This window comes from Gilliamella sp. wkB7 (assembly GCF_001693435.1).
In the GTDB taxonomy this organism is placed as follows: domain Bacteria; phylum Pseudomonadota; class Gammaproteobacteria; order Enterobacterales; family Orbaceae; genus Gilliamella; species Gilliamella apicola_N.
In genome coordinates this window covers 173015-230685 of record NZ_CM004509.1, presented here as the reverse complement: position 1 = coordinate 230685, position 57671 = coordinate 173015, and the positions used below count along the sequence as shown (strand labels likewise).

Sequence of the window (57671 nt, the reverse complement as noted above, 5' to 3'; positions counted from 1 at the left end):
AGTGCGTTAAGAGTAACAGCATTAAGTTCTTCTCTTGGTGTATTAAGTATTATAGCTATTACTTTAATCGCGTCTCTCTTAGAATTAGCAAGTCCTCCAAGTCTAGATGTATTAATCACCAGTGGATTTGATATTTTTGTACTTGTTATTACAACATTAGTGATCATTACTTGGAATGCAGGTATCAATGGTGTTGGTGCTATCAATGGCATTCTTTTTGTAAATTTAGTACCTGTCATTTCTTTTATTATTGGCATCTATCAAGGCCATTCTATTTCGTATATCGAATTTATAGGAGCAATAATCACTATTATTGCACTAGTTCTTAATAATATTTATATGAGAACAATTAAAAGTAGTAAATAAAAAATCTAAATTAAAAAAATAATAGATTCAATAACTTTAAAAATAAGGAGAAAGTAGATGAAAAATATATTATTTGTTGTTACTTCCATTCATCATATTGCTGAAATAGATCGTAAGACAGGATTTTATTTAGATGAGTTAGCAATTCCTCTTAAAGCTGTTGTGGATAATGGTTGGAATGCGAGTATAGCGTCAATAAAAGGAGGGGAACCTCCGATAGAATACAAAACTTTACGCCCCAAAAATATTCGAACAGATGCACAACAATGGCTTTTGGATGATGAATTCTATTTTAACAAATTAAGAAATAGTTTCTCAATTAAAGATGTTCCTAATGAGAATTATGACGCAATATTTATGCCAGGTGGGCATGGTGTAATGTGGGATTTTAAACAAAATAAAATACTTGCTGATCTTGTTACAAATTTTTATGACTCAAACAAAATTGTTGCTGCTATTTGCCACGGACCTGCTGGATTATTGGCTTCGGTATCAAAAAAGAATAATAATCCTATATGCAGTGGAAAAAAAGTAACATGTTTCACTAATGAGGAAGAAGAAAAAGTTGGAATGACTGAGATAGTACCATATTTAGTGGAGGATGAGTTAGTTAAACAAGGTGGTCTATTCTTTAAAAAAGAATCTAGAACACCCAATTGTGTTGTTGATGGTAATATTTTAACAGGTCAAAACCCTGAGTCATCTTACCTCTTAGCATCAGCTTTGATTGATGTTTTATCTTTATGAGGAAATAAAAATGTTTATGGAATTTAAACAAGATGATATTTCTAAATTAGAGTAAGGCTTATTACTCAATTCAGTTGGCTCAGAAAATTTTGAAAAAGATACCTACCTTAATGGTTTAATAAAAAAACCTTGGGGTTTTGAATATCGCATCTATGACGATAATTTTTATGATGTATGGCGATTACATATAAATCCTAATTCAAAAACTTCAATGCATTGCCATCCAAGAAAAGATACTGTATTACTTTGTTTAGGTGGTAATGGTGCTACGGTATTTTTAGATAATAAAAAAATAGAGTTGTTTGAGGGTAAAAAAGTTTTTATAAAAAAGGAGTTTATCATTCTACTATAGCTGGAAAAAATGGGTTGAATCTTATTGAAGTTGAAAATCCAAGAAATAAATTTGATTAAATACGTTACGAAGATACTTATGGAAGAGAGATGCAAAAATACGAAACATCTACATCTGATGAAATAAGCTTAATGAATTTAATGCTATACAATGGTTACATGCTTAGAAGTACAGATGCGATGAATCAGTTTTCATTTATTGTTGGTAAGTTTCAGAATATTGAAATGCAACTTAACAAGCAATGTAAATTAATGTTTACGGTAGCTTTGGGTTTAAAACATCATTTAGCGGGACATATACACCTTATAGATGGTGAGTATCAAATTAAGAACTCAGATTACCAAGACCAACAATCACTTTTTATTTTAAAAAAAATAATATAGGGAATTTCATATGCCATTAATTGATATTTATTATACAAATAATAATTTTGATGCTAAAAAAAATCATCGCTGATAATGTCTATAGTTCACTTCGTGATATATTGAATGCTAAAGAAGCGCGAAATTTATATATTTTCATCATTTTAAATCTGATGATTGTATTACTCCTGAGCAACTCTGGGAGATTAGTTATAGCAATAATTTTATTTTCGTAAAAATTACGATGAATAAGGGGCGAACACAGCAAAGTAAGTTACAACTATATAATAGAATAGCGGAAAAAATATCTCACCAATTAGAGATATCTATAGATGATATCGCTATTTGCTTAATAGAGAATGATCCTGTAAATTGGTCATTTGGTGGAGGAAAAATGCAATTTATTGCATAAACTACTATACTCATATTTCCTTGTAATCCATTATGTTGATTACAATGAAGTTTTTATTGTGTGTAATTAAGTTAAATTATAAAATATTCCAAAAGCAGTTATTTTTCATAAATAAAGGCAATCCGATGAAAAAACAGTTTAAAACTATGCATATCGCTAGCCTTGAATTATTTTTAGTAGCGGCAGAAAATGAGAACTTTTCAGTTACTGCTGAATATTTAAATATTACACCTGCTGCTGTCAGTCGCTCTATTAAGAGACTTGAAGAGAGAATCGGATTCGAATTATTTTCACGTAGTACACGTCAAGTTAAATTGACACAGGAAGGGCGTATTTACTATAAAAAATGCTCCGAAATATTAGATATGCTAATTAATGCTGGGCATTCTATTAAAACTGAAAAAAATGCAATAGGAGGTAAATTAAAAATAAGCGTTCCAGAAACCTTTTTTAACTATAAAATATCACCTTATCTAGCTAATTTTTCTGAAGAGCATCCTAATTTAAAACTTGATTTTCATGTAACTAATAGAAATATTGATTTCGTAGCTGAAGAGTATGATCTATCAGTTAGACTAGTACAAGAAAATACCAAGCTAGAGGCTTTTCTAATTAAAAAAAAATTGTTTGTTGCCACTACCGGATTATATGCTAGCCCAAATTATCTTGCAAAAAATGGCATGATTGTTTGCCCTAATGAACTAATAAATCATAAATGTATCAATTTTAGCTCTAGTCAAAATAATAAACGATTTCACTGGACATTTTTGAGTAAAAATATATGTAAAGACAATATTGAAAATAGCCAAATACAAATCTTTGATAGTATCCAAGCGACCAAATTTTTAGCTTTAAATGATGGTGGTATAGTTCAACTTTTTAGTTTTTCTGTACAAGAAGAACTAAAGAGAAAAGAGCTAGTTGAAATTTTATCTGAGTATAATAAAGAAAATGCTTGGGAGTTTTGCTTTCTTTATCCTTCGGCATACAAAAACTCAATGAAACTTAAGGCATTCATCAATTATTTTGCTGAAAAAATTAGTTGATAGTGCTGTTTTTTATATCACAGCAGTCTTCTAGTATTAACAAAAAAGATGAATTAATTTATTAAATTTTTTTCTTACCTATCGTGTTTATTTTGACTTTATTCATGTTTTACTAGATTTTATCGAAGTACCTCAGCATCTTAAAAACAAAGAAAATAATATTATGGGGTTCTTTTTTTAAATAGGTTAATTACTCCATGGGTTAAAAATAATATGAACGACTATTAGGATCGTTATTACTGATCAATAATGGTCAATTGTTTTAATTCAACGATTATAAAATACATAAAAAATCTGCTATAACTAGGGTAAAGTTACTAACGATCGAACAGATGAAATGATTTTTTCACTAACGAAATCCCGTTGTGCGGGAACACAACGAGGCTTCTAACCACAACACTATGGAGGTAATGCTATGTCCTCCTATCAGCATACAGGATCTTTATTTTTTTGTAAATTAATGCTCAAGCATCCAACTTATCAGCCCACGTCTGCATCATCTCCGGTTGTTGCATCACATACAAAGCATGATTATAAGAGGCGCGTATTTGATCCTTATGCGAATGAAAGATTGCACCTCAATCCGCTCCCTAGGATAGCCAAGCTCATTCAAAGCCGATGAAATAGTCGCCCGAATCCCATGGGTTGTCAGCCTATCATTAAAACCCAACCGCCGTAAACACTGTTACTGATACACAGCTGTAGTTCACTGCGATGTGCACAGAGCCTTTCGCTAACGACAACGCCTCACATGCCTCAATTTCACGAAAAAACCACCTACTTCTCCCGTTGCAAAATCTGATCCAATTTCAAATGCCCAATCTCGGTATCATATCCTTACACAAATACTGCTCAATCTGCAACGCAGTACTTTTCCGTTTATCCTTTTTATCTAATCCTAGCTTACGAAACTTACACAACTCTCAATGCATATTAAACTCAGCAAACTCGAAGACGAAACAACACAAGAGGCCGCCATATCATCCGAATTACCCTCTAACGAATGCGAATGCACCTCAATAACAAAGGCATGAATTTCTTGTTGAAAACGTCCCAAGTTAGACGCATGAGACATACTAGACATACTGGCAATAGTATGAGTAAAAGGAATACCAGCAGTTACAGAAACATGTGAAATAGAACGATTAGACTCACACTGTACTTTTGCCTATGCAAGGCCAACTTCTGAATACACCTCCAACGAAATACGTTGTCATTTACCTTGTAACGTAAAACGAAAATGACACGTTTTACCGCCCGAAGGCGACACAAACAACGCCAAGCCCTCATTATCATTCAGAGTATAAGCTTTCGATTTAGGTTTATCATCTTTCATTAAGGCATCAGTAAAGCCATAGACAATCTCCTCAAACAACAAAACAGAAAAAAGGAGATTCTAATTATAAGGAGATAGAACTAAAAAACAGTAAAAAATGCAATGTATCGTTGGATGTACCATTTACGAGTGGATTATAATACAACTCAGTACTCTTTAATGGAGTACAAAACAAGGCTTACTGACTGATTTTAAAATAAAAAAAGTCGATAAATATTTGATTATAAAAGACTATGAAACGTGAATTGGAGCGGGAAACGAGGTTCGAACTCGCGACCTCAACCTTGGCAAGGTTGCGCTCTACCAACTGAGCTATTCCCGCAAAAGAAGTGTTTTAAATGGTGCCCGGGGCGAGACTTGAACTCGCACGGCCAAAAAGGCCGAGGGATTTTAAATCCCTTGTGTCTACCGATTTCACCACCCGGGCTCAAAACTAATTATCAAAAAGTAATTCGCTTTGGATGCTGTGCATTTTACCTATCTCAGTTTTTCAGTCAATAGAAATTTTAAATAAATCGATTGATTGCTTAATGTTTAACTTGATAATGGCTTAAAGATATTCTTTTGCTGACTTAAAGTAGATTTGTGTAATTTTATTGAGTCAAAGTTAAACAATAAAATTACACTTTTAAAATTTAGAAGAAGAGGAGTTATTCTTCCTCTAAAAGATCAGTATGTGCTATCCATAAATATTGGATCATGGAAAATATGGTTAAAATTGTAGCAAGTAATAAAGTGACTAAGCCTGCATAAATAACAATGTCACAAGGACGCCAAAGTAACCAAGTTAATGCAGTCATTTGGGCAATGGTTTTGATTTTGCCAATGGACGACACGGCAACATTACTACGTTTGCCAATTTCAGCCATCCATTCACGTAAAGCGGATATTATAATTTCACGTGAGACAATTATTATTGCTGGAACAGAGATCCACCATGCTTGGTAATATTGAGTAATTAATACTAGTGCAATTGTTACCATAATTTTATCAGCAACGGGATCCAAAAAAGCACCAAACTTGGTAGTTTGTCCTAAACGACGAGCAAGATAGCCATCAAAAATATCCGTTATTGCTGCGATTAAAAAAATTAACGCTGAAAAAAAACCAGACCATTCGTGGGGTAGAAGATAAAATGCTAACACCAAAAAAGGAATTAGAATAACTCGAAATAGGGTTAAAAATGTTGGTAGGTTGATTTTCATGTGAAATAAGCTCTTTTTTTTATCTTATTAATCAAAGTATTAGTGATAATAAAAAAATAGTGTTCTTTTAACACTTATGTTGCCTGAAATGTGTTATTTTTTCAATGCGTTATTGTTGTAAATTTAGATAAATTTTTTCAGCTAACGGTTTAGAAATACCTTGTACTTGGGCTATTTCATCAATACTGGCATTTTTTAACTCTCTTAATCCACCAAAATGATTTAAAAGTGCTTTTCGTCTTTTTGCGCCCACGCCATCAATATGTTCTAATGCACTATCCGTAAGTTGTTTTGTCCCTTTTTTACGTTGCCCTACAATAGCATGATCATGAGACGCATTACGTATTTGTTGAATAAGCAATAGAGCAGGGGAGCGATCATCAAGATAATGACCTGTCCCATGTGCTTCAAAAAATAGTGTTTCTAGACCTTCTTTTCTTTCTGCACCTTTTGCCACACCGATTAAAATTGGATGATTTTTATTCCAATTTACATCTAATTGTTCAAATACTTGTAATGCTTGGTTAAGTTGCCCTTTACCACCATCAATGAAGATAATATCAGGAACTTTTTCATCAGGTAGATCTTTTTTATTGTAACGACGTCTTAATACTTGATCCATCGCAGCATAATCATCACCTGGAGTTATGCCCGTTATATTATAGCGACGAAATTCAGATTTGACTGGACCATTTTCATCAAATACCACACAAGACGCTATTGTATTTTTACCCATAAAATGACTGATATCAAAGCATTCCATACGATTGATTTTATCAATCCCTAAAAATGCCTTAAGCGCATCATAGCGTTGTTTTATGGTTGAATTTTCTAATAATTTATTTTTGACTGCTGTTTGTGCATTAACAGTAGCAATGTTAAGTAATTTTAGATTATCGCCTTTAGGTTCATCAACTAATTTAACTTGATGCTCTGCAATGATAGATAAAGTTTCTTCCATTGCTTGTTTATCTGATAATGAAAAATTTAATAAAATCTTTTGAGGAATATTTCTATTTTGATTACCTTGCAGATAAAATTGACCTAAAAAGGTTTCAATAACTTCTTCGAGCTCAGTGTTTGATGGCACTTTAGGAAAGTAGGAGCGGTGACCAAAAGTTTGCCCATTGCGGATAAACAAAACATAAATACACGCTAAGCCCGACTCATAATGGAATCCAATGACATCAAGATTATCATTATTATTATATATAGCTTGTTTCTCATTAATATGTTTTATGGCTTGTAACTGGTCACGTAATGCTGCGGCTTTTTCAAAGTTAAGCTCGCTACTTGCTTTATGCATATCTTCAGTTATTTTTTGGATAATCTGCTCTGATCGTCCAGATAAAAATAATCTAACATAATTAACTTGCTCATTATAATCTTCATCGCTAACTAATCCTGGTACGCATGGACCTAAACAACGTTTAATTTGGTATTGCAAACATGGACGAGTACGATTGCGATAAGTACTATCCAAACATTGCCTAATCGGAAAGGTTTTTTGTAGTAGTGCTAAAATCTGTTTAACTGCATATCCACTCGGATAAGGACCAAAAAACTCATCTTTTTTTCGATTAATTGCGCCACGATAAAGTGATAATTGTGGATGGCGTTCTTTACTAAGCTTTATAAATGGATAGCTCTTATCATCTTTTAATAATACATTATAACGAGGCTGATATTTTTTGATGTAAGTCTGTTCTAGTAGTAAAGCTTCAGTTTCGGTGTTAGTAATTGTAAATTCAACATGATGAATATGGCTGACTAGCCTGTCTGTTTTAAGTGTTTTTTTACTACTGTTAAAATAGCTTTTTAATCGGTTATTGAGATCTTTGGCTTTTCCCACATAAATAATGGTCTGTTTATCATTGAACATTTGATAAATACCAGGTTTATGTGGGACTGTTTTTAAAAATGATGCTGAATCGAATTGGCTCATATTAGTTTTCAAAAATGAGGGCTTTTTTCTCTATTACCCTCATAATGGTGCTTAAAAGCCCATTTATCAAGAGGTAGACTAGCCCTGCAACCACAAAAATTGAAAAATCATAATAATCTCCATTTAATTGATTACTATATCCCATAATATCCATAACAGGAATCATTGAAGCTAAAGCCGTACCTTTTACTACAAAAACCACTTCATTAGAATAAGTCGAAAGTGCTCGTTTTAATGCATATGGCATGACGATTTTTAATGTTTGTCTTTTATTCATACCTAAAGCCTCACACGCTTGCCATTGACCTTGTGGTACGGATTTTAAAGCACCATAAAATATTTGCGTAGTATAGGCTGCACTATTAAGTGTTAATGCAAGATAAGCACAGAACCAAGGTGAAGAGATAACCTCATAAAATGTCGGTACTTTATTTAAAACATCGCCAAATTGTGATGGTCCATAGTAGATTAAAAATAGCTGAACTAAAAGCGGTGAACCGGTAAATATAATAATATAAGTGCGTATAATTTTAGTTATTACACAAGAATTTAGCGATAATAAGCAAGATAAAATAACAGCCAATAGACCTGCTGAAATAATGCCTAAAATACCTAAACTTAAGGTATCAGGAAGTCCTTGTAAAATGACTTTAAGATAGTAAATAAAATTATCAAACATAACGTGACCTTACAAACTATTGGCTGATTTTGGTTGTTCAAAATAGGTTGAACGCTTTTCGATTCGTGTAATAATCCTTTGACTTAAAATAGAAATAATTAAATAAATAAGCATCGCAATGAAATACCATAGAAAAGGTTGATTAGTTCGAGCAATTATGGTTTTTGTTTGCATCATCAAATCATCAATAGCGATTGCCGAAACTAACGCGGTATCTTTTAATAGTATTAGCCATTGATTACTCAATCCAGGTAAGGCATGACGCCACATTTGTGGCATAATAATTCGAAAGAACGTTCGCGATTTGCTTAATCCCAGTACTTGTGCAGCTTGCTTTTGACCGTTTGAAATTGCTTTAAATGCACCACGTAATGTTTGAGATGCATAAACCGCATAAAGTAATGAAAGGGCAGTTACACCACATAAAAACGGATCGGGTTTTGTGTTTGCTATGTCGATTTGCAATGTAAATGAGGTAAATCCAAGCGAAATTGCTATTCCATCATCTAATGACATCAATAACAAAGGTAGTCCAGTATAAATTGCTACCACAATTAATAATTCGGGTAGGGCGCGGATAGTCAAATTAAATAAGGACATTAACCATGCAACGGGTTTGAAAGGCGCAGATTCTAACAGTGTAAAAATAAAAGCAAATATCATGCCTATAATTAATGATACAAAAGCTAAGGATAATGTGATTGACGTTGCTTGCGCTAATGGCAAGATATATCCGTCCATCGAAGATAGAATCCAGTTTGTTCCGTTGGATAGAAAGTCTGACATAAAAAAACCGTATTTAAATTAAAAAAATAAACTCGCCGCAATGTATGCGGCGAGATCATAAATCAAGTTAAGAATTAAATTTTAACGACTAATTATTAAACCATTTTTTATAAATAGCGTCTAATTCTCCATTTGCTTTTAGCTTATCGATTGCTTGGTTAAATTTTTCACGAAGCTCATCATTACCTTTACGTAAAGCAATACCTAAACCTTCACCAAAAAATTCATGATCAGTGATTTTATCACCTAATGGTACAATTTCGGCTTCTTTACCTAACCAATCACCAGCTACGAATGAACTTGAAACAATAGCATCAATACGTTTAGCTTTTAAGTCAAGAAATGCAAATTGATAACTATCGTAACTAACCGGTTTCACATCCGGAAATTTTTCATTCAAATATTTTAAATAAGTCGTACCTTTTTGAATACCGACACGTTTGCCATTAAGTTGATCTAAACTTGTTAGGGAGTCTTTTAATGTGATGAATTGAATTGAACTATCATCATAATAAATTTTAGTAAAATCAACTTGTTTTTTTCTTTCAGCTGTTACATCTATACCTGCAATTGCAGCATCAATTCGACGAGTTTTTAAACTGGGAATTAAACCATCAAATGATTGATTAACGATTTTGCAAGAAACTTTCATTTCATCACAAATTTTGTTAATCATATCAATATCAAAACCGACAATTTCATTTTTATCATTAGTAAATTCAAAAGGAGCATAAGTTGCTTCTGTACCGATGATGAGGTTTTCTGCTGCTTGTGTTACAAATGCCGTTCCTGCTAATAAAACAGCTAATAATGTTTTCTTCATATTCTCACCCAATAATATTATTTAATGTGATAAATAAGCTTTAAATTCTTTGGTTTTAGGATGAGCAAAGCATTCTAGTTGTCCTTGCTCAATAATTTTACCGTGTTCCATATAAATCACTTGCGAAGCAACTTTACGAGCAAAATCCACTTCATGTGTGACAATAATTTGTGTAATTCCTGTTTGTGATAATTCATTAATGATTTCTGCTATTTGCGATGTTATAGCTGGATCTAAAGCCGCAGTTGGCTCATCAAATAATAAAATTTGAGGTTCCATCATTAATGCTCTTGCTATAGCAACACGTTGTTGTTGTCCTCCTGAAAGATGAAGAGGGTAACGGTGTGCCATATCATCTATCCGCAAACGTTTTAAAATCGACATTGCTTTGTCACTGGCTTCTTTTTTAGACATTTTTAATACTTGACAAGGTGCTTCAATTAGATTTTCAAGTACAGTTAAATGTGGCCATAAATTATAATTTTGAAAAACCATACCAACATTTTTTCGAAGTAGTCGAATTGTTGATTCACTGATTTTTTTTGAAAAATCAAAATGTGAGTCAGCTATAGTCATTTCGCCCGATGTTGGAATTTCAAGTAAATTAAATACTTTTAATAAAGAGCTCTTTCCTGCACCACTTTGACCAAGTAAAACAATCGTTTCACCAAGTGGATAGCATAATGAAACATCATTTAATGCCTGATGAGAACCATAAAAGCAATTAATATGGTTTAGTTCAATATTCATTCTTCGTTTTCTTAAATTTAAATTGACTAAATATTACTTTTTTTTGCATAAAAATGCAATCTAATTTATTAGACAATAGTTTTGTGCCTATTTTTTTACTGAAACATACCCATAACCTGAAACTTTTTTACAAAAAATCACTCATTATTAGATATGATTGGAATTACAGGACCAAGATATTTTGGTTCTTTAGTAAGGATATAAAGGTCAATAAAAGCACTAACACGAGCGAACATTTCACGGATACGCACTAATTTCATACTTTTAGGCGATGGCACCGCAAAGCATTGTGCTTGGATTCCTTGTGCAATAGCTATAAAAATTGCACGTTCGCAATGAAACTCTTGAGTGATAATTGTGAAATCATTTGCATCAAAAACTTTATTAGCGCGAATAATTGAATCTAACGTTCTGAAACCTGCGTAATCAAGAACTATCGCTTTTCTAGGAATGCCAGCCTTGATTAAATCTTTTTGCATAGTGATTGGTTCATTATAGCTTAATAGTGCATTATCTCCGCTAAGTAAAAGATAATCGACTTTACCTTGCCAATAAAGGTCGATTGCTCCATCAATACGGTTTCGATAAAAACCATTTAATCCGCCACCTCGAACATATTTGGATGTGCCAAGTACTACACCAACTGCACGATATGGTAGATTGTTCTCATCGTGATAGATATAAGGTGCTGTTTTATAGCTGATCCAATAGTCAAGTATAAGAATCGCCGATATTGTAATCAAGCACAAACCAATAAAACAAGCTATAAGCTTTTTTAAATTCATGCTAAAACCAATCAAAAATAAATACCATTATTGGAAATAAAAAAGGTGCTGTCAATGATGTCATAATACCACATAAAACAAGCGACAAGGAACTATAGGCTCCTTCGTTATAATCAACCTCAATGCAACGAGCTGTTCCAACTGCATGTGAAACAGCTCCAATAGAAAGTCCTCTAGCCGAAGCCGATTTTATTTTAACAAGATTTAATATTTGATGTCCAAAAATTCCGCCTAATGTACCGACTAATATTACACATAATGCCGCTATGGAAGGCACACCACCTTGATCGGCAGCAATAGTTACCGCAATAGCAGTAGTAACTGATTTCGGTAAAACAGATGCTGCAATGGCATTATTGCCACCCAACCAAAAAGCAATGCAAACGCCAGTTATCATTGATGCAATCGAGGCAGTAAAGGTGATAAATATGATTGATTTCCAACGAGCTTTAATTTGAGGAATAAGTTCGTATAAAGGATAGGCAAGGGCTACAACCGAATAAGGCAATAAATCATTAATAATTTGTACATTTGCTACATATTGTGCATAACTGGTTTTAGTTATTATTAAAATTGGAATTAAAACAATAACCGATATGACTAATGGATTAAATAAAGGACTTTTTAATTTAAATGAAATTCTACGAATAATGAGAAATACACAAAGTGTGAGTGGTAGCATCCATATCATGGCTGCTTCTCCTGATTTTTTGATAAAATTGTTCTTTTTTGGGGCATTGTTTTTTGGAAATTTTCGGTTAGAAATGCGGTAAAAATTAATACAATGAGCGATCCACCTACACTACTAAAGATAATAGGGATCCAATTTTCTAATAAAAGTGAATAGTTATCCATTATGCCCATAGCAGCAGGAATAAAAAGAACCGTCATATAACGCATAAATAGATTACAGCTATTTTTGATCCAACAAGTTGGGATAAGCTGGAAAGCAAGTAAGAAAAATAGAAGTAACAAACCAATAATACTGCCAGGAATCATTATCGGTATTATTTTTGAGATTATATTTCCCACCCATAAACAGAGAGTTAAAATAATCAATCCTCGACCATAGCTGAACAGCGTATAGTATAAAGAATAGAGTCGATGTTTTATCGTTGCATGTTTGGCTAAAAAATGTTTCATAATATTATATTGTTAAATATATTAAACTTTATGATGATTATTTATATCTGCGGCTTCAATGATATAAATAGAATTGATCTTATCATACGCCCGTCAAATTCAATTATCCAACTAAATAATGACAATAGTTATAAAGTTGTTTAATTATTGTTAATTTTTCAGGTTGTTGAATATACGTTTCAGCTAATAGTTCTAGATTCAATAAATAATCTTGTATTTTGGATATATTAAGTTTGTCTCGACAATGATTGAACCAAACAGCCTGCTCTCGTTCTGTTAATGCTTGAGGATAGTTTCGAGCTTTATATCTAAAAAATAGAGTAGCTAAACGAGGGTCATCAAATGTTAAAGATAGGCTATCTAACAGTTGAGTGGGTGTTGTTCGAATCGTTTCACAGCGCAATTTATCTTGATTATTCAAAAAACCTTGGTAAATTTGAGCATCAACATCTGAATTAATTGGATAATTATTATCAATATTAAACAATTCTTGCATCTTATTTTGCAGCAAATTTTGATTTTCTTGTAGTTTTTGTAGTTTAATTAAACATTGTTCTACATCAAGCCCAAATCGTTTTGCATTTTCAGGTAACAAGGTTTTTAATGGAGCAACTATAGGGCATTTATTGGTATGAATTAATTTTAAAGGAATTCGCGATTCTCCTAACTCTAGATCTTCTGTTTTTGTATACAGTTTCTCTTTGATTTGTTCAACGGACAAATCAATAAGGAGGTCAATATCACCCGCTAAATCACATATAACTGCTGCATTGTTTTGTATTGGATGCCAGATTATTGGAGCAACTACTGATAGATTACCTCGATGACTACCTAGCATGCCCGATACATGAATGATAGGTGTCATATTGACTACATCTATAAGTTCAGCAACTTTGTTTTTATTACGTAATAAGAAAAAATAATTAAATAATTTGGGTTGTTTTTCTTTTATTAGTTTAGCCATAGCAATAGTTGCATAAACATCGGACATAGCATCGTGAGCATGTTCATGCTTAATATTATTTGCTTGAGTTAGATGCTCCAAACGAAAGCTAGGAAGACCGTTATCATTGATGGGCCAATTGATACCATCTGGTCTTAATGCATAACAAGCTCTAACAACATCAAGAAGATCCCACCTAGAATTACCGTTCTGCCAACTATATGAATAGGGATCATAAAAGTTACGATATAAAATATTACGGGTGACTTCATCATCAAATCGGATATTGTTATATCCTAAAATACATGTGTTAGGTTCACTAAAAGCTTGATAGATTCGTTTAGTAAATTCAGCTTCACAAATGCCGTTTTGATTGGCTTTCTGAGGAGTAATACCAGTAATAAGTACAGCCTCAGGATTTGGTAAATAATCTTGAGCAATTTGACAATAAATAACTAATGGATCTTCAATGATGTTAAAATCACCGTCAGTTCGAACACCTGCAAACTGTGCTGGGCGATCTAAAGCTGGGTTTATACCAAAAGTTTCATAATCATGAACGTAAAAAGTTGGCTGATTTAAGTCGTTTTTCATTATTCTTTTGGGCTCTTAATTATTATTTTATTTCTTGATTTTTAACTGTTTTATTGTTCATTTATTTATTTGCGATTGTGAATATACAAAATATATAGCTATGCTTTTAATTGTGTACAAAATGTAGAAAATTAAAATGATGGCTAACGATTCAAAACAAATAGCACTATCAAATAAATCTTATCCTAGTTTTCTATAAATTACTACTTGATGGTTTAAGTGTAAGGATATCACAAAAAGGGAGTATTGCCTTTTAATTTCGGTATAGAGCAATGCTTGAGATTTAATTTTAATCCATGAATGATATTTATCATTAATTGTAATAGCTAACGATGCAATATATTTAAAAATCCTACAAATATCTGCGTTTAGTAAAGTTCTCAAAAATGGTAACATCTAATTTTTAAATTTACTTTTTATATTGCGATAAACCTAGTTATGGTTGGGCTATTTCCATTTTTGTGATAGCAAAAAGCAATCATGGTCTTTATGTAGGATTTATAGCCCAATACGTTATGATATCAAAAGGTAAACTTTATGATATTAGATATAATTAATAAGTAGGATATACCATGTTGTTATAGCAAATTTTATAATGTTAACATGAGATTTATTTTAACTTTTAAATGCACTACTAATTAACTAAATCTTTAAATCATGGTTTGGCTAATTCATATACATTAAATGTATATAACTTTTGTTTAAATTAGTAATTTAGCATTAATCAAATAAAAATTTTTTGTGACGTTGTAACTTTAAAATAAAAGTACAATACTTTTATAAATAATATTATCTATAATAGTAGTTAATTATAATTCATTAACATTTATTTAAAAATTAAGCTATTTGTTGTCCTCTATCTCTTTTAAAAATGAAGTTAAATGATCTTTCCATAAATTTGCTGTCATTGTGGTACTATGCCCACTGGTTTTGATACTTGCTGGTATTAATACATATTTAACATGAGGTATGTTTTTTATCGCTTTTTCCATTAAACCTGTAGTAGGAGGGTTTCTTTCATCATCTTCTGAATTTATTGCTAATATATGAGCTTTTATTTTAATCAAGTCTTTAGTTGGATCGAAGTTTCTTGCTGCATCCCATTGAAATAAAAAATCATTAGTATCCATTGTAATGCGCTCTTTTAATGTACTAGCTAATAATTCTTCTGTTTTTGCAGTATTATAGGCTTTGTTTTGCCAAGCAATATCGCCTCCATTGGTTGCTATATTATAATAATTATAAACGGTTTGGAATTTTTCTGGTTTTTTGTCATAGAATCCATTTTTCCAATCAGGATCGTCTTTAATAGCATTAATAACCATTTTTCTCATTATCCAATTTCGGCTTGACATAGGGGCAGGGGTCGCAGCCATTGGTACTGCAGCAGTCATAAAATCTGGATACATAGTAACCCAATTCCAAGTATTCATCCCTCCCATGGAATTTCCTATAATTAACTCTAAATGATCGATGCCTAATCCATTTTTCACTAATTGGTATTGAGCATTAACCATATCGGTATAATCATAATGTGGAAAGTCACCTTTCATACCATCTGACGGTTTCGAAGATTGACCTGTACCAATAGCATCAGGAAGGATAATAAAGTATTTTTCTGCATCTAGTGGCATTCCTTTGTCAAATAAAGCATGGCCAAAACTATCATTTAACATCGATGCTCCATTACCAGTAGTACCGTGTAATACTAATACGGGCTTATTTTTCGGATTGCCAAGAGTAATATAGTGTATTGATAGATTTGACATTGTACTCCCATCATTAAATTTGAAGTTATTAATAATGAAGTTGGCTTCATTTTTATTATTAAAATCGAGACAATACCCAAAAGAAGGAATTATTAATAAAATAACAATGCATAGTTTTTTCTTAAAGTTGACCATAATTTTTTTTACCTATATTCACTATTTATCCCTTTAATTTAACTTTACTAGGTTAAAATCGAAAATAAATACTTTGTTTATTGTGATTTATATCTCAATATTTCATTAAAATTAAAATTAAAATTAAAATTAAAATTAAGAATTAATTATCAAATTTTCTAAAAAAATCATTATTCAAAAGATCATTCTAATAATGAAAAGATAAAAATATGTAATTAATTATCATGATGTGAATAAACAAATAGAAATATCTAATTTAAAAACGAATATTTAATTTAAGTAAAAATAAAAAAGGGAATGAATTAATATCATTCCCTTTTTATTTAATTATGAATAATAGACAATTTTTACTCTTTTGGGGCACTCTCAATTAAATCAGCCAACTTTTCAAGAGTGATTCTGAGAGGTTTAGGCATAGTTTCTAATTCAATTGAATCCATTAAGTTTTTAACATATAGACCGAGCTCAGTATCTCCTTCAACTATTAATCGACGTTGAAAAAAGAGTGTATCAGGGTCTTGTCTTCTAGTTGCAATCATTATCAAATCATTAGCATTGCCAATGAAGCTTACATCAGCAATTTCTTCACGACTGACAACTAATTTATTTTCTATTAGGCTAACAAACCATATTAATTGTAGATCTGTAACTTCAATTTTAAGCCAGCGATTTTCTAAAAAATCAAGATCACCATCTTCAAGTGAATGTTTAAATTGTAATTGTAACAATTGTTCAATAACTTGTTTTTTTAAATTAAAAGGAATACAGCGTAAAGTAATTCCCAATACTTGAGGCGCTTTATCAACAAATGTTGAATGTATTTTTCCTAATAAATTATGCTGGCTTTCTATCATTTAAACATCTCCAGAGATCATTTTCTCATAAATATCTAAATCAGTGTTTAGATGCTCAAAAGTTTCTTCACTTACTTCATTACGAATTTTCATTTGTAATAGTGCGGTACGTTCTGCACCAATTGCAACTAAACGCATACGTCTTTCTAGGTTCTCAGCTTCAAGTGCTTTTTGTTCTAAATCTTTGAGACCTGTCCTACGTCTTAATGAACCGATAACACGCGAGCCAACTTCGTGAATTATTTCTTGATCCAAACCTGCTTCAGAAGTTTCTTGTAGTAAGTTGTTTTGCATTTTTTCTAGGCTAATAATAGCTTCTTCTGCCATTTGTCCTTTCACTGTTAAAATTTCATTGTCTTGTTTTGAATTATCTAAAATTACACTACCTCGTAATAAAATAGGTAATATAACTACTGCAACAATCAATGAAATTAAGATAATTCCTGTAGCGATAAAGACAAGTTGATACCTACCTGCAATGGTCATTGGGATAGATAATACACCAGCTAATGTTATTGCTCCACGGACACCAGCAAAAGTTGAAATTAATAAATCACGATTTGTATATGCTCTAAATGCTAGAGGTCGTTTTGTTCCAAAAGGCATGGTTGGCATGTGTTTCATAGCCCATAGCCAAGCAAATCTTGTTCCCATTAATACGATAAAAACAAATAAAACAATCAAGCATAATTGCCATAGCTCAATCGATGCATCTGTTTGATTTTCAGCGAAAGTATTATTTAAAATACTAGGTAACTGAATACCCAAAAGAACAAAAACAAATCCGTTGAATACAAAAGTTAACATTGACCATGCACTATCTGATTGTAAACGTGTTGTCAAAGGTGCATTACGCATCATACCAGAATGATTGACGGTCATACCTGCACTTACAGCAGCTAAAATACCAGAACAATGGCATTCTTCAGCAATAATATAAGCGGCAAATGGAAGTAAGAATAATAATACGATTTGAATTGCTGGGTCATTATTAGTAAGTTGATTTATTTTACGTAAAATCCTAGCATATAACCAAGTAAATAAAACCCCAACCGCTAAACCACCGACAGCAACGACAAAGAAAGATATACTAATTTGCAACAAATCAAATTCAAGCAGTCCTGTCGCAATTGCGATTGCAAACTTTAACGAAACTAGACCTGAAGCATCATTCATCAATGCTTCACCTTCAATAATTTCCATCTTTTCTTTTTCTATACGACCTTTACCAACGATTCCACTCAAGGCAACGGCATCGGTAGGTGATAAGACGGCTGCAAGAGCTAAAGCAGCTGCCAATTGGACATTTGGTAACATCCAGTGAAGAATGTAACCTAAAGCGATAATTGAGATAACCACCAATACAAGCGCCAATCCAACAATTTCTCTGAAATTATATACGAAATCTTTTACGGATGTTTTTCGCCCATCAGCAAATAGTAAAGGTGGAATGAATAAAACAAGAAATAATTCTGGATCAAATTTTACATAAACACCAAATGCGGCCAGAATGCAACCTAATAATATTTGCATTAGCGGTAATGGTATTTGTATTGGTAACATTTTAACAACGACACCAGAAAGTGATACAATTAATACGAGAAGTAAAATTATTGAAAAAAGTTCCATAGCTTGTCTTTTATTTATCCTATAATCCTATTGTTATTATTTGATTATATCGGATTTTTAACTTAATTTCAGGTTAAATTTCAAAAAATTACTTAAATTTTGTTCACACGCTATTATTAAACAAAAAAACAACAATCTAATTAAAGGTTTTGCATGGAAAATTGGCAAAGAGCATTTGTTTTGCACACACGTACTCAAACTGAAAGCAGCTTATTAGTTGATCTATTCATTGAAAATGGTGGTAAAATAACCGTTTTAGCTAAGGGAGCTCGACGAAAAAATTCTTCTTTGAAAGGGCTATTGCAACCTTTTACCCCCTTAATAGTACAATATTCTGGTAAAAGTAATATAAAAATATTACGTCAAGTTGAAGCAATGTCACTTACTATACCATTAGTTTCGGTTTCATTATATAGCGCTTTTTATTTAAATGAATTATTACATCGCGTATTAATTGCAGATACTGAGATGCCAACACTTTTTGATGATTATTTAAAAAGTTTACAACAACTGGCACAACAAGCTCCTGCTGAGAATGTTCTTCGTACTTTTGAATTGTCATTATTAGAAAATATGGGTTATTACGTTGATTTTTTTCATTGTAGCGCGACAGGCGATAATATTGTTGAATCAATGTATTATCAATATCAATCTGAAAAAGGATTTATCGGTAGTTTATTAAGAAATAGTACCAGTTTCACAGGTGAACAAGTATTGGCTTTGGGAAATCGTGATTTTAGCACTCCTGATACACTAAAAGCAGCTAAACGCTTTACTCGAATGGCTTTAAAACCTTATGTTGGCTCAAAACCTTTTAAAAGTAGGGAATTATTTTTGAAAATTTAAACATTTTAAGCAAATTTATTATTAAACATAGATTATTATCTTGCTCAATTTAGTGACAACGTCACATAGAACTGAATGTAATTATTACTATTTTTCATTTGTATCTCTGTTTAATATTAGCAACACCCAAATCAAGTCCCACTTGACGCTCGAATGACTAACTCTCCATTAACATAAATAGTTCGAATTGGTAATGTTGGGTTATAAACTCGTTGAATTAAAGTTTCAACCGCAGTTAGGGCGATACTAGCCAAAGGTTGCTTATATGTCGAAAGGGGTGTTGAAAGGTGACATGCATAATCGGCATCATCAAAGCTGATGGTAAATAATTTTTGTTTAGGATTGATTCTCTGATTTAAGGAAATTAATTGCATTGCTGTAAAGTCGTTTCCACAAACAACGTGTTTAATATTTAATTTTGACAAATGATTTATGACATTTTCATCTACTTGTGGAATTTGAATTATCCAATTATTGGTAATTCCTGTATCAAATAGCGCTTGTTTATAACCAATAATTCTCAATGCTATTGTATTAGCTGAATCACTTTTTGAAACGAAAGCAATTCGTTTATTATTTTGTTTAAGAAAATGTTGAGTTACAATATAACCAGCTGCAATATTATCAATACTGACTAAATCAGCCATGCCTCGAGTAGGAAATAAACAATAATCACGTTCTAACAATATGCAAGGAATTTTATATTGATTTAAGCAATCCATTATTTTGTGGTTAATAATGTTGGCATATGGGTGAAATTCTAAAGGTGTAAAAAAAATACCGTTGATGTTATTTTTTGTATAATTAATAATAACTTTTTCTACGTCATCCAAGATAGATTGTATATCCTGACTTTTAGTTAGCATACCAGCCCATAATAATGAAAATTGATAATGATTTGCTAAACTAGCTATTTCAGAATATAAACTATCAAGAATCATTCTGCTTTCGTCTTGCTCAAGTCGTGGAGCTAAAATGCCAAAAATATATTTTGTCACTTGTTCATTTTTAGGTTGTCTGACATAAAACTTTCCTCCTTGTTTACCCTCAATATAACCTTCATTTTTTAGCTTCGAAAATACTTTACTTATTGTTGGTCGAGAGGTTTTATATGCCTGACTTAAATCGGATGAAGAGGGTAGAGCACTATTGTAATCTAAAACTCCGCTTTTGATTTGTAATAATATTTCTTTATATATCTGGTCACTTTTATTTACCATGGTTTCACCTGTTAAAATTTCGATAATTTATGCAGTATGACATATCCGTTAAACTTGATAAATTAAATTTTACAAGTTTATAAAAAAAGTGACTTTGATATCATAAATCATAAAAAATATAGATTAATATTGTTTAGATTACCTCAGATAATTAGACTAAATTTGCTCAAAATACTTAATCATTATTTTGATGTCTTAATTTAATCAGTAAATTATTTTTATAAAACAATTGACTACCTGAGGTGGCTTTATGAAAAAATTCATAACAATATGCTTAACAATTACATCTGTATTTTTTACAAGTTGTTTTCAACTTGTAAACGCTGATGATAAGAGACCTATTAAGTTTGCTTTTATCACTTCAACATTAAACAATTCATTTTTTACCGCCATCTCAGATACATTTTCTGAAATAGCTAAACAGAATGGGGATCAATATATTCTTATTGATCCTCAATATGACCAAGCTAAGCAAATATCTATGATGGAAGATGTGATTAATCAAAATGTGGACATCATTTATTTAATTGCTGTAGATTCTGAAGGTATTAGGCAAGGTTTGCTTGCAGCTAAACAAAAACAAATTCCAGTTGTAGTTATTGATAATCCAATTAGTGATGATGATTTAATTGTAAGTACTGTCGCATCAGATAATTTTCTAGCAGGTAAAATCAATGGTGAACAAATGGCTAAAGATTTTCCTAATGGTGCAAAAATAGCAGTCATTGATTGCCCATTCAATCGAGCCAGCGTGTTAAGAGCAGATGGTTTTTATGCCGGATTAGGTGAAAATAAAAGTAAATTTAATGTGGTATCTCAACAAAACGGAAAATGTGCTTTAGAAGTGACTATGCCAATTGCTGAAGATATTATTCAAGCTCATCCAGATCTACAGGCTTTTTTTGCTGTAAATGATCCTTCTGCTTTAGGTGTGGTTGTTGCATTAAAAGCTTCAAATAAACTAAAAAATATCAAAATTTATACAGTTGATGGTTCACCTGATGGCAAAAAGGCTTTTAGTGATGGTGATTTAACTTTAACTGTAGCCCAAGCACCAATTCAATTAGCTAAAGAAACCTATAAAGTCGGTAAAAAAGTTTTAGCAGGAGAACATGTTTCTAAAGAAATCTTAGTACCAACTTTTCCTATTACCAAAGAAATGATTGAAAAAAATGGTGTAAAAGTCTGGCAGTAATAATCGACTTAAATCCTGTTATAGCTTTTATAATCAATAAGGTGATAAATCTATGGAACAAGTTGTTTTACAACTATCTCATATAGAAAAGAAATTTGCTGGGGTTCATGCTTTAAAAGACATGCATTTTAACTTAAAACAATGTGAAGTGCATGGATTATTAGGTGAGAATGGTGCTGGCAAATCAACATTAATTAAAATTATCGGCGGCATCTATAAACCGGATGCCGGTGAAATTAAAATTAATGGTAAAACTGAGATAATCGATGGTATTAAAGATGCACAATCACGAGGAATTAATGTTATCCACCAAGAAATTGTCTTAGTTCCTTATATTAGTGTATATGAAAATATCTTTTTAGGGCGTGAACCAAGAACTAGATTAGGTTTTAAAGATCATCGACAAATGATCACCAAAGCTAAAACTATGATAGAGAACATGGGATTAACTATTGATGTTCTATGCCCAGTAAATGAGTTAACCATAGCTCAACAGCAACTCATCGAAATCGTTAAAGCGATTTCATTCAATGTACGCATTCTAATCATGGATGAGCCGACCTCTTCTTTAACTGATAAAGAAGTAGAACAACTTTTTTTAATGATAAAAAAACTAACGGAACATAACGTTAGCATCATATATATTTCACATCGTATGGATGAGTTATTTACCATCACTGACAGAATTACTGTTATACGTGATGGAAGTTATGTAAATACAGTTAATACAAAAGAAACAAATATTGATGAATTGGTCAAAATGATGGTGGGTCGTAATTTAAGTAATTATTATCAACGTCACTATCAGCCAGAGGGTAAATGCTTATTAGAAGTTAAGAATCTTTCAAAAAAAGGCGTTTTTAATAATGTCAATTTCAAATTGAAGAAAGGAGAAATTTTAGGTTTTTCTGGCCTGATGGGGGCAGGAAGAAGTGAAATCATGCAGGTTATTTTTGGCGCAGATCAATATGATAGTGGTCAAATTTATTTTGATAATAAGTTAGTTCAGATCAAATCTCCTCAAGATGCGATTGATATCGGTATTGCATTAATACCTGAAGATAGGAAAAAACAGGGGCTGATATTAAATAATAGTATCGCATTTAATCTTACACTAACCGTATTGAAACAATTTATGCACGGTTGCTTAGTTGACCAACAGAAACAGAAAGAAATTATTCAATTCTATATCAATAAACTAAATATCAAAACTCCAAATACCGACAAAATTGTTGGTCAATTAAGTGGTGGAAATCAGCAAAAAGTTGTTATAGCTAAATGGTTAGCAATTAAACCTAAAGTTATCATTTTAGATGAACCGACTCGAGGAATTGATATTGGCGCTAAAGCTGAAATCTATCAAATTATTGATGAGCTTTGTGCAAATGGTATAGCTATTATTATGATTTCATCAGAATTACCCGAAATTATTAATATGTGTGACAGAGTTTGTGTGGTCGCTAATGGTCAAATTCAAGGAGAACTATTTCATCATGAACTTACACAGGAAAAGATTATGAAATTAGCAACAGGGAGAGCTTAAAAAATGATTAACCAATCAATTAAACAATCAAATGATAAAATCTATCATCCCTCGTCAATAACCAATAACATCATTATCAGAAGTTTCAAAAATTTTATTACTCATAATATAGGTATATTAATTGCTCTTTTATTGATTAGTACAATTTTAACTTTTGCAAGTCCTGTATTTCTTTCACAAGAAAATATGTTATCGGTGTTAAGACAAATATCTACCAATATGTGTTTAGCATTAGGAATGACGTTGATTATCATATTAGGTGGCATAGATTTATCTGTAGGTTCTATTGTTGCAATGGCTGGTACGCTTACTGTTGGATTTATATCAATAGGTGAAATGGGCATAATTACAGCAATTTTTCTAGGCTTGCTAATTGGTACTCTTTGTGGTCTATCAAACGGCGTAGCTATTGCTTATACAGGTATTCCACCATTCATTGTTACTTTAGCTATGATGATGATCGCTCGTGGTGTAGGTTTTATCTATAGTGGTGGCCAATCAATTCGTATTTTTGATGAAAGTTTTACTCGTATTGGTACTGGTTATTTGGGAATGATTCCATACCCAGTGATTTATATGTTGGTGTTTATCATCATTATGTTAGTTCTTGTTAATCGAACTCGTTTAGGCACTTATATTTATGCTCTGGGTGGTAATCGTGAAGCAGCAAGACTATCAGGTATAGCAATTAAGCGTGTTGAAATCATTGTTTATACAATTGCTGGCTTCTTAGCAGCTTTCGCAGGAATCGTTCTTGCCGCAAGAATGTATTCAGGACAACCATCTGTTGCGCAGGGATATGAAATGGATGCGATAGCTGCTTGTGTGTTAGGTGGTATATCAATGTCTGGTGGGATAGGTCGTATTAGTGGCACCATTTTAGGCGTTATTGTTATCGGCGTTATTAATAATGGTTTGAATTTATTGGGTGTAAATTCATTTTGGCAATTGGTTGCAAAAGGTGTGATTATCTTTTTAGCCGTTTATGTCGATATGTTGAAACGAAAAAGAGCAAAATAAATTGTTTAATAACATGAATAATAAAAATTTAATTAATAGGACAATAAAATGAAAAAATGTACTTTGATGTTAAATAATCCAGATGGTATTAATCGACAAAATGAACCTGTAATTACGCGCCTTTTTTTTAAAGAACAGCCAATTGATCCGACCCAAGTAAAACTTGTCGATGAGAAAGGGAATATTGTACCGCATCAATTATTTGATTTAGCTTATGATGGAGCAAATAAGTTGATCTCTGCTTGTTCAATAGCTTTCATAGTAACTAATTTAAATCAATTAGTTGAAAATTATACTTTGTATTTAGATTCGAAAGCGCAATCAAGTAATTTAAAGGGAATAAAGCAATTAGATCCCATTTTAAAAGATGGAATTAAAAGGCTTGATACTGGGCATTATATTTTAGAATTATGTCGTGGGACTGCTGATGGTACATCATATGGAAAATGGGGTATTCGTTATTTTGCAGCTAAAGCTGAAAACCTTAATTTGATTAAAGATTGCTCAAATGCTATCGGTGGATTTTATGGACCATTTTTTACGCCAGCAAATGGCTTAATTAATCCGCCAGAACATACTATAGTTCAATGTAAAACTGAGGTTGAAGGTCCTATTTATTGTCGTTATCGATTTGATGGTCAAATACCTAATGGATTAGATCCTGCATTACACAATAAATCATTCTCAATTGTTTGGGAATTTTTTTATAAATCACCTTGGTTTAAACGTACTTATTATGTGGATGATTTTGAAACCTCAGTGGATGGAATACCTGTTATAAATAAGATCACCGTTGGTGATGAGTATGAAAGTGGACAAAATAATGTGGTGTTTTCTCGTTTTGCTAGTTACGGTGGTACTTATTATAGGCAGGGAGATCTGTATGCCAACATACTAGCGGATGAAGTTAATCGAATTTTATCTCAACCACTTGATAAACTCCCTCCAAATGCGAGGCGCTATCGAGAGTCAATCGGTGATAATATCAATGCGGTGTCTTGGGATTTCTTTTGGCGGCTGTTTTGTGTTAAAGAAGGTATTTTAAGTGATGAAGAAATAAAAGCACATGTTAAAACTATTTTACGTAAAGCGCATCATGTTGTTCATAACAGTGAACGAAATAAAGAAATATTATCCGCGAAAGAAGTCGATGTTAACAGTGTGCCTGAACAAACTATTTTTCCGCTTGCTGCAAATAAAACGGCTGAAATTAATCCAGAATCAGGGTATTCTATGATTTGGTATACGAGTAATATTGTTGGACGTTATCAAATTGTTCAACGTAAAGATTCAGGTTGGGTGAATTGGGGAACCAATGGTGAAAATGAATACCCTGAATTACCAACAGGATCGACTATATATACAGCATATGGTCAATTTGATGATTGGCAAAAGCAAGCCGACAGTATGGAAAAAAACATTGATGTCAAACAAGGAATAATTGAAAATGAATGACATAAAAGTGGTCGCAATAGGCGAGTTTTTATGGGATTGTTTACCTAATGGGAAAAAAATTGGTGGGGCTGCCGCCAATTTTTGTTATCATGCTAAATCTGCGGGGGCAAACGCTATATTAGTTTCTGCCATTGGTGATGATGAAAATGGTAAAGATTTAAGTAATCTGATTGAAAAACTGCAAATTCCACAACATCTTCAAATATCAAAAAATTATCCAACAGGTACTGTATTAGTCAAATTAGATTCAGACGGAAAACCGACTTATGATATAGTTAATCCTGTTGCTTGGGATGATATTCAGTTAACAGAGCAACTATTAGACCTTATCAAGCAAGATAATTTAGATGCAATTTATTTTGGTAGTTTAATTCAACGCAATCAACAGAATCATGACTTACTAAAAAAAATTATTACTCATTGTTCACCACGAACCAAAATTATTGTTGATATCAATTTGCGTCAAAATCATTATAACCATTCAACTTTGCTTTTTTGTATTGAAAATGCCAATATTTTAAAGTTAAATGATGAAGAATTACCAATTATTGCAAACTTGTTAAAAATCAAATCTGATCCAAAAAAACTTTTCGATTATCTTAACCAACATCATCAACTAGAGTTATTAATTTATACTTGTGGTAGTGATGGCAGTCATCTATTTACTAAAAGTGAGCAAGATTATTGTCCAGCAGAAAAAATCACAGCGATTGATACTGTTGGTGCTGGCGATTCATTTATGGCAATTAGTAGTGTGTTATATTTGAAAGGTAAAGCATTACAGGAAATTAATATTAAAGCAAATCGTATCGCTTCTTACGTCTGTACCCAAAATGGTTCAATGCCAGTTATACCTGAAACATATTTAGCAGAATTATAATTTTTTATAAGCCTAGCTGATTAGTTAAAAACTAAAGCTAGGTAATTTAACTTATAATATTATAGTGTTACATAATTCATGTCTAATATTCATAAATACCATTAATAAATTGATTTTGAGCTTTTTAAGTTCATGAAATCATCATAGATGATTAATTTGATAAAAATCTAATTTTAAATCAAGTTTAATCCTATTTAAAAACCTTATAATAAGTGATAGTATACTCTGCTTATTTATGTACGCATGTGCGCTTTCGTGTGGCGCACCACTGTTATAAGGATTTATTATGCCAATTATTACTCTTCCTGACGGAAGTCAACGTCAATTTGATAAACCAGTTACTGTTCTAGAAGTTGCTCAAAGTATTGGAGCAGGGCTTGCTAAGGCTTGTATTGCTGGGCGTGTAAATGGTCAACGTAAAGATGCTTGTGATGTAATTGAAGAGGATGCAACATTAGCTATCATTACTGCTAAAGATGAAGATGGTTTAGAAATTATTCGCCATTCTTGTGCTCATTTATTAGGTCATGCTATTAAACAATTATGGCCTGATACGCAGATGGCAATTGGTCCAACTATTGACAATGGTTTCTACTATGATATTGATTTAGATCATTCTTTAACTCAGGAAGATCTTGATGCTTTAGAAAAACGTATGCACGAATTAGCAAAAAAAGATTATGAAGTAAAAAAAGAAGTTGTGAGCTGGGAACGTGCAAGAGAAGTATTTTGGGATCGTCGTGAACCGTATAAAATTGCTATTTTAGACGAAAATATTCCCAAAGATTCAACACCGGCACTCTATCATCATGAAGAATATATTGATATGTGCCGAGGACCTCATGTCCCTAATATGCGTTTTTGTCATCATTTCAAATTACAAAAAATTGCTGGTGCTTATTGGCGTGGTAATAGTGATAATAAAATGTTACAACGTATTTATGGCACAGCTTGGGCGGATAAAAAACAACTTGATAGTTATTTACAATTTTTAGAAGAAGCCGCTAAACGTGATCACCGTAAAATTGGTAAACAACTTGATCTTTATCATATGCAAGAAGAAGCACCTGGTATGGTATTTTGGCATAATGATGGTTGGATTATATTTCGTGAACTAGAAGTTTTTGTTCGTACCAAATTAAAAGAATACAATTATCAAGAAGTAAAAGGTCCATTTATGATGGATCGCGTATTATGGGAAAAAACAGGTCATTGGGGTAACTATAAAGAGTTAATGTTTGTTACTTCGTCTGAAAATCGTGAATATTGTATTAAACCAATGAACTGCCCGGGTCATGTACAAATTTTTAATCAAGGTCTAAAATCTTATCGTGATTTACCTTTACGTATGGCTGAGTTTGGTAGTTGTCATCGTAACGAACCGTCAGGTTCATTACATGGTTTAATGCGTGTTCGAGGCTTTACCCAAGATGATGCGCATATATTCTGCACTGAAGAGCAAATTCGAGGTGAAGTAAACAGCTGTATTAAAATGGTTTATGATACTTACAGCACATTTGGTTTTAAAGATATTACCGTTAAATTATCCACTCGCCCAGAAAAACGTATTGGTAAAGATGAAACATGGGATTTAGCTGAAAAAGATTTAGCTGAATGTTTAACTGAAAATGGTATTGAATTCGAATATTTACCAGGCGAAGGCGCATTTTATGGACCAAAAATTGAATTTACTTTACATGATTGTTTAGGACGAGCATGGCAATGTGGTACAGTACAACTTGATTTCATGTTACCTGAACGTTTAGATGCGACATATGTAGGTGAAGATAACGAACGCCATACACCAGTTATGATCCATAGAGCAATTTTAGGTTCAATGGAACGCTTTATGGGAATTTTAACCGAAGATTGTGCTGGATTCTTCCCTACATGGCTTGCTCCTTTGCAAGTTGCAGTAATAAATATTACCGATAATCAAGCTGAATATGCCAAACAATTAACCGAGCAATTGCAAAAAGTTGGAATTAGAGCAAAAGCAGACTTGAGAAATGAGAAAATTGGGTTTAAAATTCGAGAGCATACTCTAAAACGTGTTCCGTATATGTTTGTTTGTGGAGACAAAGAAATGCAATCAGGAACAATTTCAGTTCGAACTCGTCAAGGTAAAGATCTTGGTAGCTTTGAAGTGAAACATGTTATAGAATTGTTGCTTAACGAAATTCATAGTCGTTCATTAGAACAAATGAATTAACGATAAATTAATTTGGAGGAATGAGATATTAAAGTCAGTAAACGTATTCAGTCAACACGCGCGCATAAGATCAATGATGAGATTACTGCTCGTGAGGTGAGGTTAACCGGCGTCGATGGTGAACAGCTCGGTATAGTAAGCTTAGAAGAAGCTTTAAAACAAGCGGAAGAAGCAACTTTAGATTTAGTCGAAATAAGCCCTAATGCAGAGCCACCTGTTTGTCGAATTATGGATTATGGCAAGTTCCTCTATGAAAAGAGTAAAGCAACAAAAGAACAGAAGAAGAAGCAAAAGGTTGTTCAGGTTAAGGAAATTAAATTCCGACCTGGTACAGATGAAGGCGACTATCAGGTAAAACTCCGCAGCCTGATTCGCTTTCTAGAAGATGGCGATAAAGCTAAAGTCACGTTGCGTTTTCGTGGACGTGAAATGGCTCATCAACAGTTAGGTACTGAGATGCTTGATCGCATTAAAGAAGACTTAGCTGATTTGGCGGTTATTGAATCTTATCCAACTAAGATTGAAGGTCGTCAAATGATAATGGTGCTAGCGCCGAAGAAGAAGTAATGGTTTTGCAAGTTAATCTTTAGTTTTCTAAAAATTACACCATTATTTTATTTTTATTAACAATGCGAAGTGGAAATTAATAAAATGCCTAAAATTAAAACTGTAAGAGGCGCAGCAAAGCGCTTTAAAAAAACAGCTTCTGGTGGCTTTAAGCATAAACAAGCTAACAAGAGTCATATCCTAACCAAAAAATCAACTAAGCGTAAACGTCATTTACGTGGTTTGACTACTGTGTCAAAAGGCGATTTAGGTTTAGTTACTGCGTGTGTTCCATACGCTTAATTTATTGGTTAATTAATTAGAGGATATAGTTTATGGCTCGTGTTAAACGTGGTGTTATTGCTCGTGCACGTCACAAGAAAATTTTAAAACAAGCAAAAGGTTATTATGGAGCTCGTTCACGTGTTTATCGTGTTGCTTTCCAAGCAGTAATCAAAGCTGGACAATATGCTTACCGTGACCGTCGTCAGCGTAAACGTCAATTCCGTCAATTATGGATTGTCCGTATTAATGCTGCTGCTCGTCAATGTGGTCTTTCTTATAGTCGTTTTATCAATGGATTAAAGAAAGCTTCAATCGAAATCGATCGTAAGATCCTTGCTGATATTGCTGTATTTGACAAAAATGCATTTGCTGCATTAGTTGAAAAGGCAAAAGCTGCATTATAATAGCTTTATAAGAGCCGAGTTATCTCGGCTTTTATCATTTTATTGATAATATTATTTAAGAGTAAAGTAATTATGAAATTAGTTGTTTTTCGTTTCTTTTTTAGCTTCATTAAAAATTTTCATTCGTGAGGCAATGGAAAAACGAAAAATAATTATAAAAGCCTCAGGAGAGGCTTTTTTTATGTAATGAACAATAAGCAGGAGAATTTTATGTCTCAATTAGTTGAACTGGTAAGTAATGCCAAATCCGCTATTGAAAATGCTAACGACATTAATACGATCGAACAGATCAGAGTGGAATATTTTGGTAAGAAAGGCTACTTTACATTGCAGATGGCTTCTTTACGTGATGTTCCTGCCGAAGAACGCCCAGCAGTCGGCCAAAAAATCAATGATGCAAAACAAGAAGTTGTTGAAATATTAAATCAAAAACGCAATCTTTTAGAGCGTCAAGTCCTAGATGCAAAACTAGCAAATGAGACGATTGATATTACCTTACCAGGTAAATCTCTTGAGTTAGGTGGATTACATCCAGTGACAAAAACAATTAATCGCTTAGTTGATTTTTTTGGAGAACTTGGCTTTGTGGTTGAAACTGGACCAGAAATAGAAGATGATTATCATAACTTTGATGCACTGAATATTCCTGCTCACCATCCTGCTCGTGCTGATCATGATACATTCTGGTTTGATGCGAAACGTTTATTGCGTACCCAAACTTCAACAGTTCAAATTCGAACTATGGAAAATCAAAAACCGCCAATCAGAATCATCGCTCCAGGAAGAACTTACCGTAATGACTATGATCAGACTCATACTCCGATGTTCCATCAAATGGAAGGATTATTAGTTGATAAAGATATCAGCTTCAGCCATTTGAAAGGTTTATTACATGATTTTCTTCATTGCTTTTTTGAAGATAATATGGAAATAAGATTTAGGCCTGGCTACTTTCCATTTACAGAACCTTCAGCAGAAGTTGACATTAAAGCTAAAAATGGTAAATGGTTAGAAGTATTGGGATGTGGAATGGTTCACCCTAATGTATTACGTAATGTTGGTATTGATCCTGAAATTTATAGCGGTTTTGCCTTTGGTATGGGAATAGAAAGATTGACAATGTTACGTTACGGTGTCACTGATTTACGTTCTTTCTTTGAAAACGACTTACGTTTTTTAAAGCAATTTAATTAATTCTGGAGATCAAAACATGAAATTTAGTGAAAGTTGGCTACGTGAATGGATCAATCCAGAAATTAGTAGCGAAATGCTAGCCGATCAATTAACAATGGCTGGTTTAGAAGTTGATAATGTGGAAAAGGTTGCAGGAGATTTTACTGGTGTTGTGATAGGAAAAGTTGTTGAGTGTAAACAACATCCTAATGCAGACAAACTTCGTGTAACTAAAGTGGACATAGGTAAAGATGAATTACTTGATATTGTGTGTGGTGCACCAAATTGCCGACAAGGTTTAATGGTTGCTTGCGCTACTGTTGGGGCTGTTTTACCTGGTGATTTTAAAATTAAATCAGCAAAACTACGCGGTGAGCCTTCAGAAGGGATGCTATGCTCTTATTCAGAATTAGGTATTACTGATGATCATAATGGTATTATTGAATTACCTGATAATGCACCTTTGGGAAAAGACATTCGAGAATATTTAAATCTTAACGATGTTATGATTGATATAAGTGTTACACCTAATCGTGCTGATTGTTTTGGTATTGTTGGGATTGCTAGAGATATCTCAGCCGTTAATAATATTCCAATGAAAGAAATTAAAATAGCAAATGTACCAACAACAATTTCTGATACCTTATCAATCCAAATAGATGCTCCAAAAGCAGCTCCTCGTTACTTAGGAAGAGTAATTAAAAATATCAATATCAATGCGATGACACCATTATGGATGAAAGAAAAGTTGCGTCGTGGAGGCATTCGTTCTGTTGATGCAGTCGTTGATATTACTAATTATGTATTACTTGAACTTGGTCATCCAATGCATGCGTTCGATTTAAACCAAATTGAAAAAGGCATTATTGTTCGTTATGCTCACCAAGACGAAGAAATGACATTACTTAATGGTAATGAAGTTAAATTGAATGATAAAACATTAGTTATTGCAGATCATAATAAAGTTTTAGCAATTGCAGGTATTATGGGCGGTGAAAAATCAAGTGTAACACAATCAACTACAGATATTTTTCTTGAGTCAGCTTTTTTTGCTCCATTAGCAATTACAGGTAAGGCTCGAGAATATGGGCTACATACTGAGGCTTCTCACCGCTATGAACGTGGTGTCGATCCTGCATTACAGTTTGTGGCAATGGAAAGAGCGACACAATTATTAGTTGATATTTGTGGCGGGGAGGTTGGGCCAGTTATTGAAGTTACAAATCAAAGTGAATTACCCTCACAAGCAACAATAAAGTTACACCGTAACAAAATTGATCGAATTATAGGCTATACCATTGAAGCACAAAAAATTACGGATATTTTAGTTCGACTTGGTTGTGAAGTAGAATATAAAGACGATATTTGGATCGTTAAATCACCTACCTGGCGTTTTGACTTACAAATCGAAGAAGATTTGGTTGAAGAAGTTGCCCGCATATACGGATATAACAATATTCCGAATACAAATATGAAAATTGAATCGGTAATGCAGCCAAAACCAGAAAGTATTATATCTTTACGCCGAATAAAAGACTTATTGGTTGATCGTGGTTATCAAGAAGCCGTAACATATAGTTTTGTTGATCCTAAAATTCAGCATATTCTTCATCCGAATGAACCTGTAATCACTTTACCAAATCCAATTTCCAGTGAAATGTCTGTAATGCGCTTATCATTGTGGTCAGGATTATTAGATGCGGTGCTCTATAATCAAAATCGACAACAATCTCGTTTACGATTATTTGAAACGGGTTTACGTTTTATACCAGATGAAAAATGTGAGTTGGGTGTGCGTCAAGAATTCATGCTTTCTGGGGTTATTACGGGTAATTTATACGAAGATCATTGGCAATTACCTAAAAAGAGCGTTGATTTTTATGATTTAAAAGGGGATCTTGAAGCCATTTTATCTCTGTTAGGTTGTGATGGACAAGTTTTGTTTAATAAAGCAGAATTATCAGCTTTACATCCAGGACAAAGTGCAGTAATCAATTTAAATGATGAGGTTATCGGTTATTTTGGTGTTTTACATCCAGAAATCGAAAAAAAATTATCTTTAAATAGTAAAACGCTTGTTTTTGAAATAAATTTAGCTAAAATTAACTTTAAAAAGGTGCCTGTTGCTCAAGACCTTTCAAAATATCCGTCAAACAAACGAGATATAGCGATTATTGTTTCAAATACAATTCCAGCAGCAGAAATTATTTCAGTGTGTAAGCAAGCTGGAGGAGAGCAACTTGTTAAAGTTAATCTTTTTGATGTCTATCAAGGAGATAACATTAAAGAAGATCAAAAAAGCCTTGCTATCAGTTTGATTTTACAAGACAAATCACGTACACTTGAAGAAGAAGATATAACAAACATTGTAAGCAAGTGTGTCACTGCTTTACAAAATCGTTTTAAAGCCCTATTAAGAGAATAATAACTATGACATTAACTAAAGCTGATATTGCAGATCGTCTTGCCGAAAAATTTAATATTGATCGTCAAGAAGCTAAAGTCCTTGTTGAACTTTTTTTTGAAGAGATTCGAGTGGCTTTAGAAAAAGGGGAACCAGTAAAATTATCTGGATTTGGTAATTTTGCTATACGTGATAAAAATTCACGCCCGGGTCGTAATCCTAAAACTGGTGAAAGTGTAGATATCTCAGCTCGTCGAGTAGTTACATTCAGACCAGGTATTAAATTCAGAGAACGAGTAGAAAAGAATTTAGCACTGTAGCTTATGCTGTAGAATTAAATTCTATACTCTTATTTCAATCGCCTTTCTTTAAAGTTAAGATTAAAGAAAGGTCGATTGAGTATTGTCGAGTAAAATAATAATTGAAATAATTTTATAATTAAAGCATAATAAAACCTTTCCTATGGAGGCACTATGGGTCCTCTTGCAACATTTTTTTGCTCATCAGGTCAGGTCCGGAAGGAAGCAGCCAAAGTAAAAAATATGTGTGTGAGATGTGGCTGATAGGGTCTCCACCACAAAACACTTTTAGTCTAAAATTATCTGTTTTATAATAAAAATAAAAAAAAATAAGAAATAAAAAATAAGAAATAAGAAATGATGTATAAGGAAATTTATTTTGAAACTACCAGCTCTTCTTCCAATAACTCTAGCCATGGTTTTATGTGGCTGTTCAGTATTACCACATTCTGGACCAAGTTTTTCTTCAATAAAAAGTCTAAATAAACATGATTCTAGACAGGATGCAATTTATAATAAAGTTAATTTAGTCGATCTCAATAATCCAATCAATTTTACTAAAGATGCTAACTTATCCAAAAATCGTATTAAATTTATTAATGAAACAACGAATCAAGTACAAAAAGTCGATAGAATTGGAAAAGGGGATAGTCTAAAAATCTCAATTATTGAAACTCCACCAGCAATATTATTTACAGGATCGAGTGATACAGGGGCGCCAAGAACTGGATTAACTGAGTTGCCTATAGTGACTGTAGATTCAAACGGTCTTATTTCATTACCATTTGTTGGAATTCTAAAAGTAAATGATAAAACCCCTTCTCAAATACAAAATGAGATTGTTGAAAAATTATCAGGCATCGCAAATAGACCTCAAATCATCATTACGATTTTAGAGAAAAGATCGTCAACAATTACAGTTATTGGAGACAAGTTTAGTGGCAAAATGACCCTGACAGCTAAAGGAGAACGATTATTAGATGCTGTAGCAATGTTAGGTGACAGTATGTATGATATTAAAGACACATTAATACAACTTACTCGAAATAAGAAAAATAGCCAAATCCCATTAATTTCGGTTTTATCAAATCCTCAATTTAATATTTATCTTCAGCAAAATGATGTTATTACTTTGATTAATAAGCCAAATTCTTTTATTTCGATGGGGGCTACAGGCGCAACCAAAGAAGTACGTTTTGAAGCTGTAGGAATTGATTTAATTCAAGCACTAGCTCGTATTGGTGGTTTAAATGATAATAAAGCAAATGCAAAAGGTGTGTTTGTATTTAGATATCAAGATAATCTATTAGTCAATAATAAGAAAGAAACCATGCCAACCGTTTATCAAATTGACTTAACTAATCCTAATTCATTTTTCATTATGAAAAATTTCCAAGTTCAAAATAATGATATCGTTTATGTTGCATCTGCACCTATTGTTGAACTACAAAAATTCTTATATGCGGTGTTTTCACCAGGTGTAGGAATGATTAATCAAGTTAGCCAAATTACAGAATAATTTATTAATTGATAGGCTTGATACTACTATGTCTTTATTCATTAAGTTGAAAAAAAGATGGTTATTGCATTTAGTTGTTACGCTACCAACTTTATTATCAATAATTTATTTTGGATTTATAGCAGAGAATATATATACATCAGAAGCTACATATATTATACGTTCTTCTGATACTCAATCCTCATTAGGAGGATTGGGGACTTTTTTTTCAAAAGTTGGTATTTCTCGTTCAAATGATGACTCATATGTTGTTCTTTCGTATATAAAATCTAGAGACGCACTCTCTTCTATTGAACAACTGCTACCTATTAAACAATGGTATACCCAAAAAGGCGATGTAATTGCTCGTTTTAACGGGTTTAATTTTAATTTCATGAATAAAAATGAATATTTTTATCGCTATATGAGTGATATGATAACTGTTAACTTTGACAGTTCTTCGGGTATTGCAACAATAAGTGTTAATGCATTTGATATACATGATGCTTTTAATATTAACGAAAATTTATTAAAACAAGCTGAAGGATTTGTTAATCAAATAAATCTACGCGCTAAACAAGATCTTATCACTGCATCTTTAGCTGAACTTAAAAATGCTGAATTACAAATGAAAAAGGAAGCTAATGCACTTTCCGAATTTCAAAAGAACAAAAATAAAGATGCTAATCTAGCTGAATATCAACAAATTCTCATAAATAATACAGTTGCAAAACAGCAATTTGAGGTAGCTACGTTGTCTTTACGTAATGCTCAAGTGGAGATAACTAAAAAACAACTTTATTTAGAACGAATAGAACAACCGAGTGTTTCAGATGTTTCATTCAAACCTGCGCGTGCATATAATATAATCTCAACTTTTATAATAAGCCTAATTATATATGGCATTTTTAATTTGATGATAGTAGGGATAAGGGAGCACAAAGATTGATAAGTGAAGTAATTTCTAAAACTCAATTTTTACGCTCACTCACTATCCAAATTAATGTGATAAAAGCTTTGATATTACGTGAGATAATAACTCGCTATGGTCGTAATAATATTGGTTTTTTATGGTTATTTGTTGAACCAATGTCTTTGACTTTATTGATAAGCTTAATATGGTTTTTTTTTAAAGTTAATGCTGTTTCTAATCTCAATATTGTTGCATTTATATTAACAGGCTATCCTATGGTTATGATGTGGCGTAATAGTTCATCGCGAGCAAAAGGGGCTGTTAAAGCTAATCAAGCATTACTATATCACCATAATATACGTATTTTAGATGTTGTATATGCGCGCATTTTTCTTGAAATGATAGGTGCAAGTGCAGCTCAAATATTTATAATAATAATTTTTATATTTCTTAGATTAATTTCCATACCCAGTGATCCCTTTTATATGCTGTGTGCTTGGGGATTGATGTGTTGGTTTTCTCTCGGATTAGGACTTATTATTTTTGTTTTATCTGCTAGATTTGAAGCTTTTGATAAAATATGGGGAACTTTACGTTTTATGTTAATACCCATTTCTGGTGCTTTTTTTTGGGTGGACACTTTCCCTAACGAAATTCGTAGTTTGTTACTTTTTCTACCTCCAATACATGGAACTGAAATGTTTCGTTATGGATACTTTGGCTCATCTGTAACCACTCACGAAAGTATAAGTTATCTAATTTTGTGCAATATAGTTCTACTATTCATTGGATTGACTTTGGTTAAAATTAATGAAAACCATATACTTGAGGAAGAATAATGATTATAGTTGATAGTGTATGCAAAAAATATAACACACGAAATGGGTATAAGAACGTTTTAAATAATATTAGTTTTACTTTACATCGAGGCGAAAAACTCGGAATAATAGGTCGTAATGGAGCAGGTAAATCAACATTAATAAGACTTATAAGTGAAATTGAAAAACCAACATCAGGTACCATCAAGCGCAGTATGTCCATTTCTTGGCCATTAGCTTTTACAGGTGCTTTTCAGGGTAGTTTGACTGGTATGGATAATTTACGATTTATATGTAGAATTTACCAGACTGATATTAAAAAAACTAAAGAATATGTTGAAGATTTTGCCGAACTAGATGAATATTTATATGAACCTATTAAGAAATACTCTTCAGGAATGAAAGCTCGTTTAGCTTTTGCCTTATCTTTATCAATAGAATTTGATTGTTATCTAATTGATGAGGTTATCGCTGTAGGTGATTCAAGGTTTACACAAAAATGTAAAAAAGAACTATTTGAAAATAAAAAAGATCGTTCCTTGATATTAGTGTCTCACAATATGAATGCAATAAAAAGCTATTGTGATAAGGCAATGGTTTTAGATGAGGGTAATTTATACCAATTTGAAACTATAGATGAAGCTTATCAATATCACAATAAGCAACAAAATTTAACTTAAAAACACCATTCAATCGTTTATGCAAAAAGTTGCTGTTTTTTCAAAAAAAATCATAAAAATTAAAAACGTTAATCATTTTTTTCCTGATTTAATTTTTACAGATAAGAAAAATAAAAAACAAGCTAATGCAATTGCTGGATGGGGACTTCGTCCGACTACAAAGAAAGCAAGAAAATATGCAAAAGAAAATAAACTGCCATTTATTTCACTTGAAGATGGATTTTTACGTTCTGTGGGTTTGGGATTAGAAGGTTATTCTCCATTATCACTTATAGCAGATAGCATAGGTATTTATTATGATGCTCGTTTTCCCTCAGAATTAGAACAATTGATAAAAGATAAAAGCCGTTTAGTTCTCTATTTAGATGATGCAAAACAAGCTATAAAATTAATTACTGACAACGAATTAACAAAATACAATCACGCCCCAGATTTTGTTAATTTTAATGATGAAAATCATGTAAAAAAGAAAAAAGTATTGGTAATTGATCAAACTGTTGGAGATATGTCAGTTAAATATGGTGGTGCAAATCAGCAAACTTTCCTCAAAATGTTAGATAATGCTTTACAGGAAAATCCTACTGCAACTGTATATGTTAAAACACATACAGACGTAATTAATGGTTATAAAGAAGGTTTTTTAACAAATAATTTAAATAAAGATTCAATAGTTTTACTCAGCGAGGATATTAATCCTATTTCATTGTTAAAACAAATTGATAAAGTTTATGTAGTCACATCTCATATGGGATTTGAAGCTCTTTTATTAGGTAAAGAAGTTATTACTTTCGGATTACCATGGTATGCTGGATGGGGAGTGACAGACGATCGACACAAAAATATAAAAAGTTTAAAAAATAATGAAAGAAGAACCGAGGCGACTATTACCGAATTGTTTGTAGCAAGTTATATCCTTTATTGCCAATATATAAATCCAAATAATGGTGAAAAAGGAACTATATTCGATGTTATTAATTATCTAACTAAAATTAAAAAATTAAATAATAAACTTCGTGGTTCAGTTAAATTAGTTGGATTTTCATTTTGGAAAAAACATATATTACTGCCATATTTAAATCTTCCTTCAGTCAAAATTCATTTTTATTCTATTAATAAGTTTAGAAAGATTGAAAATGGCAACAAATTAAATTATGAGGTCAAATCCCAAAAAATATTAATCTGGGGACAAGGTAAAAAAAACATTCTTCCAATTATTCAGAAAGAAAAATTTTGTATTATGCGCATAGAGGATGGCTTTATTCGATCGATAGGATTAGGCTCTAATTTAGTAATGCCATATTCATTAGTGATAGATGAAATGGGAATATATTATAATTCTCAAAAAATTAGTGAATTAGAGTCTTTATTAGCAACTAGAGTGGTGACAGAACAAGAGCAAGAAAGAGCTAAATCATTACAAAAACTGATAATTGAAACAAAAATAAGCAAATATAATGTTGGTTATGAAAAGAAAATTAAACCTAATCATGAAAAAAGAAAAATAATATTAATACCTGGTCAAGTCGAGGATGATGCATCGATAATATATGGCTCACCCATAATTAAAACCAATTTGGAATTGGTTCAAATGGTCAGAAAAAAAAATCAAGACGCTTATATCATTTATAAACCTCATCCTGATGTTTTAAGTGGTAATAGAATAGGGGAGATAAATAATTCGGAATTAAAAAAATATGTGAATGATATTATTGAATTTGTAGATATTATTCATTGCATTGAACAGGTTGATGAAATTCATACAATCACATCATTAGCAGGTTTTGAGGCATTAATCCGTCATAAAGTAGTTGTTTGCTATGGTCAACCATTTTATTCAGGTTGGGGATTGACTACAGATTTATATCCAAATTCACTTAGATGTCGAATTTTATCATTAGATGAATTAATTTATATTGTGATGTATGAATATTCAATATACATTCATCCTGAAACACTACATTTCACAGATCCAGAAACATTAATTGATTATTTAAATTATAAAAAAACTAAAAGCTCTCCATCTATTAACCAATGTTGGTTAAAAAAGCAATTACAAAAAATAACGCAACTAATAACTCTTTTTACTAATATAAAGCTTAATAAAAGTAATTTATTACACTACTTTCAAAATATTATATTTTTTTAATGTGTTGATTCATAATCATAAAATTTACATAAACTTACAAATTATAAGAATTTTAACTTATGAATGCAATTATATCGAATTTAGTTTAAATATTATTTACAAAACTTTAATATTAGCTTATCATAATGGAAAATAAATAATAAAGATTGTTGCATTCTAATGCATTTTATATTGTGTGAATACATAGATACTAAACCTTAAAATGAAGGGATATCTATGGTGTCATGATAAACTTTATTAATTAAATGGATTTATTGTGAAACATCATTAATAAATTAGAAATGATAAATTAACCATTTGTTTATATTAATATTTTTTGCAAATAATTAACTTTTTTATTAGAAATAATTTATTATGTGAATTATGGAATGAGTCATTATTTATATGAGTTAGTTCAAATGAAAGAAAATATTCTTTTGTTACAAGGACCTGTTGGTCCATTTTTTAAAAATGTTGCAAAATGGTTACAAAATCAAGGATGTAAAGTTTATAAAATTAATTTAAATGGAGGCGATGAGTTTTTCTTTCCGCAGAATAGTATGTCTTTTTATGAACCGATTGCCAAATTTCATCAATTTTTAGTTGATTATATTGACAAATATAATATTAATGCAATTGTTGTTTTTGGAGATTGTCGTGCTTACCACAAAATAGCTAAATCAATAGTTAATTCCAACCCAAGTTTATCTTTTTGGGTTTTTGAAGAAGGTTATTTAAGGCCACATTATATTACATTTGAAAAAAATGGCGTTAATGGCTATTCTCTAATTCCTAAGAATCATGATTTTTATCAAAATATCCAAATTACCTCTTTTAAAGCGAATAAAGGTAAATCCCATTTTTATTCAATGATTTATTACACTTGTGTTTATTATATTTTAATGTTTTTAAAAAAACGAAAGTACCCAAATTATATACATCACAGAAAAACCTCACTAACTTTTTATACTTTTTATTGGGGTTTAGCATTAATACGAAAACTTAAGGCAAGAGTAATACTGCCAAGATTAATAAAAAAGATAGTTAATGACGAATATAAGCCATTTTATATTTTTCCATTGCAATGTGATCAAGATTTTCAAATACAAGTTCATAGTTACTACCATTCAATGAGATCATATATTTTTAGAGTTATTCGATCATTTTCCATGTTTGCTGATGATAAAAGTTATCTACTAATCAAGCATCATCCAATGGATGAAGGTTTTAATAATTATGAAAAATTGATTAAAAAATTAACTAAAAGATATGGTGTTAGTGAAAGAGTAATATACATGCATGGCGTTCCTATGCCAATTTTGTTAAGAAAAGCAAAAGGATTAGTAACAGTTAACAGTACTTGTGGATTTTCAGCACTTATCCATGGTTTACCAGTTAAAGTATTAGGTAATGCTCATTATGATATTGAAGGACTAACTTTTCAAAAAGGACTCCATCATTTCTGGAAAGAAGGGATAAAACCTGATGCTGAATTGTTTGAGCGTTATCGAACTTATTTATGTAATAAATCCCAGATAAAGGGATCGGTTTATTATAATAATTTTGAGTTAAACATTAATTAATTTTTTCAGTAAATTTTCTTGAAGTTACATAGTGTTCAAAATTCTGTTTATTTTAAGAAAGTAAGTAAAAAATTAAAATGATTTTTATATTATGAGTAAATTTTAAATTGTAGTATGAGTAAAATTTAAATTGATAGTATGAGTAAATTCAATAAATTTGTAAGAAATCCAGGTATATTTTTTAGGGATTATTTTATAAATAAATATCCTTTATCATTTGATGAACAAGGTCACAATGTTGTCAATGAAAATATCTTAATCATGGATGATTTTAGATTATATAATATTTATGAAAATCAATGTTCAGAAATCATTGATGTGGTTATTACATGGGTTAATAATAATGATCCAAATTGGATTAAAAAGCTAAAGTATTATAAAGCTCATAGTAAAAATAATCTTAACCGTTTATCCATTGATAGTTCAAGGTTTGAAAATCATGGTGAATTATATTATGTAATTAAAAGCATTGAATCTCACATACCTTGGGTAAACTCAATATTTTTAGTAACAGATGATCAAATTCCAGAATTTCCTTTATCTGATAAAGTTAAAATAATTGATCATAAACAAATAATAAGTCATAAATATCTTCCCACATTTAATTCTCATGTCATTGAAGCACATTTACATAATATCCCCGGATTATCTGAAAACTTTATTTACTTTAATGATGATGTGTTTATTGCTAGAAAACTACCTAAAACACATTTTCTAAGCGGTAATAATTTATCATCTTTGTTTTTAAACAGAAAAAATTTGGATCAAATGATTAAAAAGGGTGTAAAAACGCCAACACTATTAGCTAGCTTGAATTGTCGGGAATTGCTATTGAAAAAGTATAATAAAAAAATTAGTAATCCATTGGTGCATGCCTATGTTCCATTAAAGAAATCTTATTTCAAATTAGCGTGGTTGCTGTTTGGAAATGAAATTAATAACTTTCTGCCTAATAGGTTTAGATATGATAATGATCTTAATTTGGCCACCTTTCTAGTTCCTTGGATGATGTATCTTGGTGGTAAGTCTAAATTATCACGTGATATTTGCTATCATTTTAATATTAGATCTGCGTCATCCTTCAGTCATTATCATATGTTAAATACAAGAAAAAATGAAAATATATTACCCCATTCTTTCTGTGCTAATGATTTTATTTCCAACATTCAAAATCCTTTTGATTATAAAGCTAATTTAATGGCTTTTCTAAAAAAATTTTACAGTTAATTATTGGTTATTACTTAGATATGAAATATAAAGAGGTCCCATGAGAATTATAGCTAAAACAAAAAAATTATTTCGTAATCCTTCACTTTTTATTGATGATTACAAAGCAAAAAGGAAAAAAATTGATTTATCAAATATTTCTTTTGAGTTAGAAAAAAAGATAGAAACAACAGCGAAGGAAGAGGAAAAGAAAGAAGTAAAGAAAGAGGAAAAAAAGAAAGAGGAAAAAAAGAAAGAAGAAAAGAAAGAGGCTAAAAAAGTGGAGAAAGAAGAAAAAAAGAAAGAAGAAAAGAAAGAGGAAAAAAAGAAAGAGGAAAAAAAGAAAGAAGAAAAGAAAGAGGCTAAAAAAGTGGAGAAAGAAGAAAAAAAGAAAAAAAAGAACCCTGTGTATTTTCAAAGAGTGGCTATTTCTAAAAATGGACAATTATTTTATGAAAAACTTACTGAAATTTGTAAACTAATCAATATTCCGTTTATGACAGGTGCTACGGATGACGTTTGGATGAAAGGAATTCATATTGATTATGAAAATCTTTATGAGTTTATCAAAGTACTTCAATATTGGTTTTCAGAAAATAGTTATTATCTCAAAGTAGATAACGAGTATTTTTTAATAAAAAATATTACTTCCAAAGTTGATATTCCAAAACTTAAATATTTTGACCTTGTTCATGTTGAAAAAGAATATTCATCTGAATCTTATACAAACAAATATTATTCTCTTATAAGAGTTTCTTTTTGGAGTTTGCAAGCGAATTATTCAAATTTTCCACTTTACACTATCAAAGAAAATAACAAATATATAAGTAAACTAACACAGGATACATTTAAAGAATTTGTTAATAATAATCAAGATTTAGATGAATTTTTAAATGTACGATCATCCAATTTTTCATTTCCAATTGATGCTGTCATTACTTGGGTTAATGGTGATGATCCTGAATGGAAATCAGAAAAAGAATTTTACTCAAATTTGCATTTAGTTAATGATAGTAATAATAATACTGAAAGTAGGGCTAATGAGGATGAACGATTCAGAAATAGAAATGAATTGAAATATTTACTACGTTCAATCGAAATGTTTGCACCGTTTATAAGAAAAATTTTTATTGTTACCTGCGGACAAACGCCTGAATGGTTAAATATTGATAATGATAGAATAGTATTAGTTAATCATAATGAAATTTATAAAGATAAAGAAGCTTTACCAGTTTTTAACTCAAGTAGCATAGAGACTCAACTTCATCACATTGAAGGTTTATCGGAGCATTTTATCTATTTTAATGATGATTTCATGCTTACCGATTTTTGTGTTCCCAATGACTTTTTCTTTGCTAATGGCATAATGAAATATTTTCCTTCAGATACAAGGGTATTTGAGAGTGATATTGATGATTCTCGTGAAGAATATTTAATAGCGGATCGAAATGCAATTTCTTTAATAAAGGAAGATTTCGGTAAGTCAGGAAATGATGTTATGTTACATTGTCCATATCCTTCAAGAAAAAGTATTCTTTCTCTTTTAGAAGATAGATTTGAATCTGAATTTGCTAAATGTGCAAAGGAACGATTTAGATCAAAAAATGATTTAAGACCGATTGCATTTATGCAATATCATTATGGTTTTCTTAAAGGATTAGCTATTCCAAGCTCTTTAACACATAGGTATTTAGCTTTATACAAAGATACTATTGATAGACAGTTCAATGGTGTTTTTGTAACTCGTAAATATAAATCTATATGTATTAATGATGTAGCAGTTCCTACTGAAAGACTTTCTGCAGTTAATGAACTGACTATCCAATTTTTAGAATCTTATTTTCCTTTCGAATCTTCATTCGAAAAGTAATTTTATATCAATATTAGGAGCTATAACATGAATCAAGAACAAAAAGTAATTCTTCAAAAACATAAAATATATACATATATGGGAACAAAGTTTGAAAATAATGCTGAAGTTTCGTGTGAAGTTCCAATAAAAATTGGTGGAGAAATATCATTTAAAGGTTCAATAGGGGCCTATACTTACATAAGAAAAGGGTGTCGACTGTCTCCCGCATTAAAATCGATCGGACGTTACTGTTCTATAGCACCAGATGTAAAAATAGGAGATGGTAATCACCCTACAGATTGGCTTTCTACAAGCCCATTTCAATGGGGTGCTTTTCCTGTACCAATGGAAGAACCATTAGAGAATTCCCTTGTTTTTAAGAAACCTAATAGAACAATTACGATTGGTAATGATGTTTGGATTGGTACAAATGTAACTATAACACCCAATGTAAAGATCGGTGATGGAGCTATCATTGCAGCAGGTGCTGTTGTAGTTAAAGATGTTGAACCATATTCGATAGTAGGAGGTGTTCCGGCTAAATTAATTCGCTATAGATTCAGCAATGAAATAATTGAAAGATTATTAAATCAGCAATGGTGGAGATTTGCTCCTAATATGCTCACAAAAGTTAGTTTTGATCGTCCTGAGTTAGCGGTTGAAGAAATTGATATACTCATAAAGGATAAAAATATATTAGAAGATAAACCAAATATTATAAAAATTGGGGCTAATGGAATTATTCTATAAAACATCAGTCTAAAAAGATATATATAATTGATATTATAATCTAATAAATACTCTGAAAAAGAGAGCGTTACCAATTTTGATATTTAATTTTAAAACCGAAAGAGGTAACGTTCAGGCTGCATGCCTAAAAAAGTAATAGGACTAAGTAGAATTAAGAGAGCTAAATAACATTAACCAGTACTTAAATACATTGCAATAAGTTATATTTAACATAATATACATTATGCGAACCAAGATAACGTTAGTAAATTTACCAAAATTAAGAGACTTTTTTAATCTATAAATCTCTCGAACAGCTCTAGGACTGAGTTTAGTTAATTAATTTCGACAAACTTAATAATGTTTGGATAACCAATATCATTACATTAACAGCAGTGAAGGTTGATTATCTATATGAACGATTATTTTAACAATTAGTATAGATATTATGTGCTAGTGATTATCTAATTGGCTATATAGATGATATTTATACTATCATCGATTAAAACAGGCATTATTTATATGTAACTCTCCTTAAGACATGTTTTAGTTTAGCAGCCATTATTTAAGAACAGATTTAAGGTCTATTATTACTATATGATCTAAGGTAACAATTTAACCAAAGGAGCAATTATTATAATCATATAATATTGTCATTACTAAAACGTGATTACGATCTGCTTTACTGTTTACACCCAACTCTTGAACGACTCAACTCATCGTCCTTTTATGTATCATACACTGAAACCAACTTTATTCCTCAATACTGTTTATTAATATAATCGTTAACTGAATTTCATTTATTGGCTATACATAAATACCTGACCGATTCATACTTAATAATAAACTGATTAGTTTTATCGAATAACACAATAAATTTATTTTTTCAGCCAACATCATTAATTAACTAAACTCAGTCCTAGAGCTGTTCGAGAGATTTATAGATTAAAAAAGTCTCTTAATTTTGGTAAATTTACTAACGTTATCTTGGTTCGCATAATGTATATTATGTTAAATATAACTTATTGCAATGTATTTAAGTACTGGTTAATGTTATTTAGTTCTCTTTTCTTCTCTTCTTTTATATTGAACTTAATTGTGATTCTTGACATTTATCAATTTTCATATAAGATATAAATAAATCGGTTTCGTGTAGTTTTATATGAAATATAAAGAGTTTTTTGTATTTCTATAAAGATATTAGATTATTTTTGTAAATAAAAAAATAATATCTAACTACTCTTCGTTTTTTATTATAAAATACATTGTTCTTGTTAACTAATGGATTAACACTTTTAGAAAGATGCAAATTAAATATAAGTCATTACGATCAAAAAGTTATTCTGTTCCATGTGAATTGTGCAGTGCCGGATCACTATGTATCCCAATGTTACTCAATAATACCCTACATACAGTGTTAGATCGTAAAAAGTCTTATATAAAAGATGAGATCTTAATTCACGAAAACACATCTTTGACAAAATTATTCATCATCCATTCAGGTGCTTTAAAAACCTATGTTACTACTTCAAATGGTAATGAACAAATTAATGGTTTTTATCTACCAGGTGATATTGTTGGGTTAGATTCCATTTCAACAAAGGTTTATAACTATAGTATTAAAGCATTAAACAATGTTTCTATATGCGAACTCCGTTATGATGAACTTATGGATTTAGTTGATACAAATAAAACTACTAGAGACATGATTTTTAAATTATTAAGTAATGATATCTATAATTTTCAAAAATTAGTTTTATGTTATTCACAAAAAAAGGCTGATGAACGTCTAGCCTATTTCATCTATTCTCTTTATAAACGTTATGAAAAACGTGGTCATACTTCATTGAATATAAAATTATCTATGAGTAGAACCGATATTGCTAATTATCTAGGATTAACTATTGAAACTGTTAGTAGAATTTTAACTAAATTTCAAGAACTTGATATTTTATCTGTAAAAGGAAAATATATTTTCATCAAAAATTTAAACGCTTTAATTGTTTTGGGAAAGTAATTTATTTCATGATAAAATGTTAAGTAAGTTAATTCTAAGGTTAATTAAATATGATAAGTTTAAAGAAAACTCTTATTGTTGCGGCTATTGCTGCAAGTCCAATTAGCTCATTTGCAGCGCAACAATTAAATGAAGAACAAGCTAAAGACCTTCAATCTTTTAAACAAATAACTGTTCGTGGTGCTTTTTATACTGATAGTGATTATGTCATGGCTATGTCAAAAGCAGCTGATAAAGAAGGTGCTTCAGCATTCTATATAACTACTACTAATATCAGTCCATCGAATGATACATTGCGTATTGTTTACGCTAAATTATATAAGTCAGATGCACCAAAAGCCGTAGAAGCAACTGAGAATTTCCGTAAATTTGAAGGTGTATATGAATATCCAAAATCAAAGGCGATTCGGTTAGAACCTTTTAATATCGTGCGTATACGTGGATATTTTCCTAGTGAAATTGATGTAAATCAAGCCGTTGCAAAAGAAGCTTTAACAAAAGGTGCCTACGCTTTTTATATTGATTCTCGTTCTGAATTAGGAAGTAACATCCAAGTTGCAGCTTATTTGTTTAAAAAAGATGCCCCAGAGCGTAAGCTTCAACCAGAAAACGCCATACCTTATGATTCTGAAGCAGGTCAACTTGCCCTTGCACAAGGCGGTGAAGCGGCGATGCAAGTTGAAAAACCTGGTTATTATTCACCATCTGCATTTAATGAAAAATTTTATGCAGACAAATTTAATAATAAAGTAAAAGTAATAGATCAATCTACCACGAAGACGATACAAACGAAAGTAACTGAAACTGCTTCAACTAATGTAGTTCCTGAAGTTACAACCGAACCACAACGTTTAACTCGTTACACTGTAACGCTTCCTGACGGAAAGAAAATTCAAGAATTGAATGATGCTACAGCCGCAAAAATGGTTGCTTTTGATACTATTAAATTCCGTGGATATTATGTAACTGATCATGAAATTTCTTATCAAGCAGGTAAAAGAGCGATTGAAAGTGGAGCCAAATATTATCATATTGCTCGAGTAGCTCATGATACCAAAGGACCAAATATCACTGTATTTGTAGATCTTTATAAGTAGCTTTTTTGAAGATGGGCGTATTTGTACGCCCTACTTTCTTTTTGAATTTCCATTTTTTGATTAATTTTCTATCCCAATTTTCAAATCTTAAATATTCATCCTAATATTTATAATTCAGATTTTACAAGTTCGATCTGCTGTTTAACTCGTTTAGGTGAAATTGGATAAGAAGTTCCTAATTGCTGAGCAAATAGATTCACTCTTAACTCTTCAATCATCCATCGTATATTAATGACACTATCTTTAGATCTAACAATTTGTGGCAAGCTATTAACCCATTTTTCATATTGATTTTCAACTTCCTCGATAATATTCATCGATTGTCTATCTTTCGTTACATTACCCATAAGTTTTTCAATTCTTTTTTCAATTGCTAGTAGGTAACGATAAACATCGGCAAGTCGTTTATAACCCGAATCAGCAACAAAACCTTTATAAACTAGATTACTAAGTTGCCTTTTTATGTCTGACAGAGCAAAAGCTAATGATAGATCAACTCGACCTTTTAATTTTTTGTTAATGTTATAGTGTAAAGTCAAAATACTTTCTACCTGTTTAGCAATATCTATAACTGTTTCATTGATATTTGCTTTGGTATAATCAAGCAATTTTTGATATTGATCTTGATTTTTAATACTTTGATTATATTTATCTATTAATTCATCAACTGCACAAGCAATAAAATCATCAATCAACATTAATACGGTACCAAAAGAATTAAAATAAAGTCCTAATTTGGATTTATTCGGTAATTTTTCATGTAAATATTTGATTGGTGAAGGAATATTCAGCATTAACAACCGTCTAAGACCCAATTTATTTAATTTTTGTTGTTCCTCTTGATTTTCAACTAATTCGATACTGACTGAATTTTGATGATCGATGAGTGCAGGATAAGCTTTAACTGTATAATTTTTCTGTTTTTCTTCATAAGTTGTAGGTAATGTACCAAAATTCCAATCAGTTATATTACTTTGCTCAATGGATACTATTTTTTTTGTAGTTAAAGTGGATAAAGCTTTTTGAACTTCATTTTTTAACTGTTCTTTCAATAAAACTAAATCTTTGCCTGATGCAATTTCTTCATTATTGCTATTAATAATGCTAAATGTCATTTTTAAATAATCGGGAACCTGATCTAGTTGCCAATCTTCAGATGTGATTTTTACTCCAGTCATTTTGCGAAATTCATTTTCTAAACTTTCAAGAATTGGTTGGTCTGTTGTTTTTATTCTCTCTAAAAATGCTTCTGCATAATTCGGTGCAGGAACAAGATTACGACGTAATGACTTTGGTAATGATTTAATTAGGGCAATAATTAAATTTTTCCTGAATCCAGGAACTTGCCAATCAAATCCTCTATTTTTTATTTGATTTAACAAATCAATAGGGATTTTAATTGTGACACCGTCACGGTTATGACCAATATCAAATTGATAATCTAATGCTAATTTAAAATTATCTTGATACCAGAAATCAGGGAAATCACTTAGATTAACCAACTGTGCTGATTGTTTGATCAGCATCTCCTTTTCAATATTAAGATAATCAGGTTGAGATTTTTGCTTTTGTTTCCACCAACTATCAAAATGTTTTGTAGAAATAACTGAATCGTCAATACGTTTATCATAGAACTCGTAAAGCTCATCGTCGTCAATTAAAATATCTTGGCGACGAGATTTATGTTCAAGATCTTCAACTTCCTTGATTAATTTTTGATTTTGTTTATAAAATTTGTGATTAGTTAACCAATCACCTTCAACTAATGCGTGCCTGATAAATAATGAACGACTTAAAACTGGATCAATTTTACTATAATTAACTATACGACTAGCAACAATTGGTAAACCAAATAATGTTACTTTTTCGTTGGCTATTGTGGTGCCCTGCTTTTTAGACCATCTTGGTTCACTATAACTGTATTTAATCAAATGTTTGGCTATAGGCTCGATCCATTCTGATTCAATTTTAGCTGCAGTTCTCCCCCATAATCGACTTGTTTCGACCAGTTCGCTAACAATACACCATTTCGGCTGACTTTTAAAAAGTGCTGAATTTGGAAAGATTGCAAACTTAATATTTCGGGCACCGATATATTCACGTTTTTCAATTTCTTTCATGCCAATATGAGATAATAACCCACTCAACAAAGAAGTATGTAAGGAAATATAATCAGCAGCTTTACTGTTTATTGGAAAAGCTAATTGTTTGATGGTCTGTCTAATTTGCGTATAGACATCTTGCCATTCCCTGATACGAAGATAATTTAAAAATTCTTTTTGACATAATCGTCTAAATTGATTTCCTGATAAAAGATCTTGCTGTTCTTGGATGTAATTCCACAAATTAATTAAGGATAAAAAGTCTGATTCTTTATCTGCAAAACGGCGATGTTTTTCATCAGAAGCTTGTTGCTTATCAAATGGCCTTTCTCTTGGATCTTGGATAGACAAGGCCGCTGTAATTATCATTATTTCTTTTGTACAACCAGATCGCCTTGCTTCTACTAACATTCTGGCCAATCTTGGATCAATAGGCAATTGAGCTAAAATTTTACCTGTTTCAGTTAAATGATACTGATGATGCTTAAAGTATATAGCTCCAAGCTCTTCTAATAATCGAATACCATCACGAATATATCTGGAATCAGGTGCTTCGACAAAAGGAAAAGCAGCGATATCACCTAAACCTAATGAAGTCATTTGTAAAATTACCGAAGCTAAATTAGTTCGTAATATTTCGGGATCAGTAAATTCTGGTCGTGATAAAAAATCATTTTCATCATATAAACGAATACATATACCATCCGAGGTACGCCCACAACGACCTTTTCGTTGATTAGCCGAAGCTTGGGAGATCGGTTCAATTGGTAATCGCTGGACTTTTGTTCGATAGCTATAACGACTAATTCTGGCTAAACCAGGATCAATTACATATTTAATTCCTGGTACAGTTAATGATGTTTCTGCAACATTAGTTGCAAGAATAATTCGACGTTTGGAATGGGATTGGAATATGCGATTTTGTTCTGTTGCAGATAATCTGGCATATAAAGGTAAAATATCGGTATGGCGTAATTCTAATTTATTAAGTATATCGGCTACATCACGAATTTCCCGTTCACCAGTTAAAAATATTAATATGTCACCAAAGCTTTCTGCTGATAGTTCCTCTATAGCATCAAGAATAGGTTGAAAATCGTTATTTGTATCATCTTCTTCATTGAAAATGGGTGGACGGTATCTCACTTCAACAGGATAAGTTCGTCCAGAAACTTCAATTATTGGCGCTTGATTAAAGTGATTAGAAAATCGTTCCACATCAATGGTTGCTGATGTAATTATTACTTTCAAATCTGGACGTTTAGGTAATAGTTGCTTTAGATAACCTAAAATAAAGTCAATATTTAAACTACGTTCATGAGCTTCATCAATAATAATAGTATCATATTGTAGCAACAATTTATCTTTTTGGATTTCAGCAAGTAATATACCATCAGTCATTAATTTTATTAATGTTGTTTCACTCACATGATCTGAGAATCTAACTTTATAACCAACTAACTGCCCTATTTCTGTTTTTAATTCTTCCGCAATACGATTTGCAACAGAACGAGCAGCTAATCGTCTTGGTTGGGTATGACCAATATATCCTTTAATCCCTAAACCTAACTCTAAACAAATCTTCGGAATTTGTGTCGTTTTACCTGAACCTGTTTCACCTGCAATAATGACAACTTGATTGTTTTTTATAGCATCATAAATCGCCTGTTTTTTTTCAGATACAGGTAAATTGTCAGGATAATGGATTTTATTTGGTAACGACAATACTCGAGCTTGGTAATGCTGGTTAGCTGCTTGTATAGCCAAATTAATATCATTCTCAAGATGATCTTTTTTAGCCAGTTTTATTATTTTATGTTTATCTAAGAAAGTCGTTGATTTTAAATCTTTTAGTTGCTGTTGAGATAACATAGAGAGTAAAATGCTCTGTTAATAATCTAAATTGTGCTCAATTATAGCAAATTAAACTTTCTATTAGGAGTTTAAATGAAAAAAACGATTTTTATTTTACCTTTAATTGCTACAGCTTTCGCCATTTCTGGTTGTAATAAATCAAACAATATCAAAGATACCGATCTTATGCATCACCACTTTGTGCTAGTAAAGGCTAATGGACAAGAAATCGCATCTGATAAGTATGCTGAATTAGAATTCGGTGAAAATATGACAATAACAGGAAAAATGTGCAATTTATTTTCTGGTAAAGTTGCATTAAATGATAATGTTATTAAAGGAGCAGGTTTAGCTATGACCAAAATGGTTTGTCCTGATAGAGAACTGGGTGAATTAGATGCAGTTATTGAAGACTTAATTGTTAAAGGTGCAAAGATTGAATTAACAAAGGATCAATTAATTCTAAAGAATGAAGATAACGAACTTACTTATAAACTTAAAGAGTTAATGTGATTAAAACGTACGCATTACCTCAAACATTTTGACAAATATTTATATTATTAAAATGTTTTTTAGTGGCTAATTGAGACAATTTCATTACAAAAAGCTTTATTTTAAATGTAGTTAAGAATATAATGGCTTCAGTTTTGTAGATGTCCAAGCTTTAATGAAAATGACTAATTCTTCAAATATTTTATTTAAGTTATGTAACTATTTTGTAGTTACTCATCTCTCTATATACCAATCTAATCAATCATCAGACATTGATTTTTTTTGCGAAAAAAGATTATTTAAATTTTAAACATTAACTTTAACAACTAGTAGAAAATATTATGAAAAAGACAAAAATAGTTTGTACCATAGGTCCTAAATCTGAATCAAAAGAGATGCTAGCCAAATTATTAAACGCAGGAATGAACGTTATGCGTTTAAATTTTTCTCATGGTGATTATGAAGAGCATGGTAATCGAATAAAGAATTTACGAGAAGTAATGCAAGAAACTGGCTTAAAAGCTGCAATCATGCTAGATACCAAAGGTCCTGAAATTCGTACTATTAAGTTAGAAGGCGGAAATGACGTTTCATTAGTAGCTGGTCAAACTTTCACTTTCACCACTGATAAGAATGTCGTTGGTAATTCTGAGCGTGTTGCGGTTACCTATGATGGTTTTGCGCATGATCTAAAACCAGGCAATCGCGTGCTAGTTGATGATGGCTTAATTGCTATGGATGTTAAAGAAATTAAAGGTAATGAAGTTATCTGTACCGTTTTAAATAATGGTGATTTGGGAGAAAATAAAGGTATTAACTTACCAGGTGTTTCAATTAAATTACCAGCACTAGCTGAAAAAGATAAAAATGATCTTATCTTTGGTTGTGAACAAGGTGTTGACTTTATTGCGGCTTCATTTATTCGTAAACGTTCAGATGTTGAAGATATCCGCGCTCACTTAAAAACTCATGGTGGTGAAGATATCAAAATTATTTCTAAAATTGAAAACCAAGAAGGTTTAGATAATTTTGACGAAATATTAGAAGCATCAGATGGTATTATGGTTGCTCGTGGTGATTTAGGTGTTGAAATTGCGGTTGAAGAAGTCATCTTTGCTCAAAAAATGATGATTAAAAAATGTAATCGAGCATCAAAACCAGTTATTACCGCAACACAAATGCTTGACTCAATGATAAAAAATCCTCGCCCTACTCGTGCTGAAGCGGGTGATGTAGCTAATGCAATTATTGATGGAACTGATGCAGTGATGTTATCAGGCGAAAGTGCTAAAGGTAAATACCCACTCGAAACGGTGAATGTCATGGCAACTATTTGTAAACGTACAGATAGTACTATTCCTGCTTCATTGGAACTTACCGCTAAAGAAGAAAAATTACGAATTACAGCAGCAGTTTGTTGTGGTGCAGTTGAAATTGCAGAACGACTCAATGTTCCATTGATTGTTGTTGCAACTCGCAGTGGCAAATCTGCACGTGAAGTACGTCATTATTTCCCTAAAGCACGTATTTTAGCACTATCATCAAGTCAAAAAACCGTTAACCAATTAGCTTTATCTAAAGGTGTAGAGCCTATTTTAATTGATGCAATTAACTCTACTGATGATTTTTACCGTTTAGGTAAAGAAATGGCCGTTAAACATTGCGGTTTAAATCAAGGTGATACAATCGTGATGGTGTCTGGAGCATTAGTTCCAAGCGGAACAACCAACACAACTTCCGTTCATAGAATTTAATGAATTTTAATATCGTTAATTAACTATAAAAAGCTAGCTATGTGCTAGCTTTTTTTTTTACTTAAGTTATCCTGTAAATATACAGTATTAATAAATTGTAAGAGATAAAAATGCTATCAGAAAAAGTATACTTTCCAAAAGAACTAAGTTGGTTGTCTTTTAATCAACGTGTTCTACAAGAAGCCGCCGATAAAAGTAATCCGCTTATTGAACGTATTCGATTTTTAGGAATATACTCCAGTAATCTTGATGAATTTTATAAAGTACAATTTGCTAATTTAAAAAAATACGTATTGATTGAACAAGAACAATCTCAGGGTTCATCAAATTCAAAACAGCTTTTACGACAAGTAAATCAAAAAGTCATTCAATTAGAGCTTCAGTTTGATCAGCTTTATAACGAATTATTACTTGAAATGGCCAGAAATCAGATTTTTTTGATAAATGAAAGGCAGTTATCTTCTTATCAAGAAAATTGGATAAAAAATTATTACAAAAACAATCTAAGACAGTATATCACCCCTATCCTTCTTGATAGCCATACTGAATTGATTCAATTTTTAAAAGACGATCATGCATATTTGGCTGTTGAAATAATTTGTGAAACTAGTATAAGTTATGCTCTACTTGAACTACCTACTGATAATGTTTCACGATTCGTTTTACTTCCTTCTGAAGTGTCGACAAAAAATAAATCAATTATATTTCTAGATAATATTTTACGTTATTGTCTCCCTGAGATATTTAAAGTTTTTTTTGATGCATTAGAACTAAATGCTTATTCAATCAATATAAATCGTGATGCTGAGTATGAATTAAATACCGAATTAGATAGTTTACTTGAACTAATGTCTCAAGGATTGAAACAACGCTTAACAGCTCAACCAGTTCGATTTACCTATCAAAAGGATATGCCTAGAGCATTATTTGAATTGCTTATTAACAAATTAAGATTAACTGAACAAGATGCCATGCCTGGGGGAAGATATCCGAATTTTAAAGATTTGGTGAAATTTCCTGACCTAGGTATTAAAAATTTGATGAATAAACATGCACCTAATCTAGTTTATAATAGATTCAAACAATTCAGAAATTCTTTTGCAGCAATCAAAGATCGTGATGTACTACTATATTATCCTTATTATTCATTCGGTCACGTATTAGAAATCATGCGACAGGCCTCTTTCGATCCTGCCGTGACCCACATAAGAATGAATATTTATCGAGTTGCAAAAGATTCTCGCTTTATTCACGCTGCTATAAATGCCGCCAATAATGGAAAAAAAGTTACGGTTGTTGTTGAATTACAAGCTCGTTTTGATGAAGAAGCAAATATAAAATGGGCCAAGAGATTGATTAGTAGTGGTATTAAAGTTATCTATTCACAACCAAAATTGAAAATCCATGCCAAGTTATTTTTAATTGACCGCAAGGAAAATGATGAAATAGTCCGTTATGCTCATATTGGTTCAGGCAATTTTAATGAAAGAACCGCCCGAATTTATACCGATTTTTCATTATTAACAGCAGACCCCGCTATAACTGATGAAGTAAAAAAAGTTTTCAATTTTATTGAAAATCCATTTAAACCAGTATCTTTCAATTATTTGCTGGTTTCTCCACAAAATACACGTTTACGATTTCATGAGTTTATTGAACGAGAAATAATAAATGCCAAAGCAGGAAAATCTGCAGGCATTTTCTTAAAACTCAATGCGATCACCGATAAAGAAATGATTGATGCACTTTATCGGGCATCGAGTGCGGGAGTGAAAATTAGAATGATTGTTCGAGGGACTTGCGTATTAGTTCCTCAAATATCTCATTTAAGTGAAAATATCTTTGTGACCAGCATTGTTGATCAATATTTAGAACATGCTCGAGTTTATATTTTTGAAAATGATGGAAAAAAGGATACTTATATTTCTTCAGCAGATTGGATGCCTAGGAATTTAGATAATCGTATTGAAGTTGGCGTTAAAATTTTTGACCCTATTATAAAATCTACGATTCACGATATATTTAATATCCAATGTAATGACAATGTTAAAGCTAGAATTATTGATAAAGATAACACTAACAATTATGTATTAAGAGGTAATAAAAAGAAAATTAGAGCACAACATGCTATTTATGATTATTTAAAACAATTAGAAACAATCGCATAAGGAATTAGGAAAGTGACTAAATTAAATGAATATGCTGTTATTGATCTTGGATCAAATAGTTTTCATATGGTCATTGCTCGGTGTATAAATGGTACTTCACAAATTATTTATAAAAATAAAAAAAATATTCATTTAGCTACCGGATTAAATGAAAACAATGAGTTAAGTGAATCAAGTATCAAACGTGGCGTAGAATGTCTTGCTTTGTTTGCTGAGAGATTACAGGGTTTTCCGACTGAAAATGTTAGGATTGTCGCAACACACACATTACGCATTGCCAAAAATAAACAAATATTTTTGACAGCAGCGGCTAGAGTAATACCTTATCCTGTTGAAATTATTTCAGGGCAAGAGGAAGCTCGCTTAATTTATCTGGGCACGATGACTACCGAATCGACCAACATAACTAATACGAACTTCGTTATAGATATAGGTGGTGGATCGACTGAGATAGCAATAGGTAAAGGCAATAATCTTAAACCTTACATCGTTGCGAGTAGACCAATGGGATGTGTCACTTATACAAAGCAGTTTTTTTCCCAAAAAAAGATCGATAAAACATCTTTTCAACGAGCTAAACTTGCCGCGGCACAACAAATAGAAAGCATTATTAATACTATAAAAAAACAGAATATTAGTA

48 protein-coding genes, 2 tRNA genes and 1 other RNA gene (2 of these 51 running past the window's edge) are annotated in these 57671 nt (G+C 31.5%); 34 read left to right on the top strand and 17 right to left on the bottom strand.

The features are described from left to right. From A9G17_RS01050 to A9G17_RS01035, 5 genes are all read left to right on the top strand, one after another. Positions 1-366: the 3' portion of a DMT family transporter gene (locus A9G17_RS01050; protein WP_065737102.1), read on the top strand. The gene continues 564 nt to the left of window position 1, outside the view; only the last 366 of its 930 coding nucleotides appear in the window; the start codon falls outside the window, past its left edge; it ends in the stop codon at positions 364-366. Positions 367-423: 57 nt separating this feature from the next. Continuing rightward, on the top strand, positions 424-1113 hold the full coding sequence (locus A9G17_RS01045) for a type 1 glutamine amidotransferase domain-containing protein (RefSeq protein WP_065737101.1): 690 nt from the start codon (positions 424-426) through the stop codon (positions 1111-1113). Positions 1114-1554: 441 nt separating this feature from the next. Then, the gene (locus A9G17_RS12760) at positions 1555-1848 is read left to right on the top strand and encodes a hypothetical protein (protein WP_081301625.1); all 294 of its coding nucleotides are present in this window, start codon (positions 1555-1557) and stop codon (positions 1846-1848) included. Positions 1849-1975: 127 nt separating this feature from the next. Further along, entirely contained in the window at positions 1976-2239 is a 264-nt protein-coding gene (locus A9G17_RS12755; protein WP_081301624.1) for a tautomerase family protein, read from the top strand. 125 nt (positions 2240-2364) lie between these two features. Continuing rightward, positions 2365-3285 carry a LysR family transcriptional regulator gene (locus A9G17_RS01035; RefSeq protein ID WP_065737100.1) on the top strand — a complete coding sequence of 307 codons (921 nt, stop codon included), beginning with the start codon at positions 2365-2367 and terminating at the stop codon, positions 3283-3285. Between the two features lie 1582 nt (positions 3286-4867). Here the strand turns inward: A9G17_RS01035 and A9G17_RS01030 are convergent. The 15 genes from A9G17_RS01030 to A9G17_RS00960 form a co-directional block, all read right to left on the bottom strand. Beyond that, positions 4868-4943, bottom strand: a tRNA-Gly gene (locus A9G17_RS01030). 17 nt (positions 4944-4960) lie between these two features. Beyond that, positions 4961-5048, bottom strand: a tRNA-Leu gene (locus tag A9G17_RS01025). Positions 5049-5271: 223 nt separating this feature from the next. Further along, positions 5272-5826 carry a CDP-diacylglycerol--glycerol-3-phosphate 3-phosphatidyltransferase gene (pgsA, locus tag A9G17_RS01020; RefSeq protein WP_039126723.1) on the bottom strand — a complete coding sequence of 185 codons (555 nt, stop codon included), beginning with the start codon at positions 5824-5826 and terminating at the stop codon, positions 5272-5274. A gap of 109 nt (positions 5827-5935) precedes the next feature. Then, entirely contained in the window at positions 5936-7771 is a 1836-nt protein-coding gene (gene uvrC / locus A9G17_RS01015) for an excinuclease ABC subunit UvrC (protein WP_039126725.1), read from the bottom strand. Position 7772: 1 nt separating this feature from the next. Beyond that, entirely contained in the window at positions 7773-8450 is a 678-nt protein-coding gene (gene artM / locus A9G17_RS01010) for an arginine ABC transporter permease ArtM (RefSeq protein WP_065737099.1), read from the bottom strand. Between the two features lie 9 nt (positions 8451-8459). Next, positions 8460-9191, bottom strand: a complete 732-nt coding sequence (gene artQ / locus A9G17_RS01005; RefSeq protein WP_065737098.1) for an arginine ABC transporter permease ArtQ — start codon at positions 9189-9191, stop codon at positions 8460-8462. Positions 9192-9324: 133 nt separating this feature from the next. After that, the gene (locus tag A9G17_RS01000) at positions 9325-10059 is read right to left on the bottom strand and encodes a transporter substrate-binding domain-containing protein (protein WP_065737097.1); all 735 of its coding nucleotides are present in this window, start codon (positions 10057-10059) and stop codon (positions 9325-9327) included. Between the two features lie 21 nt (positions 10060-10080). Beyond that, entirely contained in the window at positions 10081-10809 is a 729-nt protein-coding gene (artP, locus tag A9G17_RS00995) for an arginine ABC transporter ATP-binding protein ArtP (protein WP_065737096.1), read from the bottom strand. A gap of 137 nt (positions 10810-10946) precedes the next feature. Continuing rightward, entirely contained in the window at positions 10947-11594 is a 648-nt protein-coding gene (locus A9G17_RS00990; RefSeq protein WP_065737095.1) for an ElyC/SanA/YdcF family protein, read from the bottom strand. A 1-nt stretch (position 11595) separates the two neighbouring features. After that, positions 11596-12285, bottom strand: a complete 690-nt coding sequence (locus A9G17_RS00985; protein WP_065737094.1) for a CidB/LrgB family autolysis modulator — start codon at positions 12283-12285, stop codon at positions 11596-11598. Next, complete coding sequence (locus tag A9G17_RS00980) at positions 12282-12737, bottom strand: CidA/LrgA family protein (RefSeq protein WP_081301622.1); 456 nt, start codon at positions 12735-12737, stop codon at positions 12282-12284. The genes A9G17_RS00985 and A9G17_RS00980 overlap by 4 nt, the downstream gene beginning before the upstream one ends. 103 nt (positions 12738-12840) lie before the next feature. Beyond that, positions 12841-14274 carry an exodeoxyribonuclease I gene (gene sbcB, locus A9G17_RS00975; RefSeq protein WP_065737092.1) on the bottom strand — a complete coding sequence of 478 codons (1434 nt, stop codon included), beginning with the start codon at positions 14272-14274 and terminating at the stop codon, positions 12841-12843. An 842-nt stretch (positions 14275-15116) separates the two neighbouring features. Then, positions 15117-16178: an alpha/beta fold hydrolase gene (locus A9G17_RS00970; RefSeq protein ID WP_065737091.1), complete on the bottom strand. Its 1062-nt coding sequence runs from the start codon at positions 16176-16178 to the stop codon at positions 15117-15119. 347 nt (positions 16179-16525) lie between these two features. Then, a complete protein-coding gene (gene ubiT, locus A9G17_RS00965; protein ID WP_039126747.1) occupies positions 16526-17032 on the bottom strand; it encodes a ubiquinone anaerobic biosynthesis accessory factor UbiT in 507 nt (168 codons plus the stop codon). Next, positions 17033-18661, bottom strand: coding sequence for a Na+/H+ antiporter (locus A9G17_RS00960; RefSeq protein WP_025315568.1), 1629 nt, complete (start codon positions 18659-18661; stop codon positions 17033-17035). It abuts the gene before it with no gap. 153 nt (positions 18662-18814) lie between these two features. Here A9G17_RS00960 and recO point away from each other — a divergent pair, with 153 nt between their 5' ends. After that, a complete protein-coding gene (gene recO, locus A9G17_RS00955) occupies positions 18815-19507 on the top strand; it encodes a DNA repair protein RecO (protein WP_065737090.1) in 693 nt (230 codons plus the stop codon). 131 nt (positions 19508-19638) lie between these two features. Here recO and A9G17_RS00950 read toward each other — a convergent pair whose 3' ends face one another. Then, positions 19639-20727 (bottom strand): GntR family transcriptional regulator, encoded by a 1089-nt coding sequence (locus A9G17_RS00950; RefSeq protein WP_065737089.1) that lies wholly within the window; start codon positions 20725-20727, stop codon positions 19639-19641. A 250-nt stretch (positions 20728-20977) separates the two neighbouring features. Here A9G17_RS00950 and A9G17_RS00945 point away from each other — a divergent pair, with 250 nt between their 5' ends. The 24 genes from A9G17_RS00945 (at position 20978) to A9G17_RS00830 (ending at position 48661) form a co-directional block, all read left to right on the top strand. Beyond that, complete coding sequence (locus A9G17_RS00945; RefSeq protein ID WP_065737088.1) at positions 20978-21922, top strand: sugar ABC transporter substrate-binding protein; 945 nt, start codon at positions 20978-20980, stop codon at positions 21920-21922. A 52-nt stretch (positions 21923-21974) separates the two neighbouring features. Beyond that, complete coding sequence (locus tag A9G17_RS00940; RefSeq protein ID WP_065737087.1) at positions 21975-23465, top strand: sugar ABC transporter ATP-binding protein; 1491 nt, start codon at positions 21975-21977, stop codon at positions 23463-23465. A 3-nt stretch (positions 23466-23468) separates the two neighbouring features. Continuing rightward, the gene (locus tag A9G17_RS00935) at positions 23469-24485 is read left to right on the top strand and encodes an ABC transporter permease (protein WP_081301621.1); all 1017 of its coding nucleotides are present in this window, start codon (positions 23469-23471) and stop codon (positions 24483-24485) included. A gap of 48 nt (positions 24486-24533) precedes the next feature. Then, positions 24534-25940 carry a hypothetical protein gene (locus A9G17_RS00930; RefSeq protein ID WP_065737086.1) on the top strand — a complete coding sequence of 469 codons (1407 nt, stop codon included), beginning with the start codon at positions 24534-24536 and terminating at the stop codon, positions 25938-25940. After that, positions 25933-26820: a carbohydrate kinase family protein gene (locus A9G17_RS00925; RefSeq protein ID WP_065737085.1), complete on the top strand. Its 888-nt coding sequence runs from the start codon at positions 25933-25935 to the stop codon at positions 26818-26820. The genes A9G17_RS00930 and A9G17_RS00925 overlap by 8 nt, the downstream gene beginning before the upstream one ends. Before the next feature lie 286 nt (positions 26821-27106). After that, positions 27107-29032 carry a threonine--tRNA ligase gene (gene thrS, locus A9G17_RS00920; RefSeq protein WP_065737084.1) on the top strand — a complete coding sequence of 642 codons (1926 nt, stop codon included), beginning with the start codon at positions 27107-27109 and terminating at the stop codon, positions 29030-29032. Between the two features lie 27 nt (positions 29033-29059). Continuing rightward, positions 29060-29599, top strand: a complete 540-nt coding sequence (infC, locus tag A9G17_RS00915) for a translation initiation factor IF-3 (protein ID WP_025315574.1) — start codon at positions 29060-29062, stop codon at positions 29597-29599. A gap of 84 nt (positions 29600-29683) precedes the next feature. Then, positions 29684-29881 (top strand): 50S ribosomal protein L35, encoded by a 198-nt coding sequence (rpmI, locus tag A9G17_RS00910; RefSeq protein ID WP_025315575.1) that lies wholly within the window; start codon positions 29684-29686, stop codon positions 29879-29881. Between the two features lie 32 nt (positions 29882-29913). Then, positions 29914-30267, top strand: coding sequence for a 50S ribosomal protein L20 (gene rplT, locus A9G17_RS00905; protein WP_024496189.1), 354 nt, complete (start codon positions 29914-29916; stop codon positions 30265-30267). A gap of 210 nt (positions 30268-30477) precedes the next feature. Beyond that, positions 30478-31461 (top strand): phenylalanine--tRNA ligase subunit alpha, encoded by a 984-nt coding sequence (gene pheS / locus A9G17_RS00900; protein ID WP_065737083.1) that lies wholly within the window; start codon positions 30478-30480, stop codon positions 31459-31461. Positions 31462-31477: 16 nt separating this feature from the next. Continuing rightward, on the top strand, positions 31478-33865 hold the full coding sequence (gene pheT, locus A9G17_RS00895) for a phenylalanine--tRNA ligase subunit beta (RefSeq protein WP_065737082.1): 2388 nt from the start codon (positions 31478-31480) through the stop codon (positions 33863-33865). 5 nt (positions 33866-33870) lie between these two features. Next, the gene (locus A9G17_RS00890; RefSeq protein ID WP_039126771.1) at positions 33871-34164 is read left to right on the top strand and encodes an integration host factor subunit alpha; all 294 of its coding nucleotides are present in this window, start codon (positions 33871-33873) and stop codon (positions 34162-34164) included. A gap of 152 nt (positions 34165-34316) precedes the next feature. After that, positions 34317-34412: signal recognition particle sRNA small type (gene ffs / locus A9G17_RS00885), an RNA gene on the top strand. A 110-nt stretch (positions 34413-34522) separates the two neighbouring features. Then, entirely contained in the window at positions 34523-35662 is a 1140-nt protein-coding gene (locus A9G17_RS00880) for a polysaccharide biosynthesis/export family protein (protein WP_081301620.1), read from the top strand. A gap of 28 nt (positions 35663-35690) precedes the next feature. Then, positions 35691-36590 (top strand): KpsE/RkpR family capsule polysaccharide export protein, encoded by a 900-nt coding sequence (locus A9G17_RS00875; RefSeq protein WP_065737080.1) that lies wholly within the window; start codon positions 35691-35693, stop codon positions 36588-36590. Next, positions 36587-37393, top strand: coding sequence for an ABC transporter permease (locus A9G17_RS00870; RefSeq protein ID WP_065737079.1), 807 nt, complete (start codon positions 36587-36589; stop codon positions 37391-37393). Before A9G17_RS00875 ends, A9G17_RS00870 begins: the two co-directional genes overlap by 4 nt. Next, positions 37393-38052: an ABC transporter ATP-binding protein gene (locus A9G17_RS00865; RefSeq protein WP_065737078.1), complete on the top strand. Its 660-nt coding sequence runs from the start codon at positions 37393-37395 to the stop codon at positions 38050-38052. The genes A9G17_RS00870 and A9G17_RS00865 overlap by 1 nt, the downstream gene beginning before the upstream one ends. 19 nt (positions 38053-38071) lie before the next feature. After that, on the top strand, positions 38072-40198 hold the full coding sequence (locus A9G17_RS00860) for a capsular polysaccharide biosynthesis protein (protein ID WP_081301619.1): 2127 nt from the start codon (positions 38072-38074) through the stop codon (positions 40196-40198). 398 nt (positions 40199-40596) lie between these two features. Further along, positions 40597-41760 carry a capsule biosynthesis protein gene (locus A9G17_RS00855; protein ID WP_172397878.1) on the top strand — a complete coding sequence of 388 codons (1164 nt, stop codon included), beginning with the start codon at positions 40597-40599 and terminating at the stop codon, positions 41758-41760. 138 nt (positions 41761-41898) lie between these two features. Next, on the top strand, positions 41899-42987 hold the full coding sequence (locus A9G17_RS00850) for a stealth family protein (protein ID WP_065737076.1): 1089 nt from the start codon (positions 41899-41901) through the stop codon (positions 42985-42987). Between the two features lie 40 nt (positions 42988-43027). Next, positions 43028-44836, top strand: a complete 1809-nt coding sequence (locus tag A9G17_RS00845; protein ID WP_065737075.1) for a stealth family protein — start codon at positions 43028-43030, stop codon at positions 44834-44836. Between the two features lie 27 nt (positions 44837-44863). Continuing rightward, a complete protein-coding gene (locus tag A9G17_RS00840; protein ID WP_065737074.1) occupies positions 44864-45568 on the top strand; it encodes a CatB-related O-acetyltransferase in 705 nt (234 codons plus the stop codon). 1282 nt (positions 45569-46850) lie between these two features. Then, positions 46851-47564, top strand: coding sequence for a cyclic nucleotide-binding domain-containing protein (locus A9G17_RS00835; protein WP_065737073.1), 714 nt, complete (start codon positions 46851-46853; stop codon positions 47562-47564). Positions 47565-47614: 50 nt separating this feature from the next. Then, positions 47615-48661 (top strand): YdgH/BhsA/McbA-like domain containing protein, encoded by a 1047-nt coding sequence (locus A9G17_RS00830; protein WP_081301617.1) that lies wholly within the window; start codon positions 47615-47617, stop codon positions 48659-48661. A 107-nt stretch (positions 48662-48768) separates the two neighbouring features. Here the strand turns inward: A9G17_RS00830 and hrpA are convergent, their stop codons facing one another. Further along, the gene (gene hrpA, locus A9G17_RS00825; protein ID WP_065737072.1) at positions 48769-52635 is read right to left on the bottom strand and encodes an ATP-dependent RNA helicase HrpA; all 3867 of its coding nucleotides are present in this window, start codon (positions 52633-52635) and stop codon (positions 48769-48771) included. A 75-nt stretch (positions 52636-52710) separates the two neighbouring features. Here hrpA and A9G17_RS00820 point away from each other — a divergent pair, with 75 nt between their 5' ends. From A9G17_RS00820 to A9G17_RS00805, 4 genes are all read left to right on the top strand, one after another. Beyond that, positions 52711-53130 (top strand): META domain-containing protein, encoded by a 420-nt coding sequence (locus tag A9G17_RS00820; RefSeq protein WP_065737071.1) that lies wholly within the window; start codon positions 52711-52713, stop codon positions 53128-53130. A 320-nt stretch (positions 53131-53450) separates the two neighbouring features. Further along, entirely contained in the window at positions 53451-54863 is a 1413-nt protein-coding gene (gene pykF, locus A9G17_RS00815; RefSeq protein WP_065737070.1) for a pyruvate kinase PykF, read from the top strand. 110 nt (positions 54864-54973) lie between these two features. After that, complete coding sequence (gene ppk1 / locus A9G17_RS00810) at positions 54974-57031, top strand: polyphosphate kinase 1 (RefSeq protein ID WP_065737069.1); 2058 nt, start codon at positions 54974-54976, stop codon at positions 57029-57031. Positions 57032-57043: 12 nt separating this feature from the next. Continuing rightward, positions 57044-57671 carry the beginning of a Ppx/GppA phosphatase family protein gene (locus A9G17_RS00805; protein WP_216354905.1) on the top strand. The gene runs 896 nt beyond the window's last position, so the window shows 628 of its 1524 coding nt (coding positions 1-628); its start codon is at positions 57044-57046; its stop codon lies off the right edge, out of view.

What these genes read in the sequence shown, in the direction of transcription:
- A9G17_RS00860 (WP_081301619.1), top strand. Translation starts at nt 38,072, where the DNA reads ATGCAAAAAGTTGCTGTTTTTTCAAAAAAAATCATAAAAATTAAAAAC.
- uvrC (WP_039126725.1), bottom strand. Translation starts at nt 7,771, where the DNA reads ATGAGCCAATTCGATTCAGCATCATTTTTAAAAACAGTCCCACATAAA.
- artM (WP_065737099.1), bottom strand. Translation starts at nt 8,450, where the DNA reads ATGTTTGATAATTTTATTTACTATCTTAAAGTCATTTTACAAGGACTT.
- hrpA (WP_065737072.1), bottom strand. Translation starts at nt 52,635, where the DNA reads ATGTTATCTCAACAGCAACTAAAAGATTTAAAATCAACGACTTTCTTA.
- A9G17_RS00820 (WP_065737071.1), top strand. Translation starts at nt 52,711, where the DNA reads ATGAAAAAAACGATTTTTATTTTACCTTTAATTGCTACAGCTTTCGCC.
- A9G17_RS00855 (WP_172397878.1), top strand. Translation starts at nt 40,597, where the DNA reads ATGAAAGAAAATATTCTTTTGTTACAAGGACCTGTTGGTCCATTTTTT.
- rpmI (WP_025315575.1), top strand. Translation starts at nt 29,684, where the DNA reads ATGCCTAAAATTAAAACTGTAAGAGGCGCAGCAAAGCGCTTTAAAAAA.
- ubiT (WP_039126747.1), bottom strand. Translation starts at nt 17,032, where the DNA reads ATGATAGAAAGCCAGCATAATTTATTAGGAAAAATACATTCAACATTT.
- A9G17_RS01045 (WP_065737101.1), top strand. Translation starts at nt 424, where the DNA reads ATGAAAAATATATTATTTGTTGTTACTTCCATTCATCATATTGCTGAA.
- A9G17_RS00875 (WP_065737080.1), top strand. Translation starts at nt 35,691, where the DNA reads ATGTCTTTATTCATTAAGTTGAAAAAAAGATGGTTATTGCATTTAGTT.
- A9G17_RS01000 (WP_065737097.1), bottom strand. Translation starts at nt 10,059, where the DNA reads ATGAAGAAAACATTATTAGCTGTTTTATTAGCAGGAACGGCATTTGTA.
- thrS (WP_065737084.1), top strand. Translation starts at nt 27,107, where the DNA reads ATGCCAATTATTACTCTTCCTGACGGAAGTCAACGTCAATTTGATAAA.
- recO (WP_065737090.1), top strand. Translation starts at nt 18,815, where the DNA reads ATGGAAAATTGGCAAAGAGCATTTGTTTTGCACACACGTACTCAAACT.
- A9G17_RS00980 (WP_081301622.1), bottom strand. Translation starts at nt 12,737, where the DNA reads ATGAAACATTTTTTAGCCAAACATGCAACGATAAAACATCGACTCTAT.
- A9G17_RS00990 (WP_065737095.1), bottom strand. Translation starts at nt 11,594, where the DNA reads ATGAATTTAAAAAAGCTTATAGCTTGTTTTATTGGTTTGTGCTTGATT.
- artP (WP_065737096.1), bottom strand. Translation starts at nt 10,809, where the DNA reads ATGAATATTGAACTAAACCATATTAATTGCTTTTATGGTTCTCATCAG.
- A9G17_RS00940 (WP_065737087.1), top strand. Translation starts at nt 21,975, where the DNA reads ATGGAACAAGTTGTTTTACAACTATCTCATATAGAAAAGAAATTTGCT.
- A9G17_RS00960 (WP_025315568.1), bottom strand. Translation starts at nt 18,661, where the DNA reads ATGGAACTTTTTTCAATAATTTTACTTCTCGTATTAATTGTATCACTT.
- A9G17_RS12760 (WP_081301625.1), top strand. Translation starts at nt 1,555, where the DNA reads ATGCAAAAATACGAAACATCTACATCTGATGAAATAAGCTTAATGAAT.
- pgsA (WP_039126723.1), bottom strand. Translation starts at nt 5,826, where the DNA reads ATGAAAATCAACCTACCAACATTTTTAACCCTATTTCGAGTTATTCTA.
- A9G17_RS00890 (WP_039126771.1), top strand. Translation starts at nt 33,871, where the DNA reads ATGACATTAACTAAAGCTGATATTGCAGATCGTCTTGCCGAAAAATTT.
- A9G17_RS00925 (WP_065737085.1), top strand. Translation starts at nt 25,933, where the DNA reads ATGAATGACATAAAAGTGGTCGCAATAGGCGAGTTTTTATGGGATTGT.
- A9G17_RS00840 (WP_065737074.1), top strand. Translation starts at nt 44,864, where the DNA reads ATGAATCAAGAACAAAAAGTAATTCTTCAAAAACATAAAATATATACA.
- A9G17_RS00850 (WP_065737076.1), top strand. Translation starts at nt 41,899, where the DNA reads ATGAGTAAATTCAATAAATTTGTAAGAAATCCAGGTATATTTTTTAGG.
- A9G17_RS00865 (WP_065737078.1), top strand. Translation starts at nt 37,393, where the DNA reads ATGATTATAGTTGATAGTGTATGCAAAAAATATAACACACGAAATGGG.
- A9G17_RS00830 (WP_081301617.1), top strand. Translation starts at nt 47,615, where the DNA reads ATGATAAGTTTAAAGAAAACTCTTATTGTTGCGGCTATTGCTGCAAGT.
- pheS (WP_065737083.1), top strand. Translation starts at nt 30,478, where the DNA reads ATGTCTCAATTAGTTGAACTGGTAAGTAATGCCAAATCCGCTATTGAA.
- A9G17_RS00945 (WP_065737088.1), top strand. Translation starts at nt 20,978, where the DNA reads ATGAAAAAATTCATAACAATATGCTTAACAATTACATCTGTATTTTTT.
- A9G17_RS00950 (WP_065737089.1), bottom strand. Translation starts at nt 20,727, where the DNA reads ATGGTAAATAAAAGTGACCAGATATATAAAGAAATATTATTACAAATC.
- ppk1 (WP_065737069.1), top strand. Translation starts at nt 54,974, where the DNA reads ATGCTATCAGAAAAAGTATACTTTCCAAAAGAACTAAGTTGGTTGTCT.
- A9G17_RS00935 (WP_081301621.1), top strand. Translation starts at nt 23,469, where the DNA reads ATGATTAACCAATCAATTAAACAATCAAATGATAAAATCTATCATCCC.
- sbcB (WP_065737092.1), bottom strand. Translation starts at nt 14,274, where the DNA reads ATGAAAAACGACTTAAATCAGCCAACTTTTTACGTTCATGATTATGAA.
- A9G17_RS01035 (WP_065737100.1), top strand. Translation starts at nt 2,365, where the DNA reads ATGAAAAAACAGTTTAAAACTATGCATATCGCTAGCCTTGAATTATTT.
- A9G17_RS00835 (WP_065737073.1), top strand. Translation starts at nt 46,851, where the DNA reads ATGCAAATTAAATATAAGTCATTACGATCAAAAAGTTATTCTGTTCCA.
- A9G17_RS00985 (WP_065737094.1), bottom strand. Translation starts at nt 12,285, where the DNA reads ATGATATGGATGCTACCACTCACACTTTGTGTATTTCTCATTATTCGT.
- artQ (WP_065737098.1), bottom strand. Translation starts at nt 9,191, where the DNA reads ATGGACGGATATATCTTGCCATTAGCGCAAGCAACGTCAATCACATTA.
- A9G17_RS00845 (WP_065737075.1), top strand. Translation starts at nt 43,028, where the DNA reads ATGAGAATTATAGCTAAAACAAAAAAATTATTTCGTAATCCTTCACTT.
- pykF (WP_065737070.1), top strand. Translation starts at nt 53,451, where the DNA reads ATGAAAAAGACAAAAATAGTTTGTACCATAGGTCCTAAATCTGAATCA.
- A9G17_RS00970 (WP_065737091.1), bottom strand. Translation starts at nt 16,178, where the DNA reads ATGGTCAACTTTAAGAAAAAACTATGCATTGTTATTTTATTAATAATT.
- pheT (WP_065737082.1), top strand. Translation starts at nt 31,478, where the DNA reads ATGAAATTTAGTGAAAGTTGGCTACGTGAATGGATCAATCCAGAAATT.
- A9G17_RS00930 (WP_065737086.1), top strand. Translation starts at nt 24,534, where the DNA reads ATGAAAAAATGTACTTTGATGTTAAATAATCCAGATGGTATTAATCGA.
- rplT (WP_024496189.1), top strand. Translation starts at nt 29,914, where the DNA reads ATGGCTCGTGTTAAACGTGGTGTTATTGCTCGTGCACGTCACAAGAAA.